This is a genomic window from Bacillus sp. FSL K6-1003, assembly GCF_037964945.1.
Taxonomy (GTDB): domain Bacteria; phylum Bacillota; class Bacilli; order Bacillales; family Bacillaceae; genus Bacillus; species Bacillus mojavensis.
In genome coordinates, this window is sequence record NZ_CP150176.1 from 3,853,112 (window position 1) to 3,910,782 (window position 57,671).

The 57,671-nt window shown below is 46.3% G+C and carries 57 protein-coding genes and 3 pseudogenes (1 of these 60 cut by a window edge); 17 read left to right on the forward strand and 43 right to left on the reverse strand.

Annotated features, from left to right (window positions below):
• Window positions 1–10 precede the first annotated feature (10 nt).
• The 6 genes and pseudogenes from NSU16_RS19635 to NSU16_RS19660 form a co-directional block, all read right to left on the reverse strand.
• Window positions 11–778 (reverse strand): annotated as a pseudogene (locus NSU16_RS19635) (T7SS effector LXG polymorphic toxin); the annotation flags it as partial.
• A 19-nt stretch (window positions 779–797) separates the two neighbouring features.
• A complete protein-coding gene (locus tag NSU16_RS19640) occupies window positions 798–1,067 on the reverse strand; it encodes a YwqI/YxiC family protein (protein WP_010332483.1) in 270 nt (89 codons plus the stop codon).
• Between the two features lie 11 nt (window positions 1,068–1,078).
• Complete coding sequence (locus NSU16_RS19645; RefSeq protein ID WP_339191772.1) at window positions 1,079–1,444, reverse strand: DUF5082 family protein; 366 nt, start codon at window positions 1,442–1,444, stop codon at window positions 1,079–1,081.
• A 347-nt stretch (window positions 1,445–1,791) separates the two neighbouring features.
• Window positions 1,792–3,210: a glycoside hydrolase family 43 protein gene (locus tag NSU16_RS19650; RefSeq protein ID WP_339191773.1), complete on the reverse strand. Its 1,419-nt coding sequence runs from the start codon at window positions 3,208–3,210 to the stop codon at window positions 1,792–1,794.
• A gap of 96 nt (window positions 3,211–3,306) precedes the next feature.
• A complete protein-coding gene (locus NSU16_RS19655) occupies window positions 3,307–3,471 on the reverse strand; it encodes a hypothetical protein (protein ID WP_339191774.1) in 165 nt (54 codons plus the stop codon).
• Window positions 3,468–3,761 carry a hypothetical protein gene (locus NSU16_RS19660; RefSeq protein ID WP_339191775.1) on the reverse strand — a complete coding sequence of 98 codons (294 nt, stop codon included), beginning with the start codon at window positions 3,759–3,761 and terminating at the stop codon, window positions 3,468–3,470. Before NSU16_RS19660 ends, NSU16_RS19655 begins: the two co-directional genes overlap by 4 nt.
• Before the next feature lie 170 nt (window positions 3,762–3,931).
• Between NSU16_RS19660 and hutP the strand changes: the two genes are divergently transcribed.
• The 6 genes from hutP (at window position 3,932) to NSU16_RS19690 (ending at window position 11,405) form a co-directional block, all read left to right on the forward strand.
• On the forward strand, window positions 3,932–4,378 hold the full coding sequence (gene hutP, locus NSU16_RS19665) for a hut operon transcriptional regulator HutP (RefSeq protein ID WP_010332488.1): 447 nt from the start codon (window positions 3,932–3,934) through the stop codon (window positions 4,376–4,378).
• A 112-nt stretch (window positions 4,379–4,490) separates the two neighbouring features.
• Complete coding sequence (gene hutH, locus NSU16_RS19670) at window positions 4,491–6,017, forward strand: histidine ammonia-lyase (RefSeq protein WP_168749177.1); 1,527 nt, start codon at window positions 4,491–4,493, stop codon at window positions 6,015–6,017.
• Window positions 6,014–7,672, forward strand: coding sequence for a urocanate hydratase (hutU, locus tag NSU16_RS19675; protein ID WP_339191776.1), 1,659 nt, complete (start codon window positions 6,014–6,016; stop codon window positions 7,670–7,672). Before hutH ends, hutU begins: the two co-directional genes overlap by 4 nt.
• Window positions 7,673–7,684: 12 nt before the next feature.
• Entirely contained in the window at window positions 7,685–8,950 is a 1,266-nt protein-coding gene (hutI, locus tag NSU16_RS19680; RefSeq protein WP_339191777.1) for an imidazolonepropionase, read from the forward strand.
• Window positions 8,943–9,902, forward strand: a complete 960-nt coding sequence (gene hutG, locus NSU16_RS19685; RefSeq protein ID WP_339191778.1) for a formimidoylglutamase — start codon at window positions 8,943–8,945, stop codon at window positions 9,900–9,902. Before hutI ends, hutG begins: the two co-directional genes overlap by 8 nt.
• A gap of 75 nt (window positions 9,903–9,977) precedes the next feature.
• Window positions 9,978–11,405, forward strand: a complete 1,428-nt coding sequence (locus NSU16_RS19690; protein WP_339191779.1) for an amino acid permease — start codon at window positions 9,978–9,980, stop codon at window positions 11,403–11,405.
• Between the two features lie 42 nt (window positions 11,406–11,447).
• Here the strand turns inward: NSU16_RS19690 and NSU16_RS19695 are convergent, their stop codons facing one another.
• The 18 genes and pseudogenes from NSU16_RS19695 to NSU16_RS19780 form a co-directional block, all read right to left on the reverse strand.
• The gene (locus tag NSU16_RS19695) at window positions 11,448–12,749 is read right to left on the reverse strand and encodes a pyrimidine-nucleoside phosphorylase (RefSeq protein ID WP_010332494.1); all 1,302 of its coding nucleotides are present in this window, start codon (window positions 12,747–12,749) and stop codon (window positions 11,448–11,450) included.
• A 28-nt stretch (window positions 12,750–12,777) separates the two neighbouring features.
• On the reverse strand, window positions 12,778–13,959 hold the full coding sequence (nupC, locus tag NSU16_RS19700) for a nucleoside permease NupC (protein WP_010332495.1): 1,182 nt from the start codon (window positions 13,957–13,959) through the stop codon (window positions 12,778–12,780).
• A gap of 92 nt (window positions 13,960–14,051) precedes the next feature.
• Window positions 14,052–14,723: a deoxyribose-phosphate aldolase gene (gene deoC, locus NSU16_RS19705; protein WP_268504251.1), complete on the reverse strand. Its 672-nt coding sequence runs from the start codon at window positions 14,721–14,723 to the stop codon at window positions 14,052–14,054.
• 105 nt (window positions 14,724–14,828) lie between these two features.
• The gene (gene deoR, locus NSU16_RS19710) at window positions 14,829–15,770 is read right to left on the reverse strand and encodes a DNA-binding transcriptional repressor DeoR (protein WP_339191780.1); all 942 of its coding nucleotides are present in this window, start codon (window positions 15,768–15,770) and stop codon (window positions 14,829–14,831) included.
• A gap of 132 nt (window positions 15,771–15,902) precedes the next feature.
• A complete protein-coding gene (locus NSU16_RS19715) occupies window positions 15,903–16,733 on the reverse strand; it encodes a DUF1206 domain-containing protein (protein WP_339191781.1) in 831 nt (276 codons plus the stop codon).
• Window positions 16,734–16,801: 68 nt separating this feature from the next.
• On the reverse strand, window positions 16,802–17,914 hold the full coding sequence (gene eutH, locus NSU16_RS19720; protein WP_339191782.1) for an ethanolamine utilization protein EutH: 1,113 nt from the start codon (window positions 17,912–17,914) through the stop codon (window positions 16,802–16,804).
• Between the two features lie 72 nt (window positions 17,915–17,986).
• Window positions 17,987–19,333 carry an MmgE/PrpD family protein gene (locus tag NSU16_RS19725; protein WP_339191783.1) on the reverse strand — a complete coding sequence of 449 codons (1,347 nt, stop codon included), beginning with the start codon at window positions 19,331–19,333 and terminating at the stop codon, window positions 17,987–17,989.
• Window positions 19,330–20,472, reverse strand: a complete 1,143-nt coding sequence (locus NSU16_RS19730) for a M20 peptidase aminoacylase family protein (RefSeq protein WP_339191784.1) — start codon at window positions 20,470–20,472, stop codon at window positions 19,330–19,332. The genes NSU16_RS19725 and NSU16_RS19730 overlap by 4 nt, the downstream gene beginning before the upstream one ends.
• A gap of 15 nt (window positions 20,473–20,487) precedes the next feature.
• Complete coding sequence (locus NSU16_RS19735) at window positions 20,488–21,237, reverse strand: amino acid ABC transporter ATP-binding protein (RefSeq protein ID WP_168749192.1); 750 nt, start codon at window positions 21,235–21,237, stop codon at window positions 20,488–20,490.
• 12 nt (window positions 21,238–21,249) lie between these two features.
• Complete coding sequence (locus NSU16_RS19740; protein ID WP_268504245.1) at window positions 21,250–21,924, reverse strand: amino acid ABC transporter permease; 675 nt, start codon at window positions 21,922–21,924, stop codon at window positions 21,250–21,252.
• 22 nt (window positions 21,925–21,946) lie between these two features.
• On the reverse strand, window positions 21,947–22,741 hold the full coding sequence (locus NSU16_RS19745; protein WP_339191785.1) for an amino acid ABC transporter substrate-binding protein: 795 nt from the start codon (window positions 22,739–22,741) through the stop codon (window positions 21,947–21,949).
• Window positions 22,742–22,764: 23 nt separating this feature from the next.
• A complete protein-coding gene (locus NSU16_RS19750) occupies window positions 22,765–23,262 on the reverse strand; it encodes a GNAT family N-acetyltransferase (protein ID WP_168749196.1) in 498 nt (165 codons plus the stop codon).
• Between the two features lie 13 nt (window positions 23,263–23,275).
• On the reverse strand, window positions 23,276–24,601 hold the full coding sequence (locus NSU16_RS19755) for an LLM class flavin-dependent oxidoreductase (RefSeq protein WP_010332506.1): 1,326 nt from the start codon (window positions 24,599–24,601) through the stop codon (window positions 23,276–23,278).
• A 188-nt stretch (window positions 24,602–24,789) separates the two neighbouring features.
• Window positions 24,790–25,005: pseudogene (locus NSU16_RS19760) on the reverse strand (hypothetical protein).
• Window positions 25,006–25,992 carry a choloylglycine hydrolase family protein gene (locus NSU16_RS19765; RefSeq protein WP_339191786.1) on the reverse strand — a complete coding sequence of 329 codons (987 nt, stop codon included), beginning with the start codon at window positions 25,990–25,992 and terminating at the stop codon, window positions 25,006–25,008.
• Window positions 25,993–26,143: 151 nt separating this feature from the next.
• Window positions 26,144–26,956, reverse strand: a complete 813-nt coding sequence (gene yidA / locus NSU16_RS19770; protein ID WP_010332508.1) for a sugar-phosphatase — start codon at window positions 26,954–26,956, stop codon at window positions 26,144–26,146.
• A 39-nt stretch (window positions 26,957–26,995) separates the two neighbouring features.
• A complete protein-coding gene (locus NSU16_RS19775; RefSeq protein WP_010332509.1) occupies window positions 26,996–27,556 on the reverse strand; it encodes a hypothetical protein in 561 nt (186 codons plus the stop codon).
• Window positions 27,546–27,968 carry a DUF3255 family protein gene (locus NSU16_RS19780; RefSeq protein ID WP_339192728.1) on the reverse strand — a complete coding sequence of 141 codons (423 nt, stop codon included), beginning with the start codon at window positions 27,966–27,968 and terminating at the stop codon, window positions 27,546–27,548. The genes NSU16_RS19775 and NSU16_RS19780 overlap by 11 nt, the downstream gene beginning before the upstream one ends.
• Window positions 27,969–28,072: 104 nt before the next feature.
• Here NSU16_RS19780 and cotNE point away from each other — a divergent pair, with 104 nt between their 5' ends.
• Window positions 28,073–28,438: an inner spore coat protein CotNE gene (cotNE, locus tag NSU16_RS19785; RefSeq protein ID WP_010332511.1), complete on the forward strand. Its 366-nt coding sequence runs from the start codon at window positions 28,073–28,075 to the stop codon at window positions 28,436–28,438.
• A gap of 247 nt (window positions 28,439–28,685) precedes the next feature.
• Window positions 28,686–29,039, forward strand: coding sequence for a hypothetical protein (locus NSU16_RS19790; RefSeq protein ID WP_010332512.1), 354 nt, complete (start codon window positions 28,686–28,688; stop codon window positions 29,037–29,039).
• Window positions 29,040–29,082: 43 nt separating this feature from the next.
• On the opposite strand, the gene NSU16_RS19795 is transcribed toward NSU16_RS19790, so the two are convergent.
• Window positions 29,083–29,481, reverse strand: a complete 399-nt coding sequence (locus NSU16_RS19795; RefSeq protein WP_339191787.1) for a hypothetical protein — start codon at window positions 29,479–29,481, stop codon at window positions 29,083–29,085.
• Between the two features lie 174 nt (window positions 29,482–29,655).
• Between NSU16_RS19795 and NSU16_RS19800 the strand changes: the two genes are divergently transcribed.
• On the forward strand, window positions 29,656–30,621 hold the full coding sequence (locus NSU16_RS19800) for an iron-hydroxamate ABC transporter substrate-binding protein (RefSeq protein WP_339191788.1): 966 nt from the start codon (window positions 29,656–29,658) through the stop codon (window positions 30,619–30,621).
• A gap of 41 nt (window positions 30,622–30,662) precedes the next feature.
• Here the strand turns inward: NSU16_RS19800 and NSU16_RS19805 are convergent, their stop codons facing one another.
• The 15 genes from NSU16_RS19805 to iolA form a co-directional block, all read right to left on the reverse strand.
• Window positions 30,663–31,010, reverse strand: a complete 348-nt coding sequence (locus NSU16_RS19805) for a YxeA family protein (protein WP_010332515.1) — start codon at window positions 31,008–31,010, stop codon at window positions 30,663–30,665.
• A gap of 13 nt (window positions 31,011–31,023) precedes the next feature.
• Window positions 31,024–32,892, reverse strand: a complete 1,869-nt coding sequence (yxdM, locus tag NSU16_RS19810; protein WP_339191789.1) for an ABC transporter permease YxdM — start codon at window positions 32,890–32,892, stop codon at window positions 31,024–31,026.
• The gene (gene yxdL, locus NSU16_RS19815) at window positions 32,867–33,640 is read right to left on the reverse strand and encodes an ABC transporter ATP-binding protein YxdL (protein WP_106019832.1); all 774 of its coding nucleotides are present in this window, start codon (window positions 33,638–33,640) and stop codon (window positions 32,867–32,869) included. Before yxdL ends, yxdM begins: the two co-directional genes overlap by 26 nt.
• A 144-nt stretch (window positions 33,641–33,784) precedes the next feature.
• On the reverse strand, window positions 33,785–34,762 hold the full coding sequence (gene yxdK / locus NSU16_RS19820; protein WP_339191791.1) for a two-component system sensor histidine kinase YxdK: 978 nt from the start codon (window positions 34,760–34,762) through the stop codon (window positions 33,785–33,787).
• A complete protein-coding gene (gene yxdJ, locus NSU16_RS19825; RefSeq protein ID WP_042976859.1) occupies window positions 34,759–35,448 on the reverse strand; it encodes a two-component system response regulator YxdJ in 690 nt (229 codons plus the stop codon). Before yxdJ ends, yxdK begins: the two co-directional genes overlap by 4 nt.
• Before the next feature lie 107 nt (window positions 35,449–35,555).
• Window positions 35,556–36,428 (reverse strand): 6-phospho-5-dehydro-2-deoxy-D-gluconate aldolase, encoded by an 873-nt coding sequence (iolJ, locus tag NSU16_RS19830; protein ID WP_268504227.1) that lies wholly within the window; start codon window positions 36,426–36,428, stop codon window positions 35,556–35,558.
• Between the two features lie 20 nt (window positions 36,429–36,448).
• Complete coding sequence (iolI, locus tag NSU16_RS19835) at window positions 36,449–37,285, reverse strand: 2-keto-myo-inositol isomerase (RefSeq protein WP_268504226.1); 837 nt, start codon at window positions 37,283–37,285, stop codon at window positions 36,449–36,451.
• Window positions 37,286–37,372: 87 nt separating this feature from the next.
• Window positions 37,373–38,242 carry a sugar phosphate isomerase/epimerase gene (locus tag NSU16_RS19840; protein ID WP_010332522.1) on the reverse strand — a complete coding sequence of 290 codons (870 nt, stop codon included), beginning with the start codon at window positions 38,240–38,242 and terminating at the stop codon, window positions 37,373–37,375.
• A gap of 18 nt (window positions 38,243–38,260) precedes the next feature.
• On the reverse strand, window positions 38,261–39,295 hold the full coding sequence (iolG, locus tag NSU16_RS19845; RefSeq protein WP_268471906.1) for a bifunctional inositol 2-dehydrogenase/D-chiro-inositol 1-dehydrogenase: 1,035 nt from the start codon (window positions 39,293–39,295) through the stop codon (window positions 38,261–38,263).
• A gap of 22 nt (window positions 39,296–39,317) precedes the next feature.
• Window positions 39,318–40,634 (reverse strand): myo-inositol transporter IolF, encoded by a 1,317-nt coding sequence (iolF, locus tag NSU16_RS19850; protein ID WP_339191792.1) that lies wholly within the window; start codon window positions 40,632–40,634, stop codon window positions 39,318–39,320.
• Between the two features lie 19 nt (window positions 40,635–40,653).
• Window positions 40,654–41,550, reverse strand: coding sequence for a myo-inosose-2 dehydratase (gene iolE, locus NSU16_RS19855; RefSeq protein ID WP_268471911.1), 897 nt, complete (start codon window positions 41,548–41,550; stop codon window positions 40,654–40,656).
• Window positions 41,551–41,565: 15 nt separating this feature from the next.
• On the reverse strand, window positions 41,566–43,479 hold the full coding sequence (gene iolD / locus NSU16_RS19860) for a 3D-(3,5/4)-trihydroxycyclohexane-1,2-dione acylhydrolase (decyclizing) (RefSeq protein WP_326218672.1): 1,914 nt from the start codon (window positions 43,477–43,479) through the stop codon (window positions 41,566–41,568).
• Between the two features lie 32 nt (window positions 43,480–43,511).
• The gene (gene iolC, locus NSU16_RS19865) at window positions 43,512–44,489 is read right to left on the reverse strand and encodes a 5-dehydro-2-deoxygluconokinase (protein ID WP_339191793.1); all 978 of its coding nucleotides are present in this window, start codon (window positions 44,487–44,489) and stop codon (window positions 43,512–43,514) included.
• A 22-nt stretch (window positions 44,490–44,511) separates the two neighbouring features.
• On the reverse strand, window positions 44,512–45,327 hold the full coding sequence (gene iolB, locus NSU16_RS19870; protein ID WP_326331803.1) for a 5-deoxy-glucuronate isomerase: 816 nt from the start codon (window positions 45,325–45,327) through the stop codon (window positions 44,512–44,514).
• 74 nt (window positions 45,328–45,401) lie between these two features.
• Entirely contained in the window at window positions 45,402–46,865 is a 1,464-nt protein-coding gene (iolA, locus tag NSU16_RS19875) for a methylmalonate-semialdehyde dehydrogenase (protein ID WP_339191794.1), read from the reverse strand.
• Window positions 46,866–47,274: 409 nt separating this feature from the next.
• On the opposite strand from iolA, the gene iolR reads away from it, so the two are divergent.
• The 6 genes and pseudogenes from iolR (at window position 47,275) to NSU16_RS19905 (ending at window position 51,938) form a co-directional block, all read left to right on the forward strand.
• A complete protein-coding gene (gene iolR / locus NSU16_RS19880; RefSeq protein WP_010332530.1) occupies window positions 47,275–48,030 on the forward strand; it encodes a myo-inositol utilization transcriptional regulator IolR in 756 nt (251 codons plus the stop codon).
• Window positions 48,031–48,083: 53 nt separating this feature from the next.
• A complete protein-coding gene (locus NSU16_RS19885) occupies window positions 48,084–49,016 on the forward strand; it encodes an aldo/keto reductase (RefSeq protein WP_010332531.1) in 933 nt (310 codons plus the stop codon).
• Between the two features lie 264 nt (window positions 49,017–49,280).
• Complete coding sequence (locus NSU16_RS19890; RefSeq protein ID WP_229148323.1) at window positions 49,281–49,931, forward strand: hypothetical protein; 651 nt, start codon at window positions 49,281–49,283, stop codon at window positions 49,929–49,931.
• A 3-nt stretch (window positions 49,932–49,934) separates the two neighbouring features.
• Window positions 49,935–50,243, forward strand: a complete 309-nt coding sequence (locus tag NSU16_RS19895) for a DUF2653 family protein (RefSeq protein WP_268447842.1) — start codon at window positions 49,935–49,937, stop codon at window positions 50,241–50,243.
• A 79-nt stretch (window positions 50,244–50,322) separates the two neighbouring features.
• A pseudogene (locus NSU16_RS19900) lies at window positions 50,323–50,424 on the forward strand (HPP family protein); the annotation flags it as partial.
• A gap of 128 nt (window positions 50,425–50,552) precedes the next feature.
• The gene (locus NSU16_RS19905; protein ID WP_339191795.1) at window positions 50,553–51,938 is read left to right on the forward strand and encodes a sugar porter family MFS transporter; all 1,386 of its coding nucleotides are present in this window, start codon (window positions 50,553–50,555) and stop codon (window positions 51,936–51,938) included.
• Between the two features lie 44 nt (window positions 51,939–51,982).
• Here NSU16_RS19905 and htpG read toward each other — a convergent pair whose 3' ends face one another.
• Window positions 51,983–53,863, reverse strand: coding sequence for a molecular chaperone HtpG (htpG, locus tag NSU16_RS19910; protein ID WP_268444958.1), 1,881 nt, complete (start codon window positions 53,861–53,863; stop codon window positions 51,983–51,985).
• A 189-nt stretch (window positions 53,864–54,052) separates the two neighbouring features.
• On the reverse strand, window positions 54,053–54,304 hold the full coding sequence (locus NSU16_RS19915; protein WP_010332538.1) for a hypothetical protein: 252 nt from the start codon (window positions 54,302–54,304) through the stop codon (window positions 54,053–54,055).
• A gap of 116 nt (window positions 54,305–54,420) precedes the next feature.
• Here NSU16_RS19915 and NSU16_RS19920 point away from each other — a divergent pair, with 116 nt between their 5' ends.
• Window positions 54,421–55,242, forward strand: coding sequence for an SDR family oxidoreductase (locus NSU16_RS19920; protein ID WP_339191796.1), 822 nt, complete (start codon window positions 54,421–54,423; stop codon window positions 55,240–55,242).
• A gap of 33 nt (window positions 55,243–55,275) precedes the next feature.
• Here the strand turns inward: NSU16_RS19920 and NSU16_RS19925 are convergent, their stop codons facing one another.
• The gene (locus NSU16_RS19925; protein WP_326204252.1) at window positions 55,276–56,436 is read right to left on the reverse strand and encodes a TetR/AcrR family transcriptional regulator; all 1,161 of its coding nucleotides are present in this window, start codon (window positions 56,434–56,436) and stop codon (window positions 55,276–55,278) included.
• 141 nt (window positions 56,437–56,577) lie between these two features.
• Here NSU16_RS19925 and NSU16_RS19930 point away from each other — a divergent pair, with 141 nt between their 5' ends.
• Window positions 56,578–57,671 carry the 5' portion of an aldehyde dehydrogenase family protein gene (locus NSU16_RS19930; RefSeq protein ID WP_168749231.1) on the forward strand. Its footprint extends 244 nt past the window's final position, so 1,094 of the gene's 1,338 nt are visible here — the first part of the coding sequence; it begins with the start codon at window positions 56,578–56,580; the stop codon falls past the right edge of the window.

Sequence of the window (57,671 nt, forward strand, 5' to 3'; positions counted from 1 at the left end):
TGTCATCCATCATCACAGAATCAACGTTTGATTGCTTATGTTTCTCCAGTTTCTTCAGCATCATCTCCATCGGTGAATCATCCGGCTGTTTCATTTGCGGATTGATGGCGCCAAATGTTTGGTTGATCTTTTCTTCTTCCTGTGATTTCAAGATGGAACCGCTTTTGTACCCTGTGATTTCAATTTTAGGACCGGTGTACATGGTTTCTAGCTGATTGATATATTTTTTCATCGTTTGAAAATCTGATTTTGCCGTTTCTAATGCGTTGGTTTGCTGGCCGTCAAATTGAAAGAGCTTATGCAGGGTGTCTGTAATCAGCCGCTCAGCCTGCTCTGTTTCCAACCGAAAAAAGGAGTCATTGACTGTCGGCAGGTTGACGATGTGATCAATGGCCGACGTCTGACGATTGACTGCGTCTGTGAGCTGCTCTGTCACTTCTCGTGCATGCTTGATCCCATGTCTTGCATCGTGTGAGAGAAAAGCCTCTGCAATCATGCCGTGGGAGTCAGATTCTACAGAGGAAATCCCATGCTGCGTTTGTTTCAGCACTTTTTTGTATTCATCGATAAACATGCCAAAGAAAAGGAGAAAAGGCTTGTGGCACTCTTCGTAAAAGATCCGGATGGCATCTCCGCCTTTTCCTTTTAACGCATCCTTCATGCCTGCCAGGTGCTCAACGCTTTTTTCCAGCTTCTCCAGCTGCTGTTTTTGCTTGTCCAGTTTCTCAATGGTATGCTGAATGCCCTCGTGAAGAGCGTGGACATCTAATGTTTTCAATCCCTTGTCCTCCCGCGCTTTATTTCATGGAAGATGATATGTTTTCGTCCGTTTCCTTCATGGCGTTTACCGCACTTTCCGTTTGTGCGATATGCTTGGCCAGAACGGACGCATATGCTTCAGTGAGCTCTTTGATGTCCTCATTTAATTGCTCGATGGACTTTACAACATTCAAATGGTTTCGTCCTGAGATATGGCCGGGCAAGGAGGACTTGAGTTCAGCTGAGTTCTTAAGCTGAGAAAGTCCCTGTTTGACGGTTCCATAGACCATTTTGATTTCCTGTGCCATTTGCGCTCACCTCACTTTTTATGTTTTTCCTTCTCTATTTCATGCTCTATTCTCATGATTTGGCGTCTCATGGAATAGACGTCACCCTCTAGAGAGTGAATTTTTTCATCTATACTTTCGATGATTCCGTTGACTTGTTCGCTTTTGATTTGACGATATGCTTTGTTCATTCCTTCACGAATATCTTCAAACCGCTCAGCATGTGTTCCTCTCCATGCATTCCCGTTAAGATGAGGCCGATGAATGAGATGCTGGGCCTCGGAAAATTCGTGTTTGATTTGCCTGATTTCGTGCAGCACTCGTTTTAACTGATGGATCTGTTCCTGTTTTTCATGTAAGTCGGCTTTGACCGAATGTAACAACATTTCACTATGCATGCCGCAACACCTCATGTTTCTATCAAACTGTGTTAATCTTTGACAATACAGACTATTTTCATATTACATGATGGATCATATTGGATAAACAGGTAAAAAGGTTTGTGTTAAACAGAAATGCAGAGGGACTAAATCGCTATAAACCTATCAACTCTCTATAAAAAGTAGTGACATTCAACATAACAGGACTATAAGAATAGGTCTTATTTCCCCTAATCTTTTCTCTCTCGCATTCTGTCCTTCCTCATTTCTTATCGTCAATATAGGTGATAACACATTTATAATCTGGAAACGTCATCTTATGCAAAAGGAAAAAGCGCCTTTCCATAGAAGGCGCCTTCTCCATCTTATTTAGATCCCCATACAGCCTCACCGCTGCCATTCAATATACTAAACGTCATCACGTTCTTCTCTCTCACCGAATCCCACTGGCGTAAAAATACGCCATGATACATCTTGCCTGCTAACGTAAGTTCAGCTGTATTCTTTCCGGTTTTCTTCCACGTTCCGGTCATTTCCCCGGAAATGGTGTGGTCTTTGTTGAGCTGAATGTTGATGGTTTTTTTGATGTCTGCTGAGATGTCTTTACCGTGCTGAATGAGCTTGTAGGTTCCTGTGATGTCTTTTTGTTTTGCTTTTTCCAGTATTTCTCCTGCGTAACGATATGGCGCCACTACCGGCCAGCCGGCTTTATTCATGAACATTTGATGGACTCTGACTTCATGTTCTTCACCCTTGTCCGGGAAGCGGGTGTGGAAGATTAAATAGGAGCGGCCGGTTTTTTCGTCATAGTATGCGGAGTTGTGGCCTGGTGAGACGTAGCCGGTTCCTTTTTCATTTTCTGATTCAAATGAATAGCTGCCCATGAGTTTGACGCCGTATGGTTCGATGGAGCGGTCGTCGAAGAATGTGCCTTCTTTGCCGCGGACGTCAATCATTGAGTTGCCCTCTGCATCATAATACGGGCCATCCGGATTCTTGGAGCGGGCGACACGGATGTTATAGCCGCCTGTTGCGTCAAGACCGCCATATGATAGGTATAAGTAGTAATACTGGGTGTCTGGATTGTAGAGCACATATGGGCCTTCGATTCTGCTGTGGTTGCCGCCGAGCAGTTTTTTGCCGTAGCCCTGTCCAGGGAGCGGGAAGCCCGTTTTCGGATTCATTTCAAGAATGAAAATGCCGCCTGAGTATGATCCGTACACCATCCACAGCTTGCCGTTTTTATCAAAAAAGGTGTGTGGGTCTACGACGTTCGGGTGTTTGGTTGCGTCATACGGTGTTCCGTCACTGCTTGTGCCTTCCATGCCTGATTTCAAAAAGATGCCCTTGTTTTTATAGGGCCCTTCGATGTTATCAGCGACGGCCACTCCCATGGCGGATCTTGGTGAGTCACCGCGGCAGGCGTTGTAGTACATATAGTATTTGCCGTCCGCTAGCTGTGCGACATCAGCCGCCCACAGGGTATTGGATTGCGCCCATTCGAAGGTATCTTTTAATTCTTCATAGACATTGGGAATAAGAGGGTTGTTGTTGCTGACGCTGGTGGTCAGCTGCTGCCATTGCATGAGGTCATTCGTTTTTGCTGAAGCGAGATGAGATCCAAAAACATAAAAGGTGCCGTTTGACTCAATGATGGAAGGATCATGGACACTGACTTCTTTAAAGACGGGTTTTTCTGCCTTTTGCGCATAGACGGAGTTTGGCAGGGTGAAGGCCATGATAAGGGCTGCAAGAAAACATACACGGAACAATCGGTTGAACATCTAAACAATTCGCCTCACTTTTTTATCATTTTTTAAGCGCTTACATCTTTCTATGAAGAAACACCGGCCCGCTATGAAGGCCGGATGTTTTCATATTCAAACGGGTAGGTAATGCCCCACTGTTCTCTGACATTGTCCATGATGCTCATGACATTCCAGGGAGAGACTGATGGTCTGGCTGCCTGTTTGGTGCAGGATTGCATTTTGCATATCCTCTACTTCATAGTTCAACCCTTTTGCGGTTTCTCCTTCTTCAATCATCTCTGTTTTTCCATTGGCGTATGTAATGACTGCTTTGTCCGGCCTTGTAAAGTCGTCGACTGTGATAAAGGGCCGTTTTCTTCAGCGACCACGCCCCTTTTTGGCATTTTTGCGCGCATGGTCAGCGATATGACAGCCATTTCGTTGTCAGTGTTTTTTAAGATGACGCCCGACTGCTCGTCTACAGTCGGCTTGGCAGGGCTGAGGATCTCATTCGGCTGGCTCGTGAGAAAATACCTTGCGAACGAGAGCGCATAGGCTCCTGTGTCCAAGAGTGCGCCGCCATCCACACACCTATCTGGCTATGGTGTGCAATGTGCTGAGATTTCTGCATCACGATATCACAATACCAATCTAACTTGTTAAAGACTGTAAAAAACCTTTTGACTTCTATTGCTGAAACACTTAATATAATACTCAGTTAATAGTTATCAGAATTTTTAGGAATTGAGTGATTCATATGACACTGCACAAAGAGCGCCGGATCGGCCGGCTGTCTGTTCTTCTGCTGCTTCATGAAGCTGAAGAACGTACACAGGTCGAGGAGCTGGAGCGAGATGGATGGAAAGTCTGTCTTGGCAAGGTAGGATCAATGGACGCGCATAAAGTAGTAGCTGCAATTGAAACCGCTTCCAAAAAGAGCGGTGTCATTCAATCTGAGGGCTATCGCGAGTCACATGCGCTTTATCATGCGACGATGGAGGCTTTGCATGGCGTGACCAGAGGTGAAATGCTGCTAGGATCGCTGCTTCGGACGGTGGGATTGAGGTTTGCCGTTTTGAGGGGAAATCCTTATGAAAGTGAAGCGGAAGGCGATTGGATCGCTGTCTCGCTTTACGGAACAATAGGAGCGCCGATTAAGGGACTTGAGCATGAAACATTCGGCGTTGGAATTAATCACATATGAAACAGCCCATAGATCTTAGACGATAGGGGGCTATGCGTGAAATCAAATTTTCACAGCATAGCCCCTTTTTGTATGGGCGCTTTACCAAAGTAAAGAAAAAGGAGTTGGGCTTATGGTGACTTTAGACGGTTCTTCATTGACAACAGTGGACGTTGCTCGTGTGCTGTTTGATTTTGAAGAGGCAGCGGCTTCCGAGGAAAGTATGGAACGCGTGAAGAAAAGCAGAGCGGCAGTGGAACGGATTGTACACGAGGAAAAGACAATTTACGGCATCACAACCGGATTTGGCAAATTCAGTGATGTCTTGATTCAAAAAGAAGACTCGGCGGCGCTGCAGCTGAATTTAATCCTTTCACATGCCTGCGGTGTCGGCGACCCTTTTCCTGAGTGTGTTTCTCGGGCCATGCTGCTTTTGCGCGCCAATGCGCTGTTAAAAGGCTTTTCCGGTGTACGCGCTGAGCTAATCGAACAATTGCTTGCCTTTTTAAATAAACGCGTCCATCCTGTCATCCCCCAGCAGGGATCACTTGGCGCAAGCGGGGATCTGGCGCCGCTCTCCCACCTGGCGCTTGCGCTGATCGGGCAAGGAGAAGTCTTTTTTGAGGGAGAAAGGATGCCGGCAATGAAAGGCTTGAAAAAAGCTGGCATTCAACCGGTATCACTGACATCCAAGGAAGGGCTTGCCTTGATTAACGGGACTCAGGCCATGACTGCTATGGGTGTGGTCGCATACATTGAAGCGGAAAAACTAGCCTATCAAACAGAGCGCATTGCCAGCTTAACGATTGAAGGGCTCCGCGGAATTATCGATGCGTTTGACGAGGATATTCACTCCGCCCGCGGCTATCAGGAGCAGATCGATGTCGCAGAGCGAATCCGTTTTTATCTATCTGACAGCAGCTTGACGACCTCTCAGGGAGAACTGCGGGTTCAGGATGCGTATTCATTGCGCTGTATTCCGCAAGTGCACGGTGCGACCTGGCAGACGTTAGGCTATGTGAAAGAAAAATTAGAGATTGAGATGAATGCAGCTACGGACAACCCTCTTATTTTCAATGACGGGGACAAAGTCATTTCTGGCGGAAACTTTCACGGACAGCCGATCGCCTTTGCCATGGATTTTCTAAAAATCGCAGTATCAGAGCTTGCGAATATCGCAGAACGCAGGATAGAGCGCCTTGTAAACCCGCAGCTGAATGACCTGCCGCCATTCCTAAGCCCTCATCCCGGTCTGCAATCCGGTGCAATGATCATGCAGTATGCCGCGGCCTCACTTGTTTCTGAAAATAAAACCCTGGCCCATCCCGCAAGTGTGGACTCTATTCCGTCATCCGCCAACCAAGAAGACCACGTCAGCATGGGAACCATCGCCGCGCGGCATGCTTATCAGGTGATCGCAAATACAAGAAGAGTGATTGCGATTGAAGCAATTTGCGCATTGCAGGCTGTTGAATACAGAGGCATAGAACATGCAGCCTCCTACACCAAACAGCTTTTTCAAGAAATGAGAAAAGTCGTGCCGTCCATTCAGCAGGACCGTGTTTTTTCCTATGACATTGAACGCTTGACTGACTGGCTGAAGAAGGAATCTTTATTACCTAATTATCAGAAAGAAGAACTAAGGGGGATGAACATATGACTGATGTAAAAAAATCAATCCGTGCCAATAGAGGAACAGAACTTGAATGCTTAGGGTGGGAGCAAGAGGCGGTGCTTCGGATGCTTCGAAACAACCTTGATCCGGAAGTCGCCGAGAAGCCGGAGGACCTGATTGTATATGGCGGAATTGGCAAAGCCGCACGGGATTGGGACGCTTTTCACGCCATTGAGCAATCCTTAAAAACACTAAAACATGATGAGACATTGCTCGTGCAATCCGGAAAGCCCGTTGGCATGTTCCGTACACACCCGCAGGCGCCGCGCGTGCTTTTAGCAAACTCTGTGCTTGTTCCGAAGTGGGCGAACTGGGAGCATTTCCACGAGCTTGAGAAAAAAGGGTTAATGATGTACGGGCAAATGACAGCAGGCAGCTGGATTTACATTGGCTCACAAGGCATTTTGCAAGGAACCTATGAAACCTTCGCTGAGCTCGCGAGACAGCATTTCGGAGGAAGCTTAAAAGGGACATTGACGCTGACAGCCGGTCTCGGCGGAATGGGAGGCGCCCAGCCGCTATCTGTCACGATGAATGACGGAGTTGTGATTGCCGTCGAGGTTGATGAGAAACGAATTGACAAACGAATTGAAACAAAATACTGTGACCGGAAAACAGCGTCGATTGAGGAAGCCTTAGCGTGGGCTGAAGAGGCAAAGCTAGCAGGAAAACCTCTCTCCATCGCTCTTCTCGGAAACGCGGCAGAGGTTCACCATACTCTTCTGAACCGCGGCGTCACCATTGATATCGTCACCGATCAGACGTCTGCCCATGACCCATTAATCGGTTATGTTCCTGAGGGCTATTCACTTGATGAAGCTGATCGTTTGCGCCAAGACAATCCAGACCTTTACGTGCGCCTTGCGAAACAAAGCATGAAAAAACATGTGGAAGCCATGCTGGCCTTTCAACAAAAGGGCTCAGTTGTATTTGACTACGGTAACAATATTCGGCAAGTTGCTAAGGATGAAGGGCTGGAGAATGCCTTCGATTTTCCGGGGTTTGTCCCTGCTTATATCCGCCCCTTATTCTGTGAAGGAAAAGGGCCATTCCGCTGGGCGGCGCTTTCCGGTGATCCGGCAGATATTTACCGTACGGATGCGTTATTAAAAGAACTGTTCCCGGCAAATAAAGCCCTTCACCGCTGGATCGATATGGCTCAGGAAAAAGTCGCTTTCCAAGGCTTGCCGTCCCGTATTTGCTGGCTTGGATACGGAGAAAGAAAAAAGATGGGACTTGCCATTAACGAATTGGTTCGAAACGGGGAGCTAAAAGCGCCTGTCGTCATTGGGAGAGATCATCTGGACTGCGGGTCTGTCGCCTCTCCAAATCGGGAGACAGAAGCGATGATGGACGGAAGTGACGCTGTCGGCGATTGGGCTGTGCTAAATGCGCTTGTCAACACAGCGGCGGGTGCGAGCTGGGTTTCCTTCCACCATGGCGGCGGCGTTGGAATGGGCTATTCTCTGCATGCCGGTATGGTTGCGGTTGCCGATGGAAGCAAGCTGGCTGACGAACGGCTTGCCCGAGTCTTAACGAGCGATCCGGGATTGGGCATTATCCGTCATGCGGATGCGGGTTATGAACGTGCTGTTGAAGTAGCGAAAAAACAAGACATTATCGTGCCGATGCAAAAATAAGGGAGTGATGACATGCCGAAACAAATTGATACAATACTCATCAACATTGGTCAGCTTTTGATGATGGAAAGCAGCGGCCCCCGCGCGGGCAAAAGCATGCAGGATCTTCATGTGATCGAAGACGCTGTTGTCGGAATCCACGAACAGAAGATTGTGTTCGCCGGAAAAAAAGGGGCTGAAGCCGATTACGAGGCAGACGAAATCATTGACTGTTCGGGACGGCTTGTAACGCCGGGCCTCGTCGATCCGCATACCCATCTTGTATTTGGCGGATCTCGGGAAAAGGAGATGAATCTAAAGCTTCAGGGCATTTCCTATTTAGAAATTCTGGCGCAGGGCGGCGGGATTTTGTCCACTGTCAAAGACACCCGGGCTGCCTCGGAGGAAGAGCTGCTGCAAAAAGGCCATTTACATCTGAAAAGAATGCTGTCATATGGCACGACCACGGCTGAAGTGAAGAGCGGCTACGGCTTAGATAAAGATACAGAGCTGAAACAATTGCGTGTCGCGAAACAACTGCATGAGAGCCAGCCCATTGACCTTGTCTCCACTTTCATGGGCGCTCATGCCATTCCGCCTGAAGATAAGGAGCGCCCCGATGAGTTTTTAGATCGCATGCTGGACCTCTTGCCGGAAATAAAAGCGGAAGAGCTCGCAGCCTTTGCAGATATTTTTACAGAAACAGGCGTTTTTACAGTCAGCCAATCCCGACGTTACTTAAAAAAAGCGGCTGAGGCGGGATTCGGATTAAAAATCCACGCTGATGAAATTGATCCTCTTGGAGGAGCTGAATTAGCGGCTGAGCTAAGAGCTGTCTCAGCCGATCACTTGGTGGGCGCCTCAAATGAAGGCATACAGCAAATGGCTGAATCAGGAACCATTGCTGTCCTCTTGCCGGGCACGACGTTTTATCTTGGCAAACACACATATGCCAGGGCAAGAGACATGATTGATGCGGGGGTACGTGTCAGCTTGGCAACGGACTTTAATCCGGGCAGCTCCCCAACTGAAAATATTCAGCTGATCATGTCGATTGCCGCGCTTCACCTGAAAATGACCGCAGAAGAAATATGGCATGCCGTCACAGTCAATGCCGCATATGCCATAGGAAAAGGTGATGAAGCAGGGCAGCTCAAAGCTGGACGCTCTGCAGATCTTGTCATTTGGCAAGCCTCGAATTACATGTATATTCCGTATCACTACGGCGTCAATCATGTACATCAAGTCATGAAAAACGGAACAATTGTAGTCAACAGGGAGGGAGGCATTCATGGATAAATACCCTTTTCTCAGAGAGGCAGGTACTTCGTTTAAAGACCGAGATGTCACAAAAATGAGCGATCTGATAGAAAAATGGAACGGCCAAAGCATTAAGGGGCCGGGACTGATAGGTGTCCCCCTATCAAAATCGTCCATCAGTCATTCCGGCGCTTCCTTTGCCCCCGGAACAATACGCCAGGCTCTAAAACATTCATCGGCTTATTCTGCTGAGCTTGGGGAACATGTCGTATCAGATTTTCTTTATGATCTGGGGGATGTCGATATTCATGTGACTGATATCGTGAAATCACATGATCAAATCTTCCAAACCATGCATGCTCTGCTTTCTGATTATCCAGATTGGGTGCCGCTCATACTCGGGGGAGATAACTCCATCAGCTACTCCACCATAAAAGCGATTGCGCAAACGAAAGGAACGACAGCCGTTATTCAATTTGATGCCCATCATGATGTGCGGAACACTGAGGACGGGGGGCCGACAAACGGCACCCCCTTCCGCCGCCTTTTGGATGAAGAGATCATAGAAGGTCAGCATTTGATTCAACTCGGTATCAGAGAATTCAGCAACAGCTTGGCTTATGAAACATACGCGAAAAATCATAACGTGGACATCCACACGATGGGAATGATTCGTGAGAAAGGCCTGATCCCGACCATTAAAGAAATCCTGCCTGCCGTTCAAACAGGAACAGACTTCATTTTTATATCTGTTGATATGGATGTCTTAGACCAGTCTCATGCACCCGGCTGTCCAGCGATTGGCCCGGGCGGCCTCTATACAGACGAATTACTCGAAGCAATCAAGTACATCGCACAAGAGCCCAATGTCGCAGGGATCGAAATCGTTGAAGTTGATCCCACCCTCGATTTTCGGGATATGACAAGCAGAGCCGCAGCTCACGTTCTGTTACACGCATTAAAAGGGATGAAACGCTCCCGATTCAAGTGATCTTCCGGCAGGTTGTATGTTGATTACAAGAAATTCATCTGCCTGATAAACGGCAGCTAAAAGGAGGACGAGACGGTGGGTCTTCAGGAGAAAAGCGGCCATCAGCTGAAACGGACAATGAAAAGCAGGCACTTATTTATGATCTCATTGGGAGGCGTCATAGGAACAGGACTTTTCCTCAGTACGGGCTATACGCTAAGCCAAGCCGGGCCCGGCGGTACGATACTCGCTTATTTAATCGGCGGATTGATGATGTACCTCGTCATGCAATGTCTCGGTGAATTGTCAGTCGCCATGCCGGTGACCGGTTCCTTTCAAAAATACGCTACAACATTCATCGGGCCATCTACCGGTTTTATGGTCGGCATCATGTACTGGGTGAATTGGGTGGTGACGGTAGGTTCTGAGTTTACCGCATCCGGTATTCTCATGCAGCGCTGGTTTCCTGACAGCAGCGTATGGATGTGGAGCGCGATTTTTGCAGCTCTCCTTTTCGTATGCAACGCATTTTCAGTCAAATTATTTGCGGAAACCGAATTTTGGTTTTCGAGCGTGAAGATTGTCACCATCATTTTATTTATCATCTTAGGAGGCGCCGCCATGTTTGGCTTGATCTCTTTAAACGGGACGGCTGATGCCCCTATGTTTTCAAATTTCACCGGTCATGGAGGATTGTTTCCGAACGGCTTTCTCGCTGTATTTATCGCCATGATATCTGTGAGTTTTGCCTTTTCCGGAACAGAATTAATCGGCGTCACAGCAGGAGAATCCGCAAATCCTCAAAAGGATATTCCGCGCTCCATCCGTAATGTCGCATGGAGGACAGTCATTTTTTTCATTGGTGCCATCTTCGTATTATCCGGACTGATTTCATGGAAAGAAGCAGGAGTAATTGAAAGTCCCTTTGTAGCAGTGTTTGCAGAGATCGGAATCCCTTACGCCGCAGATATTATGAATTTTGTTATATTAACAGCCTTGCTGTCCGTGGCCAATTCAGGACTGTATGCCTCAACCCGTATGCTGTGGTCGTTAGCAAATGAAAACATGATCAGCTTTCGTTTTAAAAAAGTCACATCTAAAGGCATTCCACTCAATGCCTTAATCATCAGTATGGCTGTATCTTGTTTATCTCTCGTATCCAGTATTGTGGCACCTGGAACTGTATATGTGGTGATGGTAGCGATTGCTGGATTTGCGGGGGTTGTGGTCTGGATGAGCATTGCGCTGTCTCAACTCTTGTTCCGAAAGAGATTTCTTAAAAAAGGGGGGAATGTAAAAGATCTGACATTTCGCACACCGCTTTATCCTCTTATGCCTATAGCCGCCCTTTTATTATGTTCAGCTTCTTGTATCGGTCTCGCTTTTGATCCCAATCAAAGAATCGCTCTCTTCTGCGGAATTCCTTGTATCATCCTATGCTATCTCATCTACTATTTCAGAAAAAATCTTACGAAAGCAAAAAAAATCGAACAAGAGGATTATCAGGTTGATCATATCCTGTAATCAAAACAGCACACCCCACTCAGGATGGGATGTGCTTTATTTTTATTCCGTAATTAATGTATGAATCAGCTTCGGCGCCTTCGCTTCCGCTGCGATGCGGATGTTGTCATAGACTTTCGCGATGACTTCATCGACGTTTTCGCGGTTGGCGTAAAGCGTCACGAGTGGTTCGCCTTTTTCTACCTTGTCGCCGACCTTTTTGCGGAGCATGATGCCGACGGCTAAATCAATTTCGTCTTCTTTTGTGGCGCGTCCGGCTCCTAACAGCATGGCAGCAACGCCGATTTCGTCCGCGACGATTTCGGAGACCACACCCGCTTCTTTTGCTGGCACATCAATGTGATAAGCCGCTTGCGGAAGCTTAGACGGATCGTCAACAATCGAGCTGTCACCGCCTTGGTTTTTTAAGAAATCTTTAAATTTCTCTAGCGCTTTGCCGTTTTTCATGACCTCTTCAAGCTTCGCTCTTGCTTCGTCTAATGTACCTGCTTTTTTCGCAAGCACGACCATTTGGCTGCCGAGTGTTAAGACTAGCTCGTGCAGGTCTTCAGGGCCTTCGCCTTTGAGCGTGTCTATCGCTTCTTTCACTTCAAGCGCATTTCCGATCGCAAAGCCGAGCGGCTGGGACATGTCGGAGATGACAGCCATCGTTTGGCGGCCGACTTTGTTGCCGATTCGTACCATTGCTTTCGCGAGTTCAGCCGCATCTTCCTCTGTTTTCATAAAGGCGCCCGCTCCCGTTTTCACGTCAAGCACGATCGCGTCCGCTCCGGCAGCGATTTTTTTGCTCATAATGGAGCTAGCGATAAGCGGGATGGAATTCACCGTACCCGTTACATCACGCAGGGCGTACAGTTTTTTATCCGCCGGCGTTAAGTTGCCGCTTTGGCCAATGACGGCAACCTTGTCGCGGTTCACAAGCTTAATAAATTCGTCCTTAGACAGTTCCACGTGAAACCCGTCGATCGCCTCTAATTTATCAATTGTTCCGCCCGTATGCCCGAGACCGCGGCCGGACATTTTGGCAACCGGCACATCAAGAGCCGCGACAAGCGGTGCGAGGACGAGTGTTGTCGTGTCGCCGACGCCGCCGGTTGAATGTTTATCCACTTTAATTCCCTCGATGGCAGAAAGATCAATCGTTTCACCGGAGTTCACCATAGCCATTGTTAAGTCCGCCCGTTCACGATCACTCATATCCTGAAAATAAATCGCCATGGCAAGCGCACTTGCCTGATAATCAGGAATGCTGCCGTCCGTATAGCCGTTCACGAAAAACTGGATTTCTTCTGTGGTGAGTTCTTTTCCGTTTTGTTTTTTGATGATAATATCTACCATTCTCATTTTAGTCACCGATCCTTTTCGATTATGTTCAGTAAATCAGGCCTACAACTGCCGCTGTTAAAAAGCTGACAAGCGTAGCACCGTATAATAATTTCAGACCGAAACGAGCAACAACGTTTCCTTGCTTTTCATTCAGACCCTTTACAGCACCGGCAATGATACCGATGGAAGAGAAGTTCGCGAACGATACGAGGAATACTGATACAATCGCTGTTGTGCGGCCGCTGAAGTGAAAACCGTTTTGCGAAAGAGACGTCATAGCGACAAACTCGTTCGATACCATTTTTGTTGCCATAATACTTCCGGCGTTAACAGCTTCATTCCATGGAATACCAACAAGAAAAGCGAATGGAGCAAACACATATCCAAGCAGGTCTTGGAAGGAAATACCGAGTACAGCGTTAAAGATACCATTGATCAAAGCAATAATCGCGACAAATCCAATCAGCATTGCTGCGACAACAACCGCTACTTTGAAACCATCTAAGATGTATTCTCCGAGCACTTCGAAGAAGGATTGTTTTTCTTCATTTTCTACACGGAGCATATCCTCATCTTTTGCGACCTCGTAAGGATTAATGATAGAGGCAATGATAAAACCGCCAAATAAGTTCAATACAAGAGCCGTTACGACGTATTCAGGCTTCAGCATCGTCATGTAAGCGCCGACGATTGACATGGATACGGTTGACATCGCAGAAGCGCAAAGTGTGTACAAACGCTGCTGTGACAGTAAACCGAGTTCTTTTTTCAAGGAGATAAAGACTTCTGATTGCCCTAAAATTGCAGATGCGACAGCATTATACGACTCAAGTCTTCCCATTCCGTTTACCTTGCTGAGGGCAAGGCCGATGTATTTAATAATAAACGGGAGGATCTTCCATTTTTGCAGAATTCCGATGAGTGCAGAAATAAATACAATCGGCAAGAGAACGTTCATAAAGAATGTCGATTGATCCGCATTCACCAAACCGCCAAATACAAAGTTAATTCCTTCTGCCGCATAGCCAAGCAGGTAGCTGAATCCTTGTGCAAATCCGCCTACGAGAAAATTCCCGATCCCCGTATTAAGGAGAATGTAACCGAGAATAAACTGCAAAATGAGCATGACAATAATTGGGCGGACCTTAATTCTTTTTTTGCCGCTGCTCGCGATCCACGCAAGGCCTAAAAACACGATTAAACCGATAATCCCGATCAAATACTTCATATGTGTTTCTCCTTTATTTGTATTCGCTTACATTATTATTTCCCCGGAAAGAAAAGCAGGGCACGGAAAGCAATTTGCCTTCCGTCTGCTTCTTAATAATTGTCTCCGCCGGCTCCGTTCTCTCCTTTTACAATGGAAACGCCTGCACTTGCGCCAATGCGGCTTGCACCTGCTTCGATCATCGTGTCTACATCTTCTTTCGTTCTGATACCCCCAGATGCTTTTACGCCAATATCAGGACCTACTGTTTTGCGCATTAAAGCGATATCTTCCTTCGTTGCGCCGCCTGTTGAAAAACCTGTTGAGGTTTTCACGAAATCCGCTCCCGCAGAAACTGCTAAACGGCATGCACGCTCTTTTTCTTCATCTGTCAGCAGGCATGTTTCAATAATAACTTTGACAAGCGCTTTTCCGGCTGCAGCTTCCACCACACCGCGTATATCCGCTTCCACTGCGTCATCTTCTTTATCTTTCAAAGCGGCGATGTTAATAACCATGTCCACTTCAGTGGCGCCTTTTGAAATCGCATCCTTCGTTTCGAACGCTTTTGTTTCTGTTGTGTTGGCGCCGAGCGGGAAGCCGATGACTGTACATACGTCAACTCCTGTTCCCTCAAGCTCTTTTGCAGCCAGCTGCACCCATGTCGGGTTTACACATACAGAAGCGAATTTGTATGTTTTCGCTTCTTCTATTAATTTCAGAATATCCGCTTTTTGTGTATGCGGTTTCAAAGCTGTATGATCAATTTTATTGGCTAATGTCATCCTTCGCACACTTCCTTTTTTGTTAAGATATTTTTTAGCATAACCGACTTTTGAACATATGTAAATTGGTAATTGAAATTTTGTTCAATGAAAGGTCTAAAGGTGTCACAAATCATTAACAAGTGCCCTTGCGGTATGCTGATCAATGATTAACACGTTGGCATACTTTCCTGTTAACGCACCGTGGATAGAAGGCACTTTTCGGCTTCCGCCGGCCACTAATATAGAGCGTTCCTTCAGCCTCAGATCTTCAAGCTCGACGCCTATGGTCCGGTCATTGATGGCGGTGCTGCAAATATTCCCTTCCCTGTCAAAAAACCGCGAACAGATATCTCCAACAGCCTGATGTTTTAGCAATGCTTTCTCTTCTTCGTTAAAATAGCCGAGCCGGAATAACAGCGCCTCGTCCCGGACGGTACCAACAGTAAAGAGTGCGATATTGGCCTGCTTGCCCATCTCGATAATCCGTGAGATATGGCGATCCTTCTCTACCATTCGCTTTACATCGGCGTTATCAAAAACGACAGGAAGCGGGAGATAGCGCGGCATCGTTTGAAAAGCCTCTGCAAACAGCTGAATCGTTTCAGCCGAATAGGTGTTTACCCGGGAATGGCTGATGCCGCCTTTCAGCTGGACGACCTCTACACCCTTTATTTGCTTTGGCTGCATGTTTTGCGCGATCTGATACATGGTGGTTCCCCAGCTGACGCCGACGATGTCGCCGTCTTTTACCGTTTCATGCATATATTCTGCACCGTAACGGCTCAAGTCATGTGTGATTGCTGCATAGTCCGGTGTCGGAGAAAACACAACGTGTGCTTCGAGAAGACCGTATTTCTCTTCCAGCATCGAACCCAGCGCATCTAAATCTTCAAAAGGGTCCATCACGCGAATTTGGACAAATCCTTTTTCTTTTGCGTATTGCAGCAATCGGGAAACGGTCGGCCTTGAAATGCTGAGCTGCTCTGCGATTTGCTGCTGACTGTAGTCAGACTGATAATAAAGCCTTGCCGCTTCTATGCTTAATTGTTGTTTTTCCCGATCCATTCCGCACCTCCCTTGGATCAGTTCGTGGTGAACCTGCTTTCGATTTGCTTTTATTATACAGGCTGGCGGCAGCTTTCATCCACCTGATTTATGAGAAACTGAAAAACGCTCTGGCACAGATCTGCCCAGAGCTTATTTTTCCCACTTCATATATTGATAAATGCCTTTCATGATGGCGTATATTCCATATAACACAAGCCCGCACGCCAAGAAGATCAGAATCAGTCTGCCATGCGGCTGCTGCGCGAGTTCAGCGAGCGCCCCGTCAAAGCCTCTTGTGTCGTCCGGATCAGAAGTGAGAGCGGTTTTTATGAGAAAGAAGCCGATGGCTGAGAAAATAATAGCACGGGCGATGTTGCCTGCGCGTCCTGTGTTTTTTGCAATACATATCATTTCTTTGCTCATTTTTGCCGTATCGAATTCTTTCATAAAAGAAGCACGGATACCTTTTATGAATTGAACCACTGCAAATAGGAAAAAGCCCGCTCCTGTGAGTCCCGTCAGCCACTGTCCAAACGGCTGCGCCAATATATAAGCAGACCACGTCTGTTCTGAAGTGCTGCCGCTCCCATGATCAAAGACAAACCGAAGGGCATTCCACGCAATTGATGCGTATACGGCGGCACTGAACAAATTTCCCGTTCTTCGTGACAGGCCCCTTCTTCCTGTGCCGTGGCCCTCTGTATCCTTAACCGCACTCAGCACCATCCATATGACATACCCGATGAGTCCGACTCCGATGAAGAAAAGCAAAATCGACCCAAACGGCATGCGTGATAAGGTTTGAAGTGCTCCGCTTGAATCCTTTGCCCCGCTGCCAGAACCGGCAGCCGTCATCAATGCCAGAATGCCGAGCAAGATAAAAACACCGCCGAATGTAAAATAACCAAGCCTTCCGAACCGCTTTATCCAAGGCTTGGATTCCTGTTTTATTTTTGAGATGCACTGGTCCTTCGCATCCATGTGCCCAACCCTCTTTCCGAATCGTTACTGTATCATTTCCCTAATAAGGAGAGTTGAAACAGCCTTCCTCAGTTTTGTTTAAGAGAGTCATGTCTTTGCTGCTCGGCCGAATAGGCGGGCGTGGCCCACGCAGCTGCCGCGACAGCTGTGATACCGCCAGCTAATTTCCCGATGATCATGGCTGCTGCCATTTCTTTTTTCATTCCCGCCACAAAGCCGAGGTGGCTGCCGAGCACAAAGGCGGCGCTGACCGCAAACGCGACATTGATAACCTTTCCTCTCGGCGTCATGTCTTTTAAGGTGGCGAGCATTGGGATATGGTGTGCCAAAGAAGCAACCATTCCTGCTGTCGCTGCCTGATCTAGGTGTAATACCCTGCCCAAAGTATAGAGCTGTTTGCCAAAAGCTTTTGTGATAAAAGCTGTCAGCGGAAAAGCGCCCGCTAATACAACCGCGATGGTGCCTACGGTTTGTATGCCTGTTTCAATCTTTTCGAGGCCTGGTATCAGTAAAATGCCTGTCATCGTTTCAATCGAGACAGCAACAAGCCCAATGATCGCAACAATACTGACAGCCTTCCCAAAAACGTGAAATACGCGGATTGTCTTGTCGGTGTAGCGCCATAATCCAAAAGCGATAACCGCAGAAAAAAGAATGGGAATCAGAATGTTTTTCAGGATCAATCCCATCTCAAAACCCGCAGCTACTCCGCCTACGAAGCATCCGATCGGCACAGTGCACAGTCCAATTAAAATACCTTTTGCAAAATAGGGGTGATCCTGTTTTTCAATCATGCCAAGAGCGACAGGAATGGTGAACACGATTGTCGGCCCCATCATCGTCCCCAGAAATACCCATGAAAACACGCCCGCGTCCGGATCTTTCGCCATTTCTGCTGCCAGCGCATAGCCTCCCATATCAATGGCCAGAATGGTGTTGGCAAAGGAGGATGGATCTGCGCCAATGGCGGCATAGACCGGGGACACGACGGGAATCAGTATTCCCGCAAGCACTGGCGCCAGCGACACAATCCCGACCATTGACAGCGCAAGCGGCCCCATGGCCTTAAAGCCTTCCGCAAACCGCTCGCCAAGCCCCCACCTGTTTCCCAAGCAATAATCGGCTGCTCCCAATAATAAAAAGATGGCCAGAATACATACAACCGCATCATTTACCGTCATGGCCTTTCTCCTTTTTCAAACGTAAGATTTGGCTTTATCATATCATCTGAAGGAGGGGATGGGAGGCGGATTCTAATCTAAATGCGATAAAAATTCTTTCATGTCAGCGCGCTCAATGGCTCCTATGATATGCGCTGCTTTTTGCACATCACTTGGCAGCGCTGATTTCAATTTTTCTTTTACGTCTTCTTTAGACAGACCGTTTCCGGGGGCTCCCTTTGGGCAGTCCACACGCGCTTCACATATGCGGCCATCTGATAAAAATGCACGAACAATGGTGAAACGGCCTTTTGGAACCGCTTGAGAGGCTGGCTGAATGCGATTGTCATACACACGCTGAATATGACGCATTGCGGCATGCATGTGATTTGGTATCGGGTCGCTGTTGAAATGTTCAGCAATCAGCTTCTGTCCGTGCAGGGCAAGGGCAATGACATATTCAACGCTAAAGCGGCCTTCCTCTCCTGTTTTTGGTGATCTTGCCGTTAATGCAGCATCTCCGCCAGGCGGAAAGACGACTTCAATCCGTTCTGTATTGTCAGCAGAAATGGCTTCCTGAGAGATAAGCTGGCGAATGGCATCTGCCGCGTGGTGTGCCGCGGAGCAGAATGGATAGATTTTAAACCATAGACCTGGCTTCACGATTCTCCATGGTTCGCCCCAATGGCTTAACAGCGTGGTTTGGGCCTTTTCTACATCACCGTATAGGCCGAAGAAACCTTTTTCTCCATCCAATGCCGTACGAGTGCCTCCAACATCAGATTGGGCCAGCTTAACAGCAAGCAAGCCTGATTGAGCTGCCAGCCCTGCGTGCAGCGGTTTCATTTCTGTACCGAATTGCACCCGCATTCCGGCAGACTGCGTTGCGGCAAAACCGATTGCTTTTTCCAGTTCTTCTTGATTGAGTTCCTCCGCGTACCCGACAGCACAGGCGGCAGCTATGGCTCCGAGCGTTCCCGTATTGTGCCAGCCTTTTTCATAGTGCAGGCTGCCAATCGACTCTCCAAGCCTTGCCATCACTTCCACACCGACAATATAAGCGCCAAGAAGCCGCTCGTCACTTTCGCGAGCGGCAGCTGAAGCAATGAGTGCCGGCAAAATCACTGCACTTGGATGTCCCCTTACATCGGAATGGACATCATCGAAATCAAGAGCATGGGCGATAAATCCATTGAGCAGCGCAGATTGTAATGGCGCTGCCTTTTTTCCTTGCCCGATAACAGGGACAAGGGGCGTGCCGCCTTCCTCTTCGATCAGGTGCAAAAGCTTTTGAATGCCTTTTTCTTCTCTTCCTGCGAATGATGCGGCTGTAAAATCAAGCAATCCCTTTTTGGCTTCACGCATCGCGTCAATGGCGTCCACAGGTTGTGATAATCTTACGGCCTCAGCAAGACCTGCTGTCAGTTCTGTTCGGATCATTTGATTGACTCCAATACAAGTACAGCCAGCTCAGCAAAGTAGCTGGATGCAACTTGCAGTGCGTCTTCATCCAATGTAAACGCCGGATGATGCCACTCTTCTGTGCCGTTTGTTCCCATCCAGACAAAGAGGCCAGGAATTTTTTCTTGATAAAGAGCGAAGTCTTCTCCGCCCGGGGATTGCTCCGCATGAACCGTATGATAGCCAAGCCGTGCCGCAGCTTTGGATGCCGCGTTTAAAAATGTGCCGTCATTCTGAACGGACGGCAAATAAGGAAACCACCGGAATTCGGCCTGTGCCCCGTAGCCCGCGGCGATTCCTTCAGCCACTCGTTTCATATGCTCTGGAACGGTCTTTCTCGCTTCTTTTTGGAAGGTGCGAACGGTGCCTTCCATCTCAGCCTGGTCCGGGATCACGTTCCATGAACTGCCTGCCTGTAATCTTGTGATGCTGACAACCGCGTTTTGCAATGAGCTGATATTGCGGCTGATCACAGATTGCAGGCCGCTGATAATTTGTCCTGCTGCAGCGATTGGATCAATACTGTTATTTGGGATGCCGGCATGTCCGCCTTTCCCTTTCACAACAATCTCAAACCGGTCAACGCTTGCCATGAGCGGACCTTCCTTTATCCCAATGGTGCCGACAGGCAAATCAGGCTTATTGTGCATGCCAAAAATGGCGGAAACGTCATCAAGTACGCCAGCTTCTATAACCTTTCTTGCTCCTGCGGCGATTTCTTCCGCAGGCTGAAAGATAAAGCGGACCGTGCCTTTCAGCTTGTCTCTTCTTTTATTCAGCAAAATCGCCGTGCCGATGATGGAAGCGGTATGAAAGTCATGCCCGCACGCATGCATCGTGCCGTCTATTTTAGAGGCAAACGGCAGATTCGTTTGTTCTTGGATCGGGAGCGCATCAATATCCGCTCGTATCGCAATAACGGGGCCGTCTTCCTGCCCTTTGATTTCGGCAATCACGCCAGTCTCTAATTGAGGAACGTCAACAATATCTATATGTTCTTCTTCAAGCCAGCGGCGGATTTTTTTTGTCGTTTCAAACTCTTGAAATGACAGTTCAGGGTGTGCATGAAGGTCACGCCGCATATTGATTAAACGTGTATGAAACGTTTCTTCGGCCATTCTTCTTCTTCCCTTCTATATAAGCTCTGCAGGCTCTCCCACCTGCTTGATAAATCGTTTTGTCCGTTCATTTTTCGGATGATCAAACAGTTCTTCAGGCGTTCCCTGCTCGATAATATGGCCGTCCGCCATAAAAATCACTTTATCTGCAACCTCTCTTGCAAATGCCATTTCGTGCGTGACGATGATCATTGTTGTTTGTTTTTCAGCAATCGATTTGATGACTTGAAGCACACCCGCCACAAGCTCCGGGTCAAGCGCCGAAGTCGGTTCATCCAGCAAAATCGCATGCGGGTTGACCGCTAGTGCCCGCGCGATGCCGATTCGCTGCTGCTGGCCGCCGGACATTGTGATCGGGTAGCTGTCCGCTTTATGCTCTAAACCGACCTGCTTCAGAATCTCCATCCCAATGCGGTTCGCTTCATCGCGTGATTTTCTTTGAGCCGTGAGTAAAGCCTCCGTAATGTTTTGCAGGGCGGTTTTATTTTTGAACAGATTGTAATTTTGGAAGACCATGGCCGTTTGCTGACGGAGCTGGTATGCTTCCTTGCGTGTAAACTTTTCCGCGTTCAGCTTGGCTTCTCCAATTTCAATGATGCCTTGATTGGGACGCTCCAGTAGATTCAAGCACCGAAGAAGCGTTGATTTTCCGGAACCGGACGGACCGATGATTGCCACCACTTCTCCGCGTTTGACTTCAAGGTCGATTCCGTCCAGCACGACCAGATCTTTAAACGCTTTGCGTATATTTTTTACTTTTATCAACTGATTTCACCTCTAAGTCCGGTATGGCTTGCTCATAGTGCGTTCAAACAAGTCCTGCAGGATGCTGTAAATGATTGTAAGAACCCAATAGACAATCGCAACCGCCAAATAGGTTTCAAAATACTTCAGATTTCCCGATGCATACATCTTACCTTGCGCAAACATCTCCATGACACCCAAAGTAAATGCCAATGAGGTTTCTTTTAGGAGGCCGATAAATGTATTACCCGTTGCCGGTATCGCATTTCTGACTGCCTGCGGAAGGATAATTCGTCTGTAGGCCTGAAGCTTCGTCATACCGACAGACAGGCACGCCTCCAGCTGACCTTCATCAACAGAGTTGAGGGCAGCGCGGAAAATTTCTGCCAAATAGGCGGCGTTTTTTAAACTTAAACCGATAATGGCAGCTGTGAGAGCTGTCATCTTGCTCATCTCCGGAAACAGCTGCGGCAGCCCGTAATAAATTAAGAACAGCTGCACAAGTGTCGGCACGCCCCGGAAGAATGAGATATACAGCTTTGACAGCTGATGAAGCACTGGAATTTTATTCTTTGTAATGAGTGCGAGAATAAGTCCGCCGATAATCGCAAAAACCATGGCTGCTACAGCCATAAACAATGTAATCGGAAGGGCCTGAATTAAAGTCGGGAATGCTGAGATCATGAATTCCCAATCAATCGTATTCATTCTGGTGGTTCACCGCCGTTTCTTAATGCTTCTGTTCTACTGTAATATCTTCGTTAAAATATTTTTCTGAAAGCTTTTTAAGCGTTCCGTCTTTGCGCAGTTCATCGAGCGCTTTATTGACTTTTTTACGGGTCTTGTCGTGCGCGTCATCCTTGGCAAATGGGAATGCGACTTGTTCGTACACAATCGGATTTCCGGCAAGCTTCAATGGCAAGCCTGTTTTCTTAATTTGCGCGATCAGCACACTTCGGCTGTTTACGTAAGCGTCCACACGTCCGTATGCGACATCCTTCAGCGTGCCTTCCTGTGTCTCGTATGTTTTGATATTTATTTTTTTGTCAGGATCTTTGCTTTCAAGATTTTTCGCGTGATTTGAACCTAATACAGCAGCTACTGTCTTTCCTTTTAAATCGTCTGCTGATTTGATGTCATTGTTGTCTTTTTTGACGACAATCTGTGTTCCTGCATAAGAGTACGGTTCTGTGAAGTTGTACATTTCCTTTCGTTCATCTGTCACCGCTACCTGATTGGAAATGGTGTCAAGCTTGCCTGTTTGAAGCTCTCCCATCAGACCGCTGAATTCGAGCAGCTTCCAGTCCAGTTTCATGCCGATCTTCTTTGCAACAGCTTCCATTACTTCTACATCAAAACCTGTCAGCTTTCCGTCTTCTTTATAAGCGAACGGGTAGCTCTGCCCGGTCGCACCCACATGAAGTACGTTGTCATCCGCTTTACTGCTGCTGTTTCCATTGCCGCAAGCTGATAGCACGGCTAATAACGCAGCAACTACCAGCACAGTCCATTTTCTCATTTTCATTTGATTTTCCCGCCTTTTATCTTTTATAGGTCATGTCGCAGTTGTTTTTTCATATAGACTGTCATATGTCCTTTGCCCAGATCCTGCTGGCCTGCTCGGACATATCCTTTTCTTTCGTACATCTCAATCAGCCACGGGTGCTTATCCGCTGTTCCAAGCGATACAAACGGAACCTTTAACGTATCACGCAGGATGGTCTGCTCCAGCCATTGAAGCAGTTTTGTCCCGACCCCCTTTTGTCCGGTTTCAGGATCAACAGCGAACCACCAGATATGAGGAACGCCATACGGCCCAGGCTGCTGTCCCCAAGGCATTCTTAAGGAGATGGTCGCAATGATCCGCCCGTCTTCTTCCATGACGTAACAGGCGTTTTTTCGGATATTGTTTAAGACCAGATCCAGATCGGCTTGGGCCGCGGCAAAACGAATGCCGAGCTTTCGAATCGGTTCATAGGCGCGCCTTGTCAGCTCGAGAAGCTGTTCGGCATCACGTTCAGTTGCCAGGCGATATTGCGTCTTCATCGAGCGTTCCTCCTTACCTCGCATAACGGTTTACCGGTTTTTCTAAACCGAAATGCTCTCTCAATGTTGTGCCTTCATATTCTTTTCTGAACACACCGCGCTCCTGTAGAATCGGAACCACTTTGTCAACGAACAGTTCAATTCCTTCGGGAAGAAGCGGGGGCATAATATTAAATCCGTCACAAGCTTTATGGTCCACCCATTCCTGCATCTTGTCGGCAAGCTGTTCCGGCGTTCCGACAAAAATGTGATGGCCTCTGGAGCCTGCAACGTATTTGTAAAGCTCACGTATCGTCATATTGTCCCGTTCAGCCATTTCTTGAACAAGCTTAAATCGGCTCTTCACCGCGTTGGATGTATCCGCGTCAAGCTTTGGCAGCGGCCCGTCTAGCGGATAAGCAGACAAATCAATTCCGCCTAAATAATTCTGAAGGATTTGCAGGCCGACAGATGGAATGATTAAATCCTGAAGCTCTTGATATTTAGCCCGCGCCTCTTCCTCAGTGTCCGCGATGACCGGAAAAATGCCCGGCATGATCGCGATTTTTTCAGGATCGCGGCCAAACTCGGCTGCCTGCTTTTTAATTGATTCATAAAATTCCTGTGCCGATTCCAAATGGTTTTGTGCCGTGAAAATCACTTCAGCCGTTTTGGCAGCCAGCGCTTTCCCGTCCCCTGATGAACCCGCCTGAATCATGACAGGCTGGCCCTGTGGCGACCTTGAAACGTTCAGAGGCCCGCGGACTGAGAAATACTCTCCTTTGTGGTTGAGCTCGTGCATTTTTTCTTTATGAAAGAATTCACCTGTTTCTTTATTGCGGATAAAGGCGTCCTCTTCCCATGAATCCCAGAGTCCCTTTACGACTTCGACAAATTCCTCTGCCCGCTGATAGCGCAAGTGGTGTTCGAGATGCTTTTCCCCGCTGAAATTCAGTGCCGTTGACTCAATGGATGAGGTCACGACATTCCACCCGGCACGGCCGTTGGACAGGTGATCCAGTGACGCGAATTGTCTGGCAATGTGAAACGGCTCGCTATAAGTAGTGGAAGCTGTCGCAGTCAGGCCAATGCTTGATGTCACCTGCGCCAAAGCGGAGAGCAAAGTAAATGGCTCAAACCTTGTTAACACATTTGGATGCGATTTGCTGTCAATTGACAGGCTGTCTGCTAAAAACAGCATATCCAGCTTGCCCCGCTCTGCTGTTCTCGCCAGCTCTTTAAAATAATCCAAGTTCATGCTCGCATCCGCAGGCGCGTCCGGATGCCGCCAAGACGCAACATGATGGCCGGTCCCCGCAAGAAAAACTCCTAATTTGATTTGCTTCTTTTTGCTTGTCATGACGTTACTGCTCCTTTTATCATGTTTTAGGCTGAAAAGTCCGAAAAATAAACTCCTATATTCCTAGTTGTTTAATGTGAATAAATCAAAATGTACATTTGTATGGCGAGTTTGTCAATGAGTTGAGATCAATTTTTTCTATACAAGCTGAAGAGTTCCTTGCGTGAACATGATGGAATAACATTGGTTCATTCAACTAGTGCAACCTCCATAACGGCAAAGAAACTGAGTCTGATGAAGCAGCGACTCAGTTTCTATCCAAACATTTTATAGAAATGCAGTTTTTAACATTTCCTTTGCCTTTTCTTCTCTTTTGCAAACCGCCTATCCATTCAGACGCCGTCACTATCATATAAAAAAACAGCTGACTCCGGATTCAAACCTGAATCAGCTGATTGAGTCAACTAATTAAGCTCATGAATACTCTCTTCTACTCTAGTGGAAAACACTTTAGGCTCTAAGCAGTCAAGGTCTTCATGAAATAAATTTACTTTTTGGATTTGCCGATTGTCATAGTGGTGGAAATAATAGTTTCCAGTGTCGTTGCACATCACGGAAGTATATTGCGTATAATCAATTTCATCTTCCTCCGTTATCACTGTGCCCTTGGGTATCGTCATATTCGCCAAAATTTGAAAAGCGGCTGTTACCCCTTTCGTTTCATCGGCCGCCGGCTCTAGATGTTCTTTCAAATAAACAGCTCTGACAAACCGGGAAGGCGGTGTATAATCCCCCGGAAGGCCCACAGTCCCAGAGCCTTGGCCAAAAGCGGACAGCGGTAATCCGCCCATCTCCTTGCTCTCTAATTGCTTCGGTCTGATTCCAATATATTGCCGTAAATTGGTCACATGCCATAAAAAGTCGGGGCTGTTCGTCATGACACCAGGTTGATTGTCATAGACTTTGAGGCCGTCTGCTCTCGGTTCTATCGTCAGGCTGCGTCCCGTCCGGTCTGACAATATCCAGTGAAGCGGTAAAACTGTATCCAATAGATCTAATTTTTTCTCTACAATCGTTAAAGATCGAATCTTTTCTTTCAAGTCTTCCAAAGACTTACAGACTGACAGCGCCCATGTCACAAACTCATGCGGGGCAATGTGAACGGTGTCTTCCCGTATCGTTTTTTCGTACTCCGCATAGCCCGGAAAATAAAGTGCAGCACACGATAAACCGTTTTCATTAACGCCGTCTGCAAATAAAATATTCCCAAGTTTTCTCCCCATACCGATAAAAGCGTACTGTGTCTGATGGGCCTTTCCGTCAGCTTCACTACTCCAACTGTAACGGCGCGGATAGAGAATCACCTCTGTCCCCAGCTGAAATGCAAAATCCATTGTTCTTGCTAATACATGTTTCCGGTCAGCAGTTTCCAATGTAAGACTTGTGCACATTTGATCAGTCCCCTTTTCAATTCAGATTAATATCATACATATTGTGAATGAATTGGTTTTATCAGCATAACGAAAGTCAAATCGATTCGTCAAAGAATTGACATTACATCTAATAAAACGAAAAAGTCCAGCCTTTAGAAGGCTGGACTTTTTATTTAGCCAAAACAAGCTCGTGAATCGCATGTGCAACGCCATGTTCATTATTAGAGCGCGTTTGAAAGTTTGCGGCCTCAAGCACTTCCGGAATGGCGTTTGCCATGGCAACACCGCAGCCGGCCCATTCGATCATTGTCAGATCATTGCCGTTGTCGCCTATGCTCATGACTTCAGCCTGCTCGATTCCGAGCAGATTCGCCAGCTGACGCACAGCATTTCCTTTGCTTGCTTCCGGATGCAGAATTTCGTAAAAGAAAGGCGCGCTTCTGACCATCGTATACTTTTCTCTCACGTCTTTCGGTATCGATGTAATGACGTGGCTTAAGTGCTCTGGTTTATCAATAAACATCACTTTCGGAATGAGAATGTCTTTAGGCATCTCCTCAATTTTGCGGTAATGAAGCGGCACCTGTGTCACGTACGACTCATATACAGTAAATTCGCTGATATCACGGTTAGGCGTATACAGGTTGGCTGAGTCGAAGAAGTGCATCGGTGTCTCCAGCTCTAAGCTCAGGTCATATAATGATGCCAAATCATCATATCCTAGAGACAATTCCGTCACCACTTCTTTTGTATGCGTATTTTGAACAAGCGCCCCGTTATAGGCAATCACATAGTCGCCTTCCTCAATTAAATTGAGTTCATCTAAGTATCTCCGAACACCCCCGATAGGCCGGCCGGTGCAAAGGACAATTTTTACCCCTTCCGCTTTTGCGGCATGCAGCGCGTCACGGACCTCCGCCGTCACTTCATGATGATCATTTAAAAGTGTTCCGTCCATATCGATTGCTATTAATTTGTACATTCTGCATCTCCTTCGTGTCGTTTTCAGGCTATAGTCCCATCATATCGTTTTTTCTTTTTGATATTCAACCGCAAGAGATGATTTTCTCCTGTTTCTGTTTAGACGTCTGCCTTGTCTCCGAATCCGCGTGCGCGGCTTGCGCTTTGGTTCTGGACCCTTTTCGCCGGTCTCTGCTTGTTTCTGTTTCATCAGCAGGAAGCCGGCAGCTAAAAATGGAATACCCGTGATATTGAAGATGGCAAGCTTCACACCCGCCGCCGTCAAAAAATATGCCCAAGAAGATGAAGGGTTCCGTCTGATCATCACATAAGCGGCTATTTCGAGAATAATCATGATCGCATGCAGCACTAAACAATACATAAGCAATGCAATCACAAAAAACAGAACATAATTCACCAGTGCGCCCGAGTACATCATAGAACGCAGCATTTGCATAAATGATAACGACTGCATCGACCCGTTAATGACATTCGGATTGTAGATCGTATAGCCACTAAATAAATGTTTGATTTTGAGAAAAGCCCATAATACGAATATCCACTGAATGATATGTAAAATAAGACCTGTCACCACTAGACTTTCCGCTTTTTTATTTCTCATGTTTCTCCTCCTTGCCGGCCTTTGACTCGATTCTTGTCATCGTTTTGGCCTGACCATTTTGCTCCCATATCAACGTTCCGTCTCTTCCTCTTTTCAGTTTGCTTTTGAGCGGATAATAGGAGCCAAGGTACTGGATCTCAATGGAGCCGTCAGTGCTTTGAGACATCACCTTGTATTCCATAAAGGGCAGCTGCACCTCTCCTCTCCCTTCAATCACCTCCGTCTCCAGCACCTTGTCTTTGGTAAATGTGACCGTTGCTGATTTCACGCCGTCCGTGGGACCGGGGGTAATGCCCTCATCCCAAGTTCCGTAATAAAACGGCTTCTCTTCTTTTGGCTGCTGGCATCCCGTAAGCATGAGACATACAGCAGACAAGAACAAAATGATAGGTCCTTTTCTGCACAATGTCATCACCTTCCTTTCTGCCCCTTTTTAGGCGAATGCCGTGGCACTGTGCCAATGACTACATAGATTATAAGGAATTCACCCACATTCTTTTTAAGGAGATTGATTACATGAACCCTTATCAATATTACAGCCCGCAGCTCCCTCAGCAGGAACCTTACTATAGCCAATATGAATACAATCCATATCCGCAGCAGGATGTATACCAGCCATACCAGACGGACAGACAGCCGGCATTGGAAAGAAGAATTGCTGCGCTTGAACGGCAAAACGAACAGCAGACAAGAGAATTAACCCGTCTGTCGAATGAGGATCGCCGTCAAAACCGGGAAATTGCAAGGATGGCCGATCAGGTCAATCAGCTAAGCCAGGCTGTTGAACGCCATACACGCCGCTTAAACCGGCTCAATCAGCGTCTTCGTACGGTAGAAAACAGATTAAATATCCCATTTACTGCGGGCGAAGGCGGTTTCTGAAGCAAGAAAAGAAAAAAGCGGAATACGATTCTCCAGATGTCGGAGTTTCGTTTTCCGCTATTCTTATGTGCAGGGCGGGACATTTACATAAAAAGGGTTTTTACAAGTATACAATTTTTGCCGATGTCATTCAAAGGATGAGGGGGGTAAGGAAAATAATTGTAGTTCTCCTTTTGCCGAATTTCTTCTGTTTCGGGTTGCATGATAAGACCGACAAATGTCAATTGAACACATGGAGGGATTTTACATGCACAATCCGCAACACAGTCTGCAGCAGCTGAACCAATGCCGCCAGACAGCGCAGCAGCTTATTCAGCAAACACAGCAAAGCAGCAACCAATATCGTCAAATGCTTCATCAAGAGCAGCAAAACATTCAAATGCTGCAGCAGATCCTCAATCACGAACAACAAGCTGCACATACCATTCAGCAAGCGCTGCAAGGGCATGACGCAGCCATTCAAAAATGCCAGCAGGTTGTCAACATGTGCAACCAGATGCAGCAGGAACTCAATGGACAATCAAGTGTGATGAACACAAATGTATCTACACTTCCATTCGGCCAAAACACGCCATTCCACCAGCATTCCTATCAGCAGTAGCATATAAAAAGCTCAACACAAGGTTTTGTGTTGAGCTTTTTTCTTACCGGTCTTTGCGAATATGTATATCTTGGATAGACTGTTTCGGCGCATGAAATCTGCTTTCGGCTTCACTTCTTGCCTCGGCAAAGGCCCGTGCCTCCACATTGTCTTTGTAGACATCCAGCTGAATCAAATACAGCGGACGCACTTTAAAACCGTGAATAATGGCCACAGCCCACAACGGGAGCACGATAAGTAGTCCGGGCGGGTCAGGCAGCACGAAAGCAAATGCAAATACCAAAAAATAAATAATTCCGTACATGATCCACTTTTTATTTCTCACCTTGATGCCAATAAATAAAAAGGCAAAAAAACTGGTAATGGCAAAAGGCATGAAAATAAACAGCATCCACCAGCTATGAAGCCATTCCCACGCGGCACCTCTTTTTGTGATTTCCATATTCTCCTCCTCCTATTTACCTATAATAATCGATAATGAATACCGCGTCACTTGTATAACAAAAACTTTTTCCCTTTAAAATAGTGATAGACGGAGAACAGGTTTCTTGCTATATTATTAGTTGATAATGATAATCATTACTAATGAACGAACATACATATTGGGGGGTTCTTGATGAAAAAGAACATATTGCTCGCAGGCATGCTGGTGCTGCTTCTCGTGCTTGCCAGTGCTTGCAGCGGCACGGCTTCGAAAGGAAGCTCAGGTGATTCAGCTTCAGATAAGACAGAAATGAGAACATACAAATCAACAAAAGGGAACGTCAACATTCCTGCACATCCGAAACGCATCGTTACTGATTTTTATGCTGGGGAATTGCTGTCTGTCGGTGCGAATGTGGTCGGCTCGGGCTCATGGTCATTTGATAATCCATTTTTAAAATCAAAGCTGAAAGATGTAAAGGATGTTGGTGATCCGATCAGCGTTGAGAAAGTCATGGAGCTTCAGCCTGACTTAATTGTTGTCATGAATGAAGAGAACGTCGATAAATTAAAGAAAATCGCTCCAACCGTTGTCGTTCCTTATAACACCGCGAAAAACATCGAGGATACCGTTGCAATGTTCGGAGATATTGCGGGCGCCAAGGATAAAGCAAAAGCATTTATGGCTGACTTTAACAAAAAAGCGGAAGCAGCCAAAAAGAAAATTGCCGGCGTCATCGACCAAGATGCGACCTTCGGCATTTATGAAAACACAGACAAAGGCGAATTCTGGGTCTTCAATGACAATGGCGGTCGCGGCGGCCAAGCTGTATACAACGCGCTTGGGTTAAAAGCGCCTGAAAAAATTGAACAAGATGTCATCAAAAAAGGAGAGATGAAACAGCTCTCTCAAGAGGTCATTCCTGAGTATGCCGCAGATTATATGTTCATTACGGACTATAATCCGAAAGGCGAAAGCAAAACGCTCGACAAGCTGAAGGACTCCTCTATCTGGAAAAACCTAGACGCTGTCAAACATAATCGCGTGTTTATCAATGACTTTGACACGTTCTACCCGTACGATCCGATTTCTGTCAGCAAACAGGTGGATATCATCACCGACATGCTGATCAAACGGGCCGAAGAAAATAAAAAATAAAGAAAATGGCACAGTTATGACACTGTGCCGTTTTTTATGATTCACTTTAATGCTGCCTGTACGGAGTGCGGCATATCTTCAAACCTGACTTCCTCCCAAGTCTCGACATACTTTCCTTTTGCCTTCACCTTCAAATAGGCGTTCTTTCGAAGGTCTTTACCGGCGAAAAAGGTCACTTCTTCTTTTTTTCCGGATGCATTGTATCCGTCTAATGTATACTCAGTACCGCCCGGGCTAAGATGTCTGCCATCTCGATCAATCTGGACATAGACATTTTGCTGGTGAATAAACGGATTAAACCTGTCTGTAACATCGTTATGAAAAAAGAGAAGCCCGCATATTGCGGCAGCGGCCGCTACGACGGCCAGGATTGCCAATGCTTTTTTCATCTTTGCACGCCCCTTACTTGTTCATTTTTTTCAAATAGCTCGACCGCACCGCGAGGAAGAACAGAAGCTGAAAAATGAAAAACCCTCCGATGGTGAGACTGAGCGGTCCCGCTACTACGGAATAGCCATCCACGGCCAATGTTCTCAAGGCAAACAGCGTATGCATGACAGCAATGACAAATGGAAAGAAAAAGAGAATCGCCAATTGTATCGTCACGCTTTGTGACATCTCACGCTCACTCAAACCGATTTTGGCCAGCGAACGGTAGCGCTCCCGATCTTCTTCTAAATCGGTGAACAGCCTGAAATATAAGAAACTTGCTGCCGCGATAAAGAAGACGATCGCGATAAACAGTCCGATGAATAAACTTAAGCTTGGCAGCTGCACCGTATCATAGTAAGTACCGGCTTTTGCCATAAAATCAGAATGCACGTCGATATAATTGCCGTAAATCTCATTTTTCAAGGATTGGCTGAACCCTAGACTGTCTTTCCAATGATCATAGCTATAGCCGTATAATGTCGCTTTATCACCGAGTGATTTGAGCTGATCAAAGGTTTGATCGTTCACCGCGATGATGGCATTTAATGAAATCAGCGGTTTTTTGACTTCTTTTACCGATAATTTTTGGTCAGACGGCTTGCCTTTTTGGTTCAGCAGCTTCAGCTGATCCGGCGCTTCGTTTTTGAAATTTCGGTCATACGTGCCCGGGAAAAAGATAGCCTCATCATTTTTCAGGCCGTTCAGCTTGACATGGAAGTATTTTGATACATCCGATTCGCTGATCATGTAAACAGGGGGAACCGTTTCTCCTTCCTGATAGCGAACATAAGAAACATTTATTTCGTCTTTCTTATACGTAAAGCCGTGTGTTTTCAGTTCATGGTCAATTTTTTTCAAATGCGTCTGTTCTTTTGGATTGCCGCTGTAAGATATATACTCCATCTCATAAGCGGACTCTTCCGCCCCGACGGTCGATTTGTACATCGCGAGCACGCCCGTAGCCGTAAACGCAACCGCGGAAATAATGCTGACAATAAAGAACAGGCGGGCGTTGTCTTTTAAACGATAGACAAGGTCAGAAACCCAAATAATATTTTTCCCGCGCAGATAAAAGGTTTTCCACTTCTTCAGCGCGCGCAGAATCCAGATGCTGCTTTGGCTGAAAAAGAAATACGTTCCGATGACGGTGAGCAGTAAAATGATAAACGGTTCGGTCCCGTGGATATTGCCTTTAAGGACCATGCCGTACCCGCCGCACAGACAGGCGATGCCGAATAAGGACAGTAGCACGGACGGCTTTGGCTCCGGCTTAATCTTGTCAGTGCCCTTTATTAATTTGATAACCGTATTTGATCTGACAAAAAGGATCGTAAACTGCGATAAAAGGAAAAATAAGAGCAGAAATCCGCCAGCCGTAATACCGAGCGCTTTCCAAGGCATATACAAAGGCAGCGCGTCCATTTCTAAAATATAAGCGCCGACCGTAAAGAACGTCTTTGAAAAAATGAATCCTCCGATAATGCCGGCTGCAATTGACATGACGCCGATGATCATATTTTCTGCAGTAATGAGCTTTCTCAGCTGCCCCGGCGTGATGCCCTGCATGAGCAGGATGCCGAATTCTTTATTTCTCGATTTCAAAAATGCATTAACCGAATACAGAACAAATAAGAAAGAAAAAACAAAGATCATCCATTCCGCAGCGGTTAAGCCTTTTTTGGCGATGCTATTCAGGTAGCCTTCCTTTAATGCCGGATGAAACAGGAACATCGCAAAGGTAAAGAAAATCAAAACAGAAAAGGCACTGCTTAAAAAGAATGCAAGATAGGCCCTTTTGTTTCTGGTGACGTTTTTATAAGCGAACTGAAGAAAGGTCATTTGCGTTTCCCCCCAGCATAGACAGCACATCAAGAATTTGTTCATAAAATACTTGGCGGTTTTCCCCGCGGTAAATCTCATTAAACAGTTCGCCGTCTTTTATAAAGATGACGCGGCGGCAGTAGCTTGCCGCAACAGGATCGTGGGTCACCATCAAAGCCGTGACATGATCATCCTGATTCAGGCTCTGCATCGTTTCCATGACGTCTTTTGACGCTTTGGAATCAAGGTTTCCCGTCGGTTCATCAGCCAGGATGAGTGACGGCTTATGAATGACCGCTCTTGCGATGGCGGCCCGCTGGCGCTGGCCTCCGGACACTTCAAACGTCCGTTTGTTGAGCAGGTCTTCGATTCCGAGCTTTGCCGCGATGCCTTGCAGTTTTTCTTCCATTACAGACGGTGCTTCTTTTTCAAGCGTTAACGGCAGCATGATATTTTCACCAATCGTCAGCGTGTCCAGAAGGTTGAAATCCTGAAACACAAATCCGAGCTGCTTTCGGCGGAAATGAGCGAGCTTTGTCCGCTTCAGCCGGTGCGGGTTTTCTCCGTGAATCAGGATATCGCCTGAATCCGGCCGGTCGATCGTTGAAATGATATTCAAAAGCGTTGTTTTTCCGGAACCGGACGGTCCCATCACCGCCGTGAATCCTCCTTCTTCTATTGAAAATGAAATTTGCTTTAAGGCTTGATAGGACACTTGTCCTTTATAGGTTTTATTTATATGTTTGACTTCAAGCATATTCGCCATGAAAATCCTCCTTATGGTTCTATTCTTGTTGGTCTGGGCTGCTTTCATGTAGTATCGGGACGTTCGACATAAAAATTCCCCTTGACGTAAATCCATGTTATCAAGGGGAAACAAAACGATCTATGTTGTTTTCTTAACGCAGCCTTACACTTTTGTAAGAAATGAAAATCGAACCGAGGTCCCTTCACCGGGAGACGAGCTGATGTCCACCGTATGATTGAGCTTGTTCGTGATTTCTTTGACGAGATGGAGGCCGATTCCCGTAGATTCTTGGAAACGCCGCCCGTTTTCACCAGTATAATAAGGGTCAAACACCCGCTTGATGTCTTGCGAGGGTATGCCGACACCGTAATCTTTGACTTCAAGCACCGTCCTGTCTTCATCGCGGGAGACATTCAGCTCAAGCCTGTCACTCTTGCCCGCTGAATATTTGACCGCATTTGTGACCACTTGGCCGATCGCAAATTTAAGCCATTTTGCATCAGTGTAAATCTTATGATCATCGCAAATGTTCATTTTCGGATAAACGCGGTATTGAATAAAAAATCGTTTATAGCTTTGAATGACTGATTGGAGAAGCTCGGACACGGAAACCGCTTCGATTTTAAAATCCCGTTCAAACAGGTCGAGCCTTGAAGAATAAAGAAGCGTCTCCAGTCCAAACTCAATCTGCCGGACTTCTTTTTTGATTTGTTCAAAAACGGGCTCATCCTCTTCCTGAATGATTAAATTAATGACCGACAGCGGCGTCTTTACTTGATGCACCCATTGATTCATATACGTCACCCGCGCGTCAAGCTTGGCTTCAGTTTCATGGAGCTTCTGGTGCTGCAGCCGCATCAGCTCCATCTGCTTTTCATACAGCTCTAAACAGAACACTGAAGACCCGAGATACGGAATATCCGTCCCTTCCTGCCCCGAGCTGAGCCAATGATACACGCCGCGGTCTTTGTACCAGCGATAGGCAAGATAGCCCGCCAAAATAAGAAGCTGAACGCCCAATATGTAAAACAAGTGAGAAAAAGAATGAAGACCCGCAAACCAGTAATAAAAGAAGACAAACAGCCCTTGAAGGAGAAAAAGCAGAATCAGCACTGCATGAGACCGGAGAAACAGCTTCATGACTGCGCCCTCAGCTGGTAGCCTTCGCCCCGCACCGCTTCAATCGAAACAGGCGCATTCAGCTCCCGCAGTTTTTTTCTGAGCCGCGTGATATACACGTTAAGTGTATTATCATCGATGAATATGTCGGTATCCCACGTCTTTTCCATGAGACGGTCCCGGCTCGTCACCTTTTCTCCCCGCTCAAGCAGCACTTCCAAAAGCTTGCTTTCTTTTTTAGAAAGCAAGCTTTTTTCATCCTGAAAACGCAGTTCAAACCGTTCCACAAAGAGCTGAACGCCGGCATATTCAACCACTTTCTCTCCCTGTTTTGCGGCGTACTCTCCGTATGCCCTGCGGATCTGGCTTTTGATTTTCGCCAGCACAATATCGTAGGAAAAGGGTTTTTCGATATAATCGTCTCCGCCGTTTTCAATCGCCATCACCTGATCCATTTCCCCGCTTCTGGCTGAAATGAAAATGATCGGGCTTGTGGAGTGCTGGCGGATCTGGCGGCACCAATAATAGCCGTCATAGGACGGCAGGTTGATATCAAGCAGCACCACATCAGGCTTTTCTCGCAAAAAGACATCAAGAACAGCCGTGAAATCCGCGGCGACCACGGTTTGGTATCCGTATTTTTCAAGATAATTCTGCAATAGTCCGCGAATGTCTTCACTGTCTTCTACAATCATGATTTTATTCAAACTGAACCACTCCCGTTTCTTACACTGCTGCCATCATCATAATCGTTTCGGGGGTACGGACGCAACACCGCACAAAAAAACCGCCATCTCGGCGGTTTCAGGTCTCTTCAGCCGACCTGCTGCTTAGCTGCTTTACCGGCTGATCCGAACTCTCTCATTTTGCTTCGCACTGTCTCTTCCACGGCTTCAATGCCGGGTGTCATATAGCCGCGCGGTTCGTACAGATCGCTGTTTTCCTGAAACATGCGGCGTGTTTCGTTTGTCCAGGCTACCATACATTCCGTATTGATATTGATCTTCGCATGGCCGAGCGTGATGGCTTTTTTGATCTGATCCCGCGGAATCCCGGATGCCCCGTGAAGAACGAGGGGAATATCAGTCATGCGGGAGATAGCCTCCATTTCCTTAAATCCGAGATTCGGCTCACCCTGATATTTGCCGTGTACAGAGCCGAGGGCAGCGGCTAGCGCGTCGATATTGGTTTCTTTGACGATCCGCTCACATTCCGTGAAATCGGCATAGCGGACCCCGCCGACCAGCCCGTCTTCCATTCCTCCGACCGTGCCGACTTCGGCTTCTACTGACACGCCGTGCTTTGCGGCATAATCGGTGACTTCTTTTGTCATCGCGATATTCTCGTCAATCGGCTGATGAGAGCCGTCAATCATCACTGAGCTGAATCCGGCATCAATGGCCTGTCTGCAGCGTTCCGCACTGCTTCCGTGATCAAGATGAAGCACCACGGGAACGGTAATCGCCATGTCCTCCATTAACGCGCCGACCATGGCGGCAATCGTTTTAAATCCGCCTAAATAGTCGACAAGGCGATCGGAAGCCGCAGCGATGACTGGTGATTGCTCCTTTTGCGCCGCTTGCAAAATCGCCTTCGTCCACTGCAAACCGTTGATATTAAACTGGCCGATCGCGTATTGCTCCCGCTTTGCATCTTCAAGAAGCTCTTTCATCGATACAAAAGCCATGTCCACCCCTCCTTTATCCATTACATGTTGAAGTATTTTGATACGACATCAACCGTTGTTTTTTTCGCTGTTTGAATGGCTTCCTCAGCACTCAGCTTATAGTATTCAGGCCGGAAGAGCTCAACCGATACAACATCAGAGAAGCCGATTTCCTTCAGAGCCGATAAGTGGGCATCTAAGTCAATCGCCCCGTGGCCCGGCCATACACGATCCTCATCTGTTAAAAACCCGATTGGAAAATCTTCTGTATCATCGATATGGTAGATGAAAATTTTCTTTCCGTCCGCTTGCTTTAAGCTTTCGATATTGGAACCCATGGCGTGGAAGTGGAAACTGTCAAGGACAAGCCCGACATTGTCACGCTCGACTGTGTTTACGATGTCGTACGCCTGTTCAAACGTATTCACCGTACATTGCGGGTGGCCGACAAATTCAAGCGCGATTTTTACGCCATACGGCTCTGCGATATCTGAAAGCTCAGTCAGTACCTCTACACTGCTCTTTTTGATTTCTTCTTTTATAATCTTCTGCTCAGTCACAAGCGGTACGGCTACGACATATTTCACACCGAGGGTTTTGCACGTTTCCATCATGTCTTTAAATTCAGCGATGATCTCATTGCGGCCTTTTTCATCACGGTTGTTGAAGAACACGAGTGCGTTTAAGGCAAGCGGTTTGATGTGATGGGTTTGAAAATATTTCGCAAGATCATCCAATGAATGATCTTTTAAGTACTCCGGCAGCTTATCCATTGTGCGGATTTCAATATAATCATAGCCATGCTTTTCACATAGCTCTACATCCTGTTTAAGATTTGAGTTTTCCAATGTTGTTGCTTCATTGAAACAAAGTTTCATGTCAGACTCCCCCATCTGCAATTTTAGATATGAAGGGAGTTCGGCAGGAAGGCTGTTCGCCATATCCCGCCGAACTCCATGCTCAGCTTATGCCAGACCTAATTCTTCTTTCATTTTTTTAAGCATAAATCGGCTTGATTCATCCGCTCTTTCATCGACCCAAGCAAAAACGGCATTCGTCGCAATTCCGTCGAACTTCATCTCTCTCAGCTTTCTGAAAATCGTCTCAAAATCAACCTCACCCTGACCAATGTCCAAATGCTGGTGAACCGTTACTTTCGCGTCAGGCGGATTGACGATGTAGCGGAGGCCATGAGCCGCTTTATGATTAAAGGTATCCGCAAATAAAACATGTGTGAGGCGGTCGCCGGCTTCGTCAAACATGGTCTCGATGTCGCCTTTGCCGTCATCATAGAAGAACGTATGGGCAGTCGAGTAGACAAGATTGATCCAATCCTTGTCAAGCGCGCGGATCATATCCATCGCACCTTTATGCGTTTCGATAAAATCGTATGGATGGGCTTGAAGATTGAGTTTAATGCCTTCTTTTTCAAAGACGGGCAGAAGCTCATCCATGGATTTGATAAATTTTTCTTCACTTGTTAAAGGATCATATTTTGAACCGCTGAATTCACTGTTCATCAAATCGACTTCAAGATCAACCGCAATTTCGATCGCTCTTTTCCAGTTGCGTACCGCAGCCTGGCGGCGGTCTTCTTCAGGACCCGCCCAGTGGTAAAGCGGAAGGAGTGATGAAAGCTTAACACCTGTATCCCTTAAAAGCCGCTTTAATTGTTTGATTTTTGCTGAATCGACTTTCGGATATTTATAGAATGGGCAAAAATCCTCGCGCGGTGACAGTTCAATATATTCATAGCCAAGCTCCGCCGTTTTATAGACCATTTCCTCTAACGTTAAATCATCTCGATACATTGATGGATCTAATGCTAATTTCATATTATCACTCCTCTTTTTTTAGTTTTCTACTGTTGTAAACGATTGATAGAATTCCGGTTTTTCCTTCAATTCAACCTTTTCTTTTTGTCCAGATTCCTGGGCTTTTACACATGCGTCAGTTGTAACGGCAGCAATATAGCCGTCCCATGCCGTCGGCCCGCTGACTTCGCCTTTTTTCTGGATCGAATCAATGAAGTCTTGGATTTCCACATCGTACGCATCCACAAAGCGCCTCTGCCAATCCATCAGAATGTTTGTGCTGAATTTCCCTTCTTTTCTCATGCTGATGCTTGATGGTTCAGGAAGCTTGATGATGCCGTCTTCTCCAACAATCTCACATTGAATGTCATAGCCGTATTTACAGTTCACAAAGATTTCAGCATTGATGACGATACCGCCTTTTGTTTCAATGACTACGATTTGCGGATCTTTTAAGTGCGGCAGGGCGTTTTTCGATTTTTTCGGATAGATGACTTGAACGGACTCGTAGTCATCATTGACGAGCCAGTGCAGCACATCAATTTCATGAACGAGCGTATCAACAACTGCCATATCAGTCGTATAATTTTCAGCTACAGTCGGGTTACGGTGCGCGCAGTGAATCATCAGCGGCTCGCCGATCACATTGTTATCGAGCGCTTCCTTCAGCTGTACGTAACCGCTGTCATAACGGCGCATAAATCCGACTTGAACGAGGCGTTTCCCCACTTTCATTTCTTCTTCGACGATGCGCATACATCCATCAGCAGTTGTCGCAAGCGGTTTTTCACAGAATACATATTTCTGGGCTTTAATGGCTTTCAAAACACTCGATTCATGCGCAGGCCCCCAGCTTGTCACTAGGACAGCATCTACATTTTCAGCTGCCAGAAGGCTGTCATCATCAGGATATACTGCTGCATCTAATTGGTAGTGCTCGACGACGTTCTGTGCGGCTTCTTGATTCACATCTGTTACAGCCACAATTTCCCCGCCGGACAGTTTGTTTGTGATGCGGTTAATGTGTTCTTTTCCGATTGCTCCAGTTCCAATAACACCAATACGTAAACTCATTGACAGCCACTCCTTCTGTTGGTTACATCATTTTGCTTTCTTTGCCTTGCTTTACGTGATTGTAAGGCGATCCGTAGAGTTCCTCTTGAATTTGTTCAAGTGACTTGCCAGACGTATTCGGCGCGAAGAGAAGCCCGATGATCATACTGGCCGTCACACATCCGAGGAGAATTGCAGCCATCGTTCCAATGCCGAAATTGGTCATAATCATTGGGACAAACAGACTCCAAATCCCTATTGAAATACGGACGAGGAAAAACATCAGTCCTTGTGCAGAAGCACGATATTGCGTAGGAAAGATTTCACTGGCCCATAACTGATAGTTCGCTTGCTGTCCGGCTCCGTTATTGATGCCGATCACGACAATAAACAGGAGCAGAACCGGCAGGCCTTTAACCGGCAGCAGAAACAGCGACCAGCCGATCACTGCCATAAAAGCTGCGATTCCAAAAACACGTTTTCTATATTGATCTGCAAAAGGCATGAAGATCAAGGCGACCCCCAGTCCGGTAAAGATAAACAGTCCCATTTGCAAAAGATTTGCCATATTGGCAGATACTCCGCCGACCTGCTGGTAAATGTATGGCATAAAAAAGCCCATCACCCCGGCGGCTAAATTCCAAATCAGGTACACACCCATCAAAAACAGGATGCTTTTTAGATACATAGGCTTGAGCAAATCAAAGTACGATGTTTTGTTTAATACAGCCGGCTTCTCTGTTTGTGTGTCTGCGGGCTGATTTTTCTGCTGCCATGCATCTGACTCAGGAAGTCTGATTCTGAGGACGTACGTAATCAGCGCAATGACCAGCAGATGGGCAAACACAATTTTATTTCCCAAGAGGCCTAAGTCACCGACCAATACGGAGAGAAGCAACACAACGACTGCCCCCGCGGCCCAAGCGACCTGTGCGACTCCACAATGGCGGGCCCGGTTTTTCTTAGGCGCGTTCTCCGCGATAATGGTCCACGATGCGGTGATATCAGCGCCAACCGATAACCCGATAATCATGTAACCGCTTAACAACATGGGGAAATTGACTCCAAACAGGACTAAACAAATCCCCAGCGCGTAAACGAGCATGCTGTTGGTGTAAACAGCTTTCCGCCCAACTCTATCCGCCAGAAATCCACCGAGCAAAGCGCCGACAGCGGCAGAAATGGCGTTTGCGCTCAACGCGCCGAGCAGACCGATTTGGGTATCTGACAGTTTCAGGTAACTGACCCATAACGATAAACCAGCAGATCCAGCCACAATCGAACCGGCATCAATATAGTTGGCCAATGCTGCCGCGATGGTCCGTTTATTTAGGGCCGAATCTGCAATGGTATTGCCCATATATTCACTCCCCCTCTAGTTATTTCGCCACACCTAACAATTGCTTATCAATGTAGTTTCTGGCGATCAATGCGTACTCCAGCGGGTTTGCGATATCGGGATCCTGTTCAGCCTCAACAACAATCCATCCGGAATAATTGTGCTTTAACAGCAGCTGATACACTTCTTTAAAATCAATGCATCCGTCACCGGGAACCGTAAACATGCCTTGTAAAAACGATTGCTGAAACGATTTCCCTTCGAGTTTGCATTGTTCCATGACATTCAGACGGGCGTCCTTAAAATGCACGTGTTTAATGCGGTCAATATGCTTTTCCAGCATGCCCATGTAATTGCCGTCAGAAATATATGAATGGCCTGTATCATAGAGGAGATGCACATGTGCAGGGTCTGTTCCCTCCATCAGGCGGTCCACTTCTTCCGCTGTTTGGATACCGGTACCGAGGTGGTGATGATATACCAGCTTTAAGCCATGCTGAGCGGCAATTTTCCCAAGATGATTTAATCCTTCACAAAGCCGTTGCCATTCCTCATCAGTAAAATGCGGCTTCTCTGTAAACACGTTTTTCTCAAGGCTTTGCACGCTGTAGGTTTGTTCAGAGACAACTGCGACATCCGCATTCACTTGCTGCAAATACTCACAATGCAGGGTAAAAGCCTTCGCCGCTTCACCGAGTCCGTCACGCAAAATGAAGCTGCTGAACCATTTTCCGGCAATGCGCAAATTGCGAAGCTTAAGCTCTTTGTTGAGGATGGCAGGCTCGGGGAAAAAGCCCCCGACTTCCGTCCCTTGAAAACGTGCGACGACAATATCACTTAACAAATGCTGAAGTGTATTTCCCGCTCCAATTTCAGGCATATCATCATTCCGCCACCCAATGGGAGCGATCCCCCACAGGATTTCATGTTTGCCCATCATGTTGCCTCCCCTCTAATACTGCTTAGCAGATTCGAGCATTTTCTCTTTTGCTTCGTATGCTTTTTGAACGCTTTCTTGTTCAGATACTTCAGCTACTCCGACATGCCACCAGCTGTCATAGCCGTCCGTCATTGTTTTTGGCAGCACTTTCATTTCAATCAACGTTGAAACGTCTTGTCTCTTCGCATCCTCTAACGCCGCTTTTAACTCTTCCACTGTGTTAGCACGGTACGTTTTCGCACCGTAACCCTCAGCGACTTTCGCGTAATCGACATTCAAGATTTGGTTGTCATCTGTGCGGAACTCACAGTAGTAGCTGCCGCTTCCGTGGTCCATTTGCAGGTTGTTGATACATCCAAAACCAGAGTTGTCAAAAAGCAGCACATTGATTTTCTTGTTGTACTGAATCGCCGTAATCAGCTCGGAGTGAAGCATCAGGAAGCTGCCGTCCCCGACAATGGAATACACTTCTCTATCAGGGTGGGCTAATTTAAGCCCCAGTGTCCCGGACACTTCATAGCCCATGCAGGAGTATCCGTACTCCAAGTGATACGTATTCGGAACATTAGAATGCCACAGACGCTGCAAATCTCCAGGAAGAGAGCCTGCCGAACAGATAATGACGCTGTCTTCTGGAATGGTCTCGTTGATCGTCAGCAGTGCCGTTGTTTGCGGAAGCTCCGTATTCAACGCGTCAGCATATTCATTTAGAACCTCTTGAGAGAAATGATGTTTGATTTCCGGATCAAATGCTTCCCGTTTAAACGTCACTTTGCTGAGGCGTTCACGTTCAGCGAGCCATTCGTCCTTCAGCTCCTTGATCGTTGAACCGAATTCACTCTTATAGCCTTCAAGCAAGCCGTGCAGTTTGCCAAGCGTCACTTTTGCATCCGCTACCACTTGGAACGCATCGAGTTTATACGCCTGCATTCGGCTGACATTGATGTTCAGAAACTTCGCTTTATCAAAATCAAAAGCGGTCTTAGAAGATGTCGCAAAATCTGTATATCTTGTGCCGATACCGATAATCAAATCAGCTTGGCGGGCCGCTTTATTTGCCGCAAGTGTACCTGTGATGCCCATTCCGCCGAGGTTATTCGGAAAATCAGCTTCAACTGTCGATTTTCCTGCCTGCGTTTCAACTAACGGAATGTCATACGCTTCAGAAATGGCAACCAATTCATCGCGCGCACCGGAGTATTTTGCGCCTCCGCCGACGAGGATCACAGGATTTTTGCTGGCTTTAATCAGCTCCGCCGCACCTTGAAGCTCACGCTCGCTCGGCTGCATGCGATCAATATAGTGAACCCGTTTGACGAAGAAACTCTCATCGAAATCGTACGCTTCACCTTCGACATCCTGAGAAATGCAAATGGTCGCCGGGCCTGCTTTGGCCGGATCAGTCATGACTTCAAAAGCGCGAAGCAAGCTGCTCATCAGCTGCTCAGGGCGTGTAACGCGATCCCAGTATCTCGATACAGGTTTCAATGCATCGTTTGTCGTAACCGCCGCACTGTATTCTTGCTCCATTTGCTGCAGTACAGGATCTGGCTGTCTTGTCGCAAATGTATCTGCCGGAATCAAGAGAACAGGAATGTTGTTTGCCAATGCCGTGCCGGCTGCCGCCACTAAGTTGGCCGCTCCCGGTCCGACAGATGTTGAGACCGCATAAATTTTTCTTCTCAGCATTTGCTTGCTGTACGCCATTGCGGCATGCGCCATTCCTTGTTCATTTTTCCCTTGGTACACTTTTAAATGGCCTGCATCCTGCTCAAGCGCCTGCCCAATCCCTAATACATTTCCATGGCCAAAAATCGTGAAAATCCCTTCAACAAAAGGCTCTTCTTTTCCATCAACATGGATGTACTGCTGGTTTAAGAATTTAATCAGTGCTTGTGCTGTTGTTAAGCGAATTTTCTTACCCACAAACGATCCCACCTTTACTCGATCTTTTTCAATTATGACTGTGCTTCAATAAGCTGTACGATTTCTTCCGCTGTCGGCATGGCTTCCGATGAGCTGTGCTTGCTGACAACAATGGAGGCTGACGCGCTGCCGTATTTCAATGCGGTTTCAATGTCTTTTCCGCTGACAAGCCCGTAGATAAAGGCCGAAGCATACGAATCACCGGCCCCAAAGGTTTTCAGCACGTTTGTCTTGTACGCTTGGGCGCGGAAGACTTCGCCCGATTTGCTGTATGCGTAAGAGCCCTCTACGCCGTGCTTGATGACGACGAGATCGGCTGAATGCTCAAATAAAGAATTGACAGACTCTTCATTGCTGCCGCCTGTGCGATTTTCCATAACATCGAATTCATCCCGTGTTCCGATAACGATATCGGACTGCTCAGCGACCAAAGAATAGTAAACCGCTGTTTCATCCGCTGACTGCCAAGTGTATGGACGATAATCCAGTTCGAATACGACTTTTACCTGATGCTTTTTTGCATATTGAATGGCTTTTATCACCGCTTCCCGAGACGGGCTTTTGGCGAGCGCTGTACCGGAAACGAGCAGCATTTTCGCATTGGCGATATAGTCCTCGTTTACCTCCGATGGCTCAAGATAAAGATCCGCCACGTCATCGCGGTACATTAAGATGCTGCATTCTTCCGGACTCAGAATCTCAGTAAATGCAAGACCGGCTTTATGCCCTTCCTTATCAACGATCATTTGCGTTGTGTCTACGCCGGTGTTTCTCATATAGGACTCTATGAACCTGCCATGCTGGTCATCTGGAATTTTGCCGATAAAGCCCGCTTTTAAGCCGAGCTTTGAGCTGCCAATCGCGATATTCGCAGGCGAACCGCCGACGTATTTCGAAAATGTCATTGTTTCTTCCATTGGACGATTGTATTCAACCGCGTTCAGATCAATACACGCCCGACCGATGGCAACAATATCAAAGTCCTTCTCTTCATTGAATGTATACTTCATCGTAAACAGCACTCCTCACTTGTTAGCGTTCTAAAATCCACTCATGAGCCGGATCATTATGAAACTTCCACTTTCGCGTCGGCCCTGCCATGACATTTAAATAGTAGGAAGTATATCCATCCGGCACACCAACCGGATGATATCCCGCAGGAACAATGACAACGTTTTCATTTTCTACAGTCATTGTCTCGTCAATGGAGCGGTCGTCAGTGTATACGCGCTGAAATACAAAGCCTTGGCCCGGATCTAATTCATGGTAGTAGGTTTCTTCCAAGAAGGATTCCTCCGGCAGGTTGTCTTGATCGTGTTTATGAGGCGGGTAGCTGGACCAGTTTCCGCTGTCTGTATACACTTCAACCACTAAAAGGCTGTTAGCTGAAGGGTCTGAATCCGGAAGAATGTTGTGAACGGTCCGTTTGTTCGAAAACTTTCCGCGATGTTCAATCCCGTTGTCTTCCGCCCTGATCAGCTTTGTCGGAAGCTGCTTCTCTGATGGCGAATAGCAAAGCGCCACTCTCGCATCACTCACTGCCGTAATCTCAAAGGCACGGTCATTGGAGATATAGACGCTGTCTGTCGGTTTTCTCTCAAATACGCTTTCACGCGTACCGATATGTTCAAACGTAGATTCATGATCCGTCACTGTAATTTTTCCCGTCACTGCCACAATGCAGATTTCTTGTTTTTTCAATTCTTCTGCATAGCTTGCACCGGATGTAAGATCTAACACTTTAAACTCTACATAGGTAAGATCTGAGTTTGATTTCGTTACGTCATGCACAAGGTTGACGCCTTTTGATACTTCATTCGACTGCGGCTTACGCAACAAATGACTCATGGTTAAGCCCTCCTCTTTCTATGGTAAGAATGAGTCCGAACAGCGCAGAGACACGCCGTTCGGCTGTTCGTCGTTTAGTTGAAATCAGGTGCCGGGTATCTTGCCGTCACCACTTTTTTACGCGTGTAGAAGTCGACGCTGTCTTTTCCGTTCGCATGCAGCGTTCCAAAGAATGAAGACTTCCAGCCTGAGAATGGGAAGAACGCCATCGGTGCCGGCACACCCAGGTTGATGCCGAGCATTCCCGCATCAATGTTTTCACGGAAGTAGCGGATTGCGTTTGAATTCGATGTGAACAAGCAGGCGCCGTTCGCAAACTCAGACTTGTTGGCAATCTCAATGGCTTCTTTCAGGTTTTTTACGCGGATGACGGATAAGACCGGAGCGAAAATTTCATCTTTCCAGATCGTCATCTCTGTCGTGACATTATCGAAGATTGTCGGGCCGACAAAGTAGCCGTCGTCAGATACATTTTCACGTCCGTCACAAACGAGTCTCGCGCCTTCTTCCAGCCCTTTTTCAATATAGCTGAGCGTGCGTTTCTTGTTGTCCTCGCGAATGACCGGTCCTAAGAACACGCCGTCATCAAGGCCGTTTCCGATTTTAATCTCAGCCACTTTTTCCTGCAGCTTCGCCATGAATTCATCAGCGATACCTTCTTCAACTGTCACAACCGCACAAGCCATGCAGCGTTCTCCGGCTGAACCGAAGGCTGCTCCGATGATGTTTGTAATCGTGTCTTCGAGATTCGCATCATTCAGGACAATCGTGTGGTTTTTCGCGCCTGTCAGAGATTGAACACGTTTTAAGTTTTCGCTACCTTTTTTGTAGACGTATTCGCCAACAGGCTTAGAGCCAACAAATGAAATCGCTTTAATTTCAGGATGCTCCAGAATGCCGTTTACCACATCATGTGCACCATATACGACGTTGAAAACACCTTTAGGAAGGCCCGCTTTTTCGAAGAGCTCAACCAATTTCTCCGTTAACAGCGGCGTACGCTCAGACGGTTTTAAAATAAATGTGTTGCCGAGTGCAATGGCCATTGGGAACATCCAGCAAGGAACCATCATCGGGAAGTTAAATGGTGCGATTCCGCCGACAACTCCAATTGGGTAGCGGTAGTTGGCCGCTTCAACATCCGTCGCAATAGATGCAAGTGAGTCTCCCATCATCAGAGAAGGCGCGCCTGCCGCGAACTCAACGTTTTCAATCCCTCGTCCCACTTCTCCCAGAGCTTCTTTTGTGTTTTTGCCGTTTTCGATGGTGATTAGATGAGCAAGTTCTTCTTTATGCTGAGACAGCAGCTGCTGGAAGTTAAATAGAATTCTCGCACGGCGCGGAACCGCTACTTTCGACCATGTTTTAAATGCCTCAGCCGCTGTTTGAGCCGCGTAATCAATGTCTTCTTTTGTAGAAATCGGCACTTGGCACAGCACTTCTTTCGTTGCCGGATTGATAACGTCTTCATATTGATCTGTTTTGCTTTCAACCCATTCACCGTTGATATAGTTTTTTAATTTTCTGATTTCTGCCATTCTTATTGCCTCCTTCATTAGTAAACACATACACTTGTATGGATGGTTCAGGATAGATTCATATGATAAGAATTAAACGCTTTCAAAAAAACCAAAAAAAATCAATGGTTAGATACATGTGTTATGCAAGCAACCATTTCATCACTGAAATCACATATGTCAGGTTACTTCTTGGTCATTTCTTGGTTATATTCTAATCGTATAATACCCATAAGTCAATCATAAACACTAAATTTTCTCATTATTTTTATTATACTAATCTTTCAGCAATGGAAGAGAAAGCCTGCAAGTTCGGTGAATCTTGAAAAAAATTTATACCAATGTTATCATTTTTTAAGCAACTATTGATTAACTTTTGATTTTTATTATATATTTACATTACTTTAAGATTCAAGAAGGAGTTTTTTGTATGAAACTGATGCGGATACAGGAAATGGAGGAGTACATTTTATCGCATGGCACTGTTTCCTTAGATGAGCTGTGCCAGGTTTTCAATGTCTCGAAAAACACAGTCAGACGCGATATCAACAAGCTAACGGAAAAGGGTGCCATCGAAAAAGTATACGGCGGCGTAACATCAATTGAGAAAACCGCATTGGTTCCTTTTGAGAATCGCACCATCCAGCACCAAGATGAGAAAACAAAAATTGCCCATTACGCCTCTCGTTTTATTGAAGACCATGACTTAATCTTCATTGACTCAGGAACAACGACCAAATCGATTCTCGATACGCTTGATCCGAACAAAAATGTCACCATTTTAACCAACAGTTTGGACATTATCAATGCGGCGGCGGCTTTGAAACATATCAACTTAATCATCATCGGAAACAACTATAAAAGAAAAACACGCTCCTTTGTCGGCATGGATGATCCCGGTACCTTGGAGAAGTACAATATCAACAAAGCCTTTATGTCCGCAACCGGAACAACACTGACACACGGATTGACCAATTCGGATCTGCTCGAGTACGACATTAAAAAGAGGATTTCTGAAAAAGCGAAAGAAGTGTATTTATTGGCCGATCATTCTAAATTCGGAAAATCAACGCTGCTGACCTATGCGCCCTTTGACAGACTGCATTGTATTGTGACATCTCAGCCGTTAGATGACGAGTACACGCAGTACTGCCATGAGCACCAAATCGGCATTCATCTAGCTTAACGTTTACAATAGTAATGAGAGTCTTTCATCAATTTTATTCCAGGAGGTAGATCATGAAAAAAGCAACGCTCGGAAAATCAGACCTGCAGGTATTCCCTATCGGATTAGGAACAAATGCTGTAGGAGGACATAACCTCTACCCGAATCTGAATGAAGAAACCGGAAAAGAATTGGTTCGCGAGGCCATTCGCAATGGCGTGACCATGTTAGATACCGCTTACATTTATGGGATCGGCCGTTCCGAAGAATTAATTGGTGAGGTGCTGCGCGAATTCAACCGCGAAGATGTCGTCATCGCCACGAAAGCCGCACACCGAAAAGAAGGAAATGACTTTGTCTTTGATAATTCACCAGCATTTCTTAAAAAATCGGTTGATGAAAGCCTGAAGCGTTTGAAAACTGATTATATCGATCTGTTCTACATTCACTTCCCGGATGAACATACGCCGAAGGATGAAGCGGTTAACGCACTGAATGAAATGAAGCAAGCCGGAAAAATCCGTTCCATCGGTGTATCCAATTTCTCTTTAGAGCAATTGAAAGAAGCAAACAGAGACGGATTAGTAGATGTATTGCAAGGCGAATACAACCTGTTAAACCGTGAAGCGGAAAACACATTCTTCCCGTATACAAAGGAGCATAATATTTCATTTATTCCTTACTTCCCGCTCGTGTCTGGATTATTGGCAGGAAAGTATACAGAAGATACAACGTTCCCTGAAGGAGACCTGCGAAACGAACAGGAACACTTCAAGGGTGAGCGTTTCAAAGAAAATATCAGAAAGGTCAACAAGCTTGCGCCAATTGCTGAAAAGCACAACGTGGACATCCCTCACATCGTATTGGCTTGGTATTTGGCAAGACCGGAAATCGATATTTTAATCCCTGGCGCAAAACGTGCCGATCAGCTGCTGGATAACATCAAAACAGCTGACGTGACGCTTTCTCAAGAGGATATTTCATTTATTGATCAGCTGTTCGCATAAGAAAAAACAGCCTTCTCCATTGGGAAGGCTGTTTTTATTTGCCCATAAATTGGTTTGATTTTGATGTAAAACTTACAAAAAGAGCCATGAATCCGATAAAATAAAGGGAGTTTATCTCAGAAAGAAAGTGATTGAAATAGCTAAATATGATATGAAAGATTGATATGACGCTAGAATAAGCTCATCTGTCTGACCCCCTCTTTCACTTTTGCTGATGATTCAAACCAGAAATAACGGGCCGTTGCAGCCTATGGAGGAAACAGAATGAAACTGAAATATGTAAAAGCCTTAGTTGCAGTAACCGTTGCTTTAGGTGTACTGCTGCCATCAACCATTTCTCATGCAAAAAGTTTTAGTGGCCGCTCATCATCCAGTCACAGCAGCCGAAGTTCAAGCTCGTCATACAGCGGAAGCTATAAATCCAGCCCGAAATCCAGCTACAGTTCAGGATCAAGCTCTTCAAGCAAAAACTCCAAAACGTCTGATGATTCATCATCATCGATTTCGCTGAAAAAGAAATCTTCCGATAAGACAAGCTCATCAAGCTCTAAAACATCGTCAGGCACGTTTTCCGGTGCCACATCAAAAGTAAGCGGAAAGACATACAGCGGAAAAACATCTAAAGCTTATGTTGGCGGACGTTATGTTTCAGTGAATCATTATTACAATGCAGGATTCTCGCCATCAGGATGGTTTGGCTATTATAGCGGATTCACAACGAGCATGTTCATGATCAGCATGATGCACCCTTGGGGTTACACCTATCATCCAGTCGGGGGCCCAGGCTATGTTTCTTATGGCGCTTCGCCTATTGCCTGGATCGTTGATGTCATCGCTTTGATCATTATATTAATCATAGTCATTGCAATCATTCGCGCATTTAAAACACCGAAGACATACAGAAGGAGCTTTTAGGTAATGAAATTAGTATTAAACGAGCAAGAAATTGTAGACGGGATTTGTGTGTATATTTCTAATGAAGAAGAGATTTACCCTGAAGACGTTGAAGTAAAAGAGCTGTCTTACAACAAGCGTACAGGATTTTTCGCTGAAGCCAAATATGGCCTGCATCACAAGCAGCTTGAGTCGGATGACATTTCAGAAGGCATTATTCAGTTCTTAGAGGAGTACCATAACTTCAATCCAGACGTTACCGTCGTTGAATTGCAGTTTGATAAGAAAAAAGGATTCTCCGCCTTGGTTTTCGTCAACGAGGAAGAAGCATAAAAATGTCCTAATTAAAACCTTACTCCGGGCGAGTAAGGTTTTTTAATATGTTTTTTCTCCCGTCCATGAAGTGCTGTAATTACTGTTTCCCGTTTTCATTGGATCTGCCATCATTGTGATCCTCGCTATCGTGATCAATAACTTGCGTAAAAACCGCCAATATCCCTCGTTTTGGCTTTGAATTTCCTTTTGTGAAATCAAGATTTTTTCAAACAAATGTTTCAAATCGATTAGGAAAAGGGTACTACTCTATTAACTTTGTTAAATATAGTACATACTCATTGGCTCAAAGACTGAGGAGGAACATTTGTGAAGACAAATATAAGGAAATATTTGATCTACTTTTTCGGCGCTTTAGGGGGGCTGCTTTACGGTTACGATACGGGCGTCATCTCGGGCGCACTGCTATTTATCAACAATGATATCCCTTTAACAACACTGACAGAAGGATTGGTTGTCAGCATGCTGCTACTCGGCGCGATTTTTGGTTCCGCATTCAGCGGGACGTGCTCCGATCGCTGGGGCAGGAGAAAAGTCGTATTTGTCCTTTCCATCATTTTTATCATTGGGGCGCTCGCTTGTGCGTTTTCTCAAACCGTCACCATGCTAATAATGTCTCGGGTCATTCTCGGTTTAGCCGTAGGCGGTTCAACGGCGCTGGTGCCTGTCTACCTTTCAGAAATGGCGCCGACAAAAATCCGCGGAACACTCGGCACGATGAACAACCTAATGATTGTCACCGGTATTTTACTTGCATATATCGTAAACTTTCTATTCACACCGTTTGAAGCGTGGCGCTGGATGGTGGGGCTGGCTGCGGTTCCTGCCGTGCTTTTATTAATCGGGATCGCGTTTATGCCGGAATCGCCAAGATGGCTCGTGAAGCGCGGACGTGAAGATGAAGCAAAACGAATCATGAAAATCACTCATGATCCAAAAGATATTGAAATAGAATTGGCGGAGATGAAGCAAGGGGAAGCTAAGAAAAAAGAAACAACACTCGGCGTGTTAAAAGCCAAATGGATTCGTCCCATGCTTTTGATTGGGGTCGGTCTTGCTATATTCCAGCAGGCTGTCGGCATTAACACGGTGATATACTATGCGCCGACCATTTTTACAAAGGCTGGCCTTGGTACGTCAGCTTCTGCACTCGGCACAATGGGAATCGGTGTCCTCAACGTCATCATGTGTATCACCGCCATGATCTTAATTGACCGTGTCGGCCGCAAAAAGCTTCTGATCTGGGGAAGTGTCGGCATTACGCTGAGCTTGGCCGCACTATCGGCTGTGCTCCTGATGCTGGGGCTCTCTACATCAACAGCTTGGCTCACCGTCGTATTTCTCGGAGTTTATATCGTATTCTACCAGGCGACATGGGGGCCGGTGGTTTGGGTGCTCATGCCTGAGCTCTTCCCATCCAAAGCGCGCGGAGCAGCGACAGGGTTCACCACTTTGGTGCTATCGGCAGCCAACCTAATCGTGTCGCTCGTCTTCCCGCTCATGCTCAGCGTGATGGGCATCGCATGGGTCTTTATGATTTTCTCAGTCATTTGTCTTCTCTCATTTTTCTTCGCCCTTTACATGGTTCCTGAAACCAAAGGGAAAAGCTTGGAAGAAATTGAAGCAAGCTTGAAACAACGTTTTAAAAGAAAGAACAACAGACAAAGCCGTGTACTCAATGAACGGACGTCATAAATAAAAAAAGGAATCGTCTCATTTGGACGATTCCTTTTTTATTCTTACACCATTACTTTGCACATATTGTTCGTAAATTCCACAGGGTCCTGAATTGGCAGACCTTCGATCAGAAGCGCCTGATTGTACAGGAGATATGTGTACAGGCTTAGTTTCTCTTTATCTTGTTCGAAAGCGTTCTGCAGCGTGTTGAATACCTCGTGATTCGGGTTGATTTCCAGCACTTTGTCCGCTTTTACATTTTGGCTGTCCGGCATCGCATTTAAGATTTTTTCCATCTCGATTGTCACTTCACCGTCAGCTGCAAGGCAGACCGGATGAGATTTGAGGCGTTTGGATACTCTGACGTTTTTCACTTTGCCGGACAGAATATTTTTCATTTCCTCAAACAGATCCTTGTACTTGCTTTCCTCTTCTTCAGACTGCTTTTGATCCTCTTCTGAATCAATGCCAAGATCGCCGCTTGATACAGATTTAAACTCTTTTTCTTGATATGAAGCGAGCATCTTGATCGCAAATTCATCAATATCCTCTGTAAAGTAAAGAATTTCATAGCCTTTGTCCGCTACCATTTCCGTTTGCGGCAGTTTTTCAATCCGATCGTATGAATCACCGGTCGCGTAGTAAATATATTTCTGCTCTTCAGGCATTCTGGATACATACTCGTCTAGGCTGACCAGTTTTTTCTCTTTGGAAGAGTAGAATAATAAGAGATCCTTCAATTGATCTTTATTCGCGCCAAAATCATTGTACACGCCGAACTTCAGCTGTCTACCGAATGATTTGTAGAAGGTCTCATATTTTTCTCTGTCTTTTTTCAGCAGGCTCTGCAGCTCGCTTTTGATCTTTTTGCTGATGTTTTTCGCAATCAGCTTCAGCTGGCGGTCATGCTGCAGCATTTCTCTGGAAATGTTCAGCGACAGATCCTCAGAATCGACCATACCCTTTACAAAGCTGAAGTGGTCCGGCAGCAGATCCGCGCATTTGTTCATAATCAGCACGCCGTTGGAATACAGCTCCAAACCTTTCTCATATTCCTTAGAGTAATAGTCAAACGGCATGTTTTCAGGAATAAATAGAATCGCGTTGTAACGAACGGCACCATCCACACTGATATGAACATGTGTGAGCGGTTTATCAAATCCGTAATGCTTTTCAGAATAGAACGTTTCATAGTCCTCATCTGTCAGCTCGCTCTTGTTTTTTCTCCAGATCGGCACCATGCTGTTGACCGTCTGTTCTTCCTGCACCTCTTCAAATTCATTCTCGCTGCCTTCCTTCGGCTTGTTAACTGTTGTATCCATTTTGATCGGGTAGCGAATGAAGTCGGAGTACTTTTTGATGATCGCTTTTAAACGATATTCTTCTAAAAATTCATCATAGCTCTCATCTTCCGTGTTCTCTTTGATCTTCAGAATAATGTCTGTGCCGACAGAATCCTTTTCACACGGCTCAATTGTGTAGCCGTCCGCGCCTGCAGACTCCCATTTATACGCTTCTTCGCTGCCGAGCGCCTTACTGATAACGGTCACCACGTCGGCAACCATAAACGCCGCATAAAATCCGACACCGAATTGCCCGATGATGTCATGGCCGTCCTTCAGTTCGTTTTCTTTTTTAAACGCAAGAGAGCCGCTTTTCGCGATCGTACCGAGGTGCAGTTCAAGCTCGTCCTTTGTCATTCCGATCCCTGTATCCGTGATCGTCAGCGTTCTCGCACCTTTGTCAGCCGCAACTTTTATGTAGTAATTGTCTTTATCGAAGGTTAGCGCATCATCAGTCAGCGCTTTGTAATAGATTTTGTCAATCGCGTCACTCGCATTGGAAATTAACTCGCGCAGAAAAATTTCTTTTTGGGTGTAAATGGAATTAATCATCATATCCAGCAGCCGTTTGGACTCTGCTTTAAACTCTTTTTTGGCCATTCCGCTCGCTCCTTTTTCATGCTTTGTGATGTTATGTAAACTCTTTTCAGCATCTATTTATCACAAATGATGACTTCTGTCAATATGGTTTTCATCAAAGAACGATAGATGCATATATATGTAAATTTAACATTAGTTGGGTGAGTTTTCACTATTTTTTCTAGACAATCGGATAAGAAAAAGAGAGGATCAGCCTCTCTTTTGTCCTGCATCATTCCAACGGCCAAACTCCCGCTTCATCCAAATATGCACCGGGTAGAAAAACAAACAGAACGGTATCAGAAACAATAGATTATGCCATGACGCATTCAGAAGTGCGCTAGCTGTAACCGGAAACGTAATCTCTTTCAATAAAAAAGAGATGACAGTCAGCACAGCAAACGCAGCCGGAATCGTGACAAGACAATAAAATTTGAGTTCCTTCTTATGCTGTATCTTCAAAACACATAAAACCTCCCACAATTTCTCATTCATCTTACCATATGCAGGTATTACTTTTTTCACATGTTTATCACTGCACACAGCGGGAAGACAAATAAAAAAGGAGGATTCTTGTAATGGGAAGATTAGAAAACAAAACAGCTGTGATCACAGGCGCTGCGACAGGCATTGGACAAGCAACGGCAGAGGTTTTTGCCAATGAAGGCGCGCGTGTGATTGTCGGCGACATTAATGAAGATCAAATGAAAGAGACAGTCGAAACGATCAGACAAAACGGAGGACAGGCTGAGGCTTTTCATCTTGATGTGTCAGATGAAGAAAATGTGAAACAATTTGCTGATCAACTCAAAGACGCGTACGGCACAATTGATATTCTCTTTAACAACGCCGGCGTCGATCAGGAAGGCGAAAAAGTGCACGAATATCCCGTAGATCTGTTTGACCGCATTATCGCAGTCGATCTGCGCGGCACGTTCCTTTGCAGCAAATACCTGATTCCGCTCATGCTCGAAAAAGGAGGCTCCATCATCAACACCTCCTCCATGTCAGGCAGGGCTGCGGACCTTGACCGCTCCGGCTATAACGCCGCAAAAGGCGGTATCACAAACCTGACAAGAGCGATGGCAATTGATTACGCAAGAAACGGCATCCGCGTCAATTCCATCTCACCGGGTACGATTGAAACACCGCTGATTGACAAATTAGCTGGCACCAAGGAACAGGAAATGGGCGAGAAATTCCGCGAAGCCAACAAATGGATCACGCCGCTCGGCCGACTCGGCAAACCGAAGGAAATGGCGACGGTGGCGCTGTTCCTCGCATCTGACGACAGCTCATACGTCACAGGCGAAGACATCACCGCAGACGGCGGCATCATGGCGTATACATGGCCTGGGAAGATGCTGATTGATGAGAAATGGAAGGAAGAGACGAAATAAGAGAGGGGATTCAGCCCCTCTCTTTTTTGTTTTTCAAAGCAATACAATCTTATACTTCTTCACATCCAAAAACTGCAAAAACTCCCTGGCCAGCACCCTCGGATCGTGCGCCTTTCCCTCATCCAGCCGATACAACATCAAACCGATAATCATAGCGGAAACATAATAAGCATAAAGTTTCTTTCCCGCGCGGATATCAAGCTGCTGATGCAGGTAAAAAGATTCCAGCGCTTTGAACATGCTGGGTATCACATGAGGAATTCCCCATTCAGGATTGAGAAACCGGACAATAGGCGAGCGCTCCGATAACGCAGAAAGCAGGCTGGCAAGCGCCGTCTCAGCTTCCGCTAAAGAAAGCTCATCCGGACTGGCACTCACCGTCAGCCGGTCAATCATATCTGCACACGATTGATGAATCATCGCTTGTACCAGCTCATCTTTATTGGCATAGTGATCATAAAAGGTCGCCCTGCGAATGTTGCTTTTTCTGGTAATATCCGAAATCGTCACCGCCGCATAGTCTTTTTTCTCCGCCAATACGTCCAGCAACGCCTCCTGCAGCGCCTGTCTCGTGCGGACAACACGACGGTCAATTTGCTTGTTCTCCTCCGGCTCCGCTTCAACAGCCTGTCCAAACAGCCAATAAAACCGTTTCTGAGAAACAAGTTCCCATACCTTGTGGCTGATGGCTTCTGGAGACGCTGACGCATCCTCATTCAGCCAGTACAAAATAATCGCATACGTATACAAAGCCCTGTAATGTCCGTAAATCTCCTGCTCCATGGGCGTCAAATTGACATGAATCGGAGACAGCATGACATCCTGCTGAAACACATCTTTAAAAAATCGGTGGAAATTGTGATACGGTACGTTGTCTCTAATCATCATTGCTGAGAAGAAAGATTGATGCTGATGAACAAAAGACAATGTCGGATGCACGGTTTGCCGCTTTTGGCTGAGATGAAGTGTATCCATATGCTTGAAGGCTTCATAGAGCGCTTCGCTCAATCCTTCCTGCATGTCACCCATCAAATCCTCAATGATGGAAAACTTATCCTCGTAATAAAGATAGAGTGTCCCGCGGCTCACTTGTGCGTGTTCAGCAATTTCTTTCATTGTAATCTGTCGAATATCCCTTTTTTCTAATAAATCCAGAAGTGCCTGTTTGATTTGAGCCTCAGCAGATTCCGGCAAAAGAGTCACCTCCAAACTTAGACAGATGTTCGATATATGTACGGTAACGTATAGATGATTCTCCGTTGTCTTTCTTATAGAAAAGATACCACTTTATAATAGTTCCGAGATAAGCAGAAAGCAAATGAGGGGGATTTTACAATGGAACAGCAAGTAAAAGACGACATTCAGCGCGTCTTCCAGCTTCAGAAAAAACAGCAAAAAGTGCTGCGCGCTTCAACAGCGGAACAGCGCAAAGAAAAGCTTCAGCGCTTTCTGGATTCCGTCATCGCACATGAAGAGGAAATCATCGAAGCGATCCGCAAAGACGTGCGGAAGCCGTATCACGAGGTCAAAAAAGCAGAAATCGAAGGTACAAAAAAAGCGATCAGAGATAATATGAACAACCTGGAAACATGGATGACACCCAAAGAAGTCGGTTCATCCTTAAGCTCTGATGCCAACGGAATCCTCATGTACGAGCCTAAAGGCGTTACGCTTATACTCGGTCCGTGGAACTACCCGTTTATGCTGACGATGGCGCCGCTTGCCGCTTCTATCGCAGCAGGAAACAGTGCCATTGTGAAGCTGTCAGACTTTACGATGAACACGAGCAACATTGCCGCAAAAGTCATCCGAGATGCTTTTGACGAAAAGGAAGTTGCCATTTTTGAAGGAGAGGTTGAAGTGGCCACTGAGCTTCTTGATCAGCCGTTCGACCACATTTTCTTCACCGGAAGCACAAATGTGGGAAAAATCGTCATGACAGCAGCCGCCAAGCACTTGGCATCTGTCACGCTTGAGCTTGGCGGCAAGAGTCCGACCATCATCGACAGTGAATACGACTTAATGGACGCAGCGAAAAAAATTGCTGTCGGCAAGTTCGTAAATGCCGGTCAAACCTGCATCGCGCCGGATTATGTCTTCATTAAAAAAGACGTGCAGGACAAGTTCGCAGGCATTTTACAAACCATTGTCAACGCAGGATTTATGGAAGATGATTACACGCCGGATCGAAACAAATTTACGCAAATTGTCAATGACCGCAACTTTAACCGCGTCAAAGCTTTATACGACGATGCCATCGAGAAAGGCGCGGAAGTTGTGTTCGGCGGCGTCTTTGACGCAAGCGACCGTACGATCTCGCCAACCGTTTTGAAAAACGTTACGCCAGATATGAAGATCATGCAGGAAGAAATCTTTGCACCGATCCTGCCGATGATGAACTATGAAGACATCGATGAAGTCATTGATTA

Coding starts and splice junctions, on each gene's coding strand:
- NSU16_RS19640 (WP_010332483.1), bottom strand. CDS start 1,067: ATGGCACAGGAAATCAAAATGGTCTATGGAACCGTCAAACAGGGACTT.
- NSU16_RS19645 (WP_339191772.1), bottom strand. CDS start 1,444: ATGCATAGTGAAATGTTGTTACATTCGGTCAAAGCCGACTTACATGAA.
- NSU16_RS19650 (WP_339191773.1), bottom strand. CDS start 3,210: ATGTTCAACCGATTGTTCCGTGTATGTTTTCTTGCAGCCCTTATCATG.
- NSU16_RS19655 (WP_339191774.1), bottom strand. CDS start 3,471: ATGATTGAAGAAGGAGAAACCGCAAAAGGGTTGAACTATGAAGTAGAG.
- hutP (WP_010332488.1), top strand. CDS start 3,932: ATGACACTGCACAAAGAGCGCCGGATCGGCCGGCTGTCTGTTCTTCTG.
- hutH (WP_168749177.1), top strand. CDS start 4,491: ATGGTGACTTTAGACGGTTCTTCATTGACAACAGTGGACGTTGCTCGT.
- hutU (WP_339191776.1), top strand. CDS start 6,014: ATGACTGATGTAAAAAAATCAATCCGTGCCAATAGAGGAACAGAACTT.
- hutI (WP_339191777.1), top strand. CDS start 7,685: ATGCCGAAACAAATTGATACAATACTCATCAACATTGGTCAGCTTTTG.
- hutG (WP_339191778.1), top strand. CDS start 8,943: ATGGATAAATACCCTTTTCTCAGAGAGGCAGGTACTTCGTTTAAAGAC.
- NSU16_RS19695 (WP_010332494.1), bottom strand. CDS start 12,749: ATGAGAATGGTAGATATTATCATCAAAAAACAAAACGGAAAAGAACTC.
- nupC (WP_010332495.1), bottom strand. CDS start 13,959: ATGAAGTATTTGATCGGGATTATCGGTTTAATCGTGTTTTTAGGCCTT.
- deoC (WP_268504251.1), bottom strand. CDS start 14,723: ATGACATTAGCCAATAAAATTGATCATACAGCTTTGAAACCGCATACA.
- deoR (WP_339191780.1), bottom strand. CDS start 15,770: ATGGATCGGGAAAAACAACAATTAAGCATAGAAGCGGCAAGGCTTTAT.
- NSU16_RS19715 (WP_339191781.1), bottom strand. CDS start 16,733: ATGGATGCGAAGGACCAGTGCATCTCAAAAATAAAACAGGAATCCAAG.
- eutH (WP_339191782.1), bottom strand. CDS start 17,914: ATGACGGTAAATGATGCGGTTGTATGTATTCTGGCCATCTTTTTATTA.
- NSU16_RS19725 (WP_339191783.1), bottom strand. CDS start 19,333: ATGATCCGAACAGAACTGACAGCAGGTCTTGCTGAGGCCGTAAGATTA.
- NSU16_RS19730 (WP_339191784.1), bottom strand. CDS start 20,472: ATGGCCGAAGAAACGTTTCATACACGTTTAATCAATATGCGGCGTGAC.
- NSU16_RS19740 (WP_268504245.1), bottom strand. CDS start 21,924: ATGAATACGATTGATTGGGAATTCATGATCTCAGCATTCCCGACTTTA.
- NSU16_RS19745 (WP_339191785.1), bottom strand. CDS start 22,741: ATGAAAATGAGAAAATGGACTGTGCTGGTAGTTGCTGCGTTATTAGCC.
- NSU16_RS19750 (WP_168749196.1), bottom strand. CDS start 23,262: ATGAAGACGCAATATCGCCTGGCAACTGAACGTGATGCCGAACAGCTT.
- NSU16_RS19755 (WP_010332506.1), bottom strand. CDS start 24,601: ATGACAAGCAAAAAGAAGCAAATCAAATTAGGAGTTTTTCTTGCGGGG.
- NSU16_RS19765 (WP_339191786.1), bottom strand. CDS start 25,992: ATGTGCACAAGTCTTACATTGGAAACTGCTGACCGGAAACATGTATTA.
- yidA (WP_010332508.1), bottom strand. CDS start 26,956: ATGTACAAATTAATAGCAATCGATATGGACGGAACACTTTTAAATGAT.
- NSU16_RS19775 (WP_010332509.1), bottom strand. CDS start 27,556: ATGAGAAATAAAAAAGCGGAAAGTCTAGTGGTGACAGGTCTTATTTTA.
- NSU16_RS19780 (WP_339192728.1), bottom strand. CDS start 27,968: ATGACATTGTGCAGAAAAGGACCTATCATTTTGTTCTTGTCTGCTGTA.
- cotNE (WP_010332511.1), top strand. CDS start 28,073: ATGAACCCTTATCAATATTACAGCCCGCAGCTCCCTCAGCAGGAACCT.
- NSU16_RS19790 (WP_010332512.1), top strand. CDS start 28,686: ATGCACAATCCGCAACACAGTCTGCAGCAGCTGAACCAATGCCGCCAG.
- NSU16_RS19795 (WP_339191787.1), bottom strand. CDS start 29,481: ATGGAAATCACAAAAAGAGGTGCCGCGTGGGAATGGCTTCATAGCTGG.
- NSU16_RS19800 (WP_339191788.1), top strand. CDS start 29,656: ATGAAAAAGAACATATTGCTCGCAGGCATGCTGGTGCTGCTTCTCGTG.
- NSU16_RS19805 (WP_010332515.1), bottom strand. CDS start 31,010: ATGAAAAAAGCATTGGCAATCCTGGCCGTCGTAGCGGCCGCTGCCGCA.
- yxdM (WP_339191789.1), bottom strand. CDS start 32,892: ATGACCTTTCTTCAGTTCGCTTATAAAAACGTCACCAGAAACAAAAGG.
- yxdL (WP_106019832.1), bottom strand. CDS start 33,640: ATGGCGAATATGCTTGAAGTCAAACATATAAATAAAACCTATAAAGGA.
- yxdK (WP_339191791.1), bottom strand. CDS start 34,762: ATGAAGCTGTTTCTCCGGTCTCATGCAGTGCTGATTCTGCTTTTTCTC.
- iolJ (WP_268504227.1), bottom strand. CDS start 36,428: ATGGCTTTTGTATCGATGAAAGAGCTTCTTGAAGATGCAAAGCGGGAG.
- iolI (WP_268504226.1), bottom strand. CDS start 37,285: ATGAAACTTTGTTTCAATGAAGCAACAACATTGGAAAACTCAAATCTT.
- NSU16_RS19840 (WP_010332522.1), bottom strand. CDS start 38,242: ATGAAATTAGCATTAGATCCATCAATGTATCGAGATGATTTAACGTTA.
- iolG (WP_268471906.1), bottom strand. CDS start 39,295: ATGAGTTTACGTATTGGTGTTATTGGAACTGGAGCAATCGGAAAAGAA.
- iolF (WP_339191792.1), bottom strand. CDS start 40,634: ATGGGCAATACCATTGCAGATTCGGCCCTAAATAAACGGACCATCGCG.
- iolE (WP_268471911.1), bottom strand. CDS start 41,550: ATGGGCAAACATGAAATCCTGTGGGGGATCGCTCCCATTGGGTGGCGG.
- iolC (WP_339191793.1), bottom strand. CDS start 44,489: ATGAAGTATACATTCAATGAAGAGAAGGACTTTGATATTGTTGCCATC.
- iolB (WP_326331803.1), bottom strand. CDS start 45,327: ATGAGTCATTTGTTGCGTAAGCCGCAGTCGAATGAAGTATCAAAAGGC.
- iolA (WP_339191794.1), bottom strand. CDS start 46,865: ATGGCAGAAATCAGAAAATTAAAAAACTATATCAACGGTGAATGGGTT.
- iolR (WP_010332530.1), top strand. CDS start 47,275: ATGAAACTGATGCGGATACAGGAAATGGAGGAGTACATTTTATCGCAT.
- NSU16_RS19885 (WP_010332531.1), top strand. CDS start 48,084: ATGAAAAAAGCAACGCTCGGAAAATCAGACCTGCAGGTATTCCCTATC.
- NSU16_RS19890 (WP_229148323.1), top strand. CDS start 49,281: ATGAAACTGAAATATGTAAAAGCCTTAGTTGCAGTAACCGTTGCTTTA.
- NSU16_RS19895 (WP_268447842.1), top strand. CDS start 49,935: ATGAAATTAGTATTAAACGAGCAAGAAATTGTAGACGGGATTTGTGTG.
- htpG (WP_268444958.1), bottom strand. CDS start 53,863: ATGGCCAAAAAAGAGTTTAAAGCAGAGTCCAAACGGCTGCTGGATATG.
- NSU16_RS19920 (WP_339191796.1), top strand. CDS start 54,421: ATGGGAAGATTAGAAAACAAAACAGCTGTGATCACAGGCGCTGCGACA.